The organism is Kitasatospora sp. NPDC029367 (assembly GCF_055569135.1).
Window position 1 is genome coordinate 91560 of the sequence record NZ_JBVHYH010000005.1, and the last position, 57366, is coordinate 148925.

Consider the following 57366-nt stretch of genomic DNA (forward strand, 5'->3'; position numbering starts at 1 on the left):
CAGTGCCCCCCCTCCCCCTCGTCCTACTGTGGCTCTTTGGGTTTTTTGCCGGTCTTCTTGGAGCACGGCACCCCTCCCCCTCCCCCCCCCCCCCCCCCCCCCCCCCCCCCCCCCCGTACGGCCGTGAACGGTCCGACCGGAAGGTCAAACCGCTCACGGCCGTACGCACGTCGTCAGGGCGCGAGGTCCCGGCGCAGCAGCAGCGGGACGGCGGCGCCGAGGCCCGCGATCCCGACGGCCGCGAGCACGACGAACGACCCCCAGGCGAAACCGCCTCGGGCGAGCGCGTCCCCCGGGGTGTAGTAGTGGAACGGGCTCAGGTAGCGCAGCGCGGCGGCCGGCTGCCAGGCCAGGGCGATGAAGTTGACGGCGAACCCCACGGCTCCCAGGGCGATGGTGGCTCCGACGACCTGGGCCCGGTGTCGTACCGCGGCCGAGACGGCCACGGCCGGACCGGCCAGGCTGAGCGAGAACGCGCACCCCAGGACGCCGGCGGCGAGCACACCCCGCAGCGGGACCGCGTGGTGGAGCGCGGGGGAAAGGGCCACCCCGGCGCCGATCGTGAGCGTGGCGACCCCATTGAGGGCCAACGAGACCACCAACACGGCCGCCACCCGCTCGCCCAGCAGCCGCAACCGCGAGATCGGACGGGCCATCAGCAGTTCCACGGTGCCGGACTCGATGTCGGCCGCGACGGCCGCGGCGGCCAGCGAGCCGATGGCCGTCAGCTGCATGGCGATCCAGAAGGGGTGCACCAGGCCGGCCCCCAGCATGCCGGGATAGCTCGCGATGGACACGCCCCCGGCCGAACCCGAGAACGCCTTCAACGCCTTCGGGACTCCTCCGCCCGCGCCACCGAAGAGCTGCACGGGCGGCACGGCGCGGACGACCACCACGATCAGGAGCTCGAACACGACCATGCCCAGGGCCAGGAACGCCAGCATCCGGCGCCGCCGGTGGAGGGCCAGCCAGAACAGGGGGAACCGGGCTCTCACGGCCGTACCTCCTGCGCGTCGACGTCCTGCCGGTAGAGGTCGAGGAACGCCTCGTCCAGTCCGGCCTCCTCCACCGACAGGTCCGTCACCGGCAACTCGGCCAGCAGCCTTCCGAGTTCACCGACCAACTCCGCCGGGGAGATCAGCAGCTGCACCTCGGCGCCGCGCCACTGCGGCGACCACCGTTCCATCCCGGGCAGCTCCCGGGGGACCGGCCCGTCGCCCAGCACCAGCCGGACCCGTCGCGCGCGCTCCTCGCGCAGCTCCGACACCCTCCGTACCGCGACCAGCCGCCCTTCCCGGACGAGTGCGACCCGGCCGCAGGCCCGCTGCACCTCCGGCAGCACATGGCTGGAGAGGAGCACCGTGCGACCGGCGGCCGCCGCCTCCGTGAGCAGTTCGAAGAAGACCTCCTGCACCAGCGGGTCCAGGCCCTCGGTCGGCTCGTCCAGCACCAGCACCTCCGGGTCGTGCTGGAAGGCCTGGACCAGGCCCAGCTTCTGCTTCATCCCGCGCGAGTACCCCCGCACCGGCCGTGCCAGGTCGCCCGCCGTCAGCCCGAGGCGCTCGCACAGGGTGCCCCGGCGGGACGTCGGAGCCCCCTGGAGGTCCCCGAGCATCCGGAGCGTCTGCGCTCCGGTCAGCTCGGGGTACAGCCGAAGCTCCCCCGGCAGGTAGCCCAGCCGTGGCGCCAGCTCGCGGTGGTCTCCGACCGGATCCAGCCCGAGCACGGACACCCGCCCGGAACTGGGCCGGAGCAGACCCACCAGACACCGGATGGTGGTGGTCTTCCCGGCCCCGTTCGGGCCGAGGAACCCGAACACCTCACCGCGCTCCACGACGAGGTCGAGTCCGTCGACACCCACCTCGCGTCCGTAGAACTTGCTCAGCGCGGCCAGCTCGATCGCCGGCCCGTTACGATCCATACCTGCCTCCCGCCCGTCCGACACCGTCGGCGGTCGTCGTGGTACCACCAGTGCACCGCATCTGCGGCGGCGGGAACAGGGTCCACCGGGTTCTCCGTCCTCGGCCACCGGCACCTCGGGGAGATGACCCGTCCCGGCGACGGGTGACAACCGCAGGCCCCACCTGCGCGTGCCGTCCGAAAACTGATGGTTGTCGGTAATGAACGGTTGTGTTCCCTATCGCCCGGCGCTACCGTCGGTAGTGGCGAACGAATCCGTCCCCCTGCCCCCGCGTTCGCCCCCGAGCCATTGGGGAACCTGCCATGGCGACCTCGCGTGCCCTGGCCACGGCTCCGCCCGCGACCGCACGTCGGGGCCAGCACCCAGGGATTGCCCTCACCGTCATCGCGGCCACCCAGCTGATGGTGGTCCTCGACATCACGATCGTGAACATCGCCCTGCCGCACATCCAGCAGGCCCTGAGCTTCTCCACGACCAACCTGTCCTGGGTGATCAACGCCTACACGCTGACCTTCGGCGGCCTGCTGCTGCTCGGCGGCCGCGCGGGCGACATCCTCGGCCGTCGGCGGGTGTTCATCGCCGGCGTGCTGCTGTTCAGCTTCGCCTCGCTGCTCGGCGGGGTCGCCCAGTCCTCGTCCTGGCTGCTGGCGGCCCGGGCGTTGCAGGGCGTGGGCGGGGCGATCGCCTCGCCGACGGCGCTGGCGCTGATCGCCACCAACTTCAAGGAGGGCCCGGAGCGCAACCGGGCCTTCGGCGTCTACTCCGCCGTGGCCGGTGCGGGCGGGGCCGTGGGCCTGCTGCTCGGCGGCATGCTGACCTCCTGGCTGTCCTGGCGGTGGGTGCTGTTCGTCAACGTGCCGATCGGCATCGCGATCGCCCTGCTGGCGCCGCTGTACATCAACGAGTCCGAACGCCACCCCGGGCGCTTCGACCTGACCGGCGCGTTCACCGCCACGGCGGGCATGGTGTCCCTGGTGTACGGCTTCATCCGGGCCTCCGACCACGGCTGGACGGACGCCGTCACGCTCACCTCCTTCGGCCTCGCGGTGGTGCTGCTGTCGGCGTTCGCCGTCAACGAGCGGCGGGTCCCGCAGCCGATCACCCCGCTGCACCTGCTCCGCGACCGCAACCGCTCCGGCGCGTACGGGCTGATGCTGTGCGTGGCCGCGACGATGTTCAGCATCTTCTTCTTCATCACCCTGTTCGTGCAGGAGATCCTCGGGTTCAGCCCGCTGCGGGCCGGGTTCGCGTTCCTGCCGATCAGCGTGGCCATCGTCGGCGCCGCCCAGTTCGCGGCGCGCAGCCAGATCCGGTGGGGCCCGAAGCCGTTCCTGGTCGCCGGGTCGGTCCTGGTCCTCAGCGGGGTGTTCTGGGCGACCCGGATCGACCTCCACAGCACCTACGTCGGCGGGATCCTCGGACCGACGCTGCTGTTCGGCTTCGGGATGGGCTCGATCTTCGTCCCGGTGATGCTCACCGTGGTCTCGCACGTGGCCCCGCACGAGACCGGGGCGGCCACCGGCAGCCTCAACGCCATGCAGCAGGTGGGCGGTTCGCTCGGCCTCTCGATCCTGGTGACGGTGTACGGCACCGCCAGCCGCAACGAGGCCCGGCAGCAGGTCGGGGCATTCCTGCGGCAGGCCAGCCCGCAGCAGGCCCTCCAGTTCAGGGCGACCGGCAGGCTCCCGGCGCCGTACTCCTCGGACGTCCTGGTGCACGGCATCACCAGCGCCTTCCAGCTGGGCCTGGTCTTCGCGGCGCTGGCCGTCCTCATCGCGGTGTTCGTCATCAAGGTGCGGCCGGCGCCGGGGGCGCCGGGCGTCAGCCCTTCGGGGGGCGGTACTTGACAGGGCGTCGGGGCGTCCAGGACAGTCCTTAGCGCACATGGTTTTCATCTTCGTTAACCATTTCCCCGTGCGCGTCCCGAGCGCGCCCCCGCGAAAGAGGACCCCCATGTCGCTCGACGTCTCCCCCGCCCTGCTCGACCAGGCCCGCGCCGGCCACGTCGACCAGGCCGACTTCCTCGACACCGTCCGCACCTCGCTCCCGTACGCCTACCAGGTCGTCGCCGGGCTCAGCACCGAACTCTCGGACGGCGAAGCCGAGTTCACCACCGACAACACCACCCCCAGCGACGAGCAGCGGGCCCAGCTGCTGCGTGCCCTGGCCAGCAACGCCATCCGCGGCAGCCTGGAGGAGCACTTCGGCGTGAAGCTCGCCTTCGTCAACTGCCACCGCGTCGGCGCCTTCCGGCCCGGCTCCGAGGACAGCGCGGCGTACCGCGAGTTCACCTCGCTGCACAACCAGATCCGCAACCAGAGCCCGGAGCTGCGCAGCTGCTGACCCGGCGCGCGGCCGGGACGGGCGCCCACCCGGGAACGGGGGCGCCCGTTGCGCCCTGTTGCGCCGCGTTACGGCCCCTTGTCCGGATCCCGCGCCGATCTTGTGGCACCGCGCGCGGTCTGCGTACGGTCGACGGGCACCTCCCGTCCGGCCCTCCGGGGCCGCCAGACCCCCCGCGGAGCCGCCACCATGCCGCCCTCCCCCCGCCCGCTGCGGAAACTCGGCTTCCTCACCATCGGCCTCTTCGACGAGGCGGACCCGCGCCGGGGCCACGAGTCCACCCTCGACCTGATCACCCTCGGCGAGCAGCTCGGCTTCGACAGCGCCTGGCTGCGCCACCGCCACCTCCAGTTCGGGATCTCCTCCCCGGTCGCCGTCCTCGCCGCCGCCACCCAGCGCACCAGCCGCATCCAGCTGGGCACCGCCGTCACCCCGCTCGGCTGGGAGAACCCGCTGCGGCTCGCCGAGGACCTCGCCACCGTCGACCTGCTCTCCGGCGGACGACTCAACCCCGGGTTCAGCGTCGGCCCGCCCGTCCACTACGAGCACGTGCGCGGCGCGCTCTACCCCGACACCGGGGACCACGAGGACTTCTCCCCGGCCCGCGCCGAACGCTTCCTCGCCCTGGTCCGCGGCGAGGACGCCTCCGACTTCGCCGGCACCGAGGGCATCGAGGTGTACTCGCGCAAGGTCCAGCCGCACTCCCCCGGGCTCGCCGACCGGCTCTGGTACGGCGCCGGCAGCCTGCGCTCGGCCCGCTGGGCGGGCGAACAGGGGCTCAACCTGCTGACCAGCAGCGTGGTCAAGCCCGAACCCGGCGACGACGCACCGGACTTCGCCGCCATCCAGGCCGAGCAGATCCGCGCCTTCCGGGCCCACCACCCCGACGGCGAGCACGCCCGGGTCTCCCAGGGCCTGGTGGTCATCCCCACCGACGGCGCCACCCCCGAGCAGCGCGCCAGGTACCGGGCCTACGCGCTCTCCCGCACCCCGCGCACCCTCGCCCCACAGGGCCCGAACCGACTGCTCTTCGCCCCCGACCTGGTCGGCAGCTCGGCCGAGCTCGCCGAACGCCTGCACGCCCACGCCGGGTTCCGGGAGGTGGACGAGGTCGCCTTCGCGCTCCCGTTCGACTTCGAGCCCGAGGACTACACCCAGATCCTCACCGACCTCGCCACCCACCTCGGCCCCGCCCTCGGCTGGACCCCGCCTGCGGGATGACACCGGACGACGCCGGATGACGACGGACGACGGACGGTGGCCCGGAGCGGGTGCTCCGGGCCACCGTGCGGCGTGCGGGTCAGTACTGGGTGGTGATGGTCACGCCGCTGAAGTCGGTCTGGGCGTAGAGGCTGATGTAGCGGTAGCCGGCCGTGGTGTTGGTGACGGTCAGGCTCTGGTTGGTGGTGCCGTTGGTGGTCGAGCCGGTGGTGTAGGCGTTCGGGGTGGCCCAGGTGTCGGGGTTGTAGAGCAGGTACGCGGTGCCGGTGCCGCCGGAGCTGGACACCTTCAGGGTGGTGGTGCCGGCCGGCAGGTAGATGTAGTAGTACGCCAGGTTGCCGGCGGTGGCGGACTGGTTGGTGCGGGAGCAGTTCTTGTCCAGCACCCGGGCGTCGGCGGCGGTGCAGCCGCTGAGGCTGCCGACCGTGACGGACTGGGTGACGGTGTTGGTCTTCCCCTTGCCGTCGGTCACCGTGAGGCTGACGTTGTAGCTGCCGGCCGCGGTGTAGCTGTGGGCGGGGTTCCGGCTGGTGGAGGTGGCGCCGTCACCGAAGTTCCAGGCCCAGGAGGCGATGGAGCCGCCGGGCTCGGTCGACTGGTCGGTGAACTGGACGGCCAGGCCGGTCGGGGCGGCGCTGAACGCGGCGGTCGGGGCGCCGCCGACCTCGCAGGCGCCGGCGGCGCAGGCGTCCAGCCAGGTGTTGAACTCGGCGTCGTAGGCGGTGCCGATCGAGTTGTAGGTCGCGTAGCCGCCGGTGTAGTCCCCGGTGCGGAAGTGGCCCAGCATGTTCTGGATGACGTCCGGGTGCTTCTCGGCCATGAAGCGGACGGCCAGGTAGCCCCACGGGTAGGTGCGGGTGGTGTCGCTGTTGTCGTAGGTGTTCTGGAACAGCGTGCTGAGCGCGTAGGTGTGCTTGGGCGCCTCGGCCATCGCCCCGGTGTCGGTGACGTTCCGGTAGGTGTAGGACACGTACTCGGCGACGCCCTCGATCCACCAGACGTCCGGCACGGATATCTGCTGGTTGAAGGCGCCCTTCAGGTCGAGGCGGCCGTCGAGGGCGTGGGTGTACTCGTGGTTGAGGTTCCAGACGCCCGCGGTGAAGCCGTCGTCGCCGTTCTGGTAGGTCAGCGAGAGCGGCTGGTTCCCGGGGGCGGTCGGGTCGCCGATCAGGGTGATGCCGCCGTTGTTGGTGCTGACGCCGTAGATGCCGCCCGCGTAGGTCTGGTAGTCCTGCGGGGAGGCGAAGACCACCAGCTGCAGCGAGTTCTCGTACTGGCCGGCGATCGGGCCGCTGTCCTTGACCAGCTTGTGGAAGAACGGGTCCTGGTTCTGCAGGCTGGCGCAGACGGCGGCCAGGTCGGCGGCGGTGAGGCTCTGCGCCAGGATGGTGTGGGTGGCGTCGCAGGTGTGGCTGACCGGCAGGGCGGCGGCCTTGAGCTGGTCCGGCAGGTTGCAGACGCCGTAGTACGAGCAGTTCGCCTTGTCGTAGAAGGCGGCCATCCCGGCGACGCCGACCCAGAGCGACGCGGTGGGGCCGGTGATCGAGGAGACGTCCATCAGGCCCTTGATCAGCGGGCGGACGGTGGAGACCAGGGCGGGGTGCTCGATGAACCGGGCCGCCTCCAGGCCGGCGTTGGAGACCAGGAAGGAGTTGGTACCGCCGAGCATGCTCCGGTGGTTGAGGGCGAAGCCGTCCAGGGTGCGGATGATGCTCGGGTCGGCGGTGGCGGCCGCGACGAAGTCGGCGTTCTGGTGGCCGCGGAAGAGCGGGGTGTACACGCTGTTCGCGAAGTTCACCATGTACCAGGACGCGTCCCATGAGCTGGTGTACGCGTTCAGCACCCGCTGGTAGGTGCCGAGGTAGTGGGCCTGGAGGTTGGCGCTGTCGCTGAGGATCATCGCCTGGCCCGCGACCTGGCCGTTGCCGTCGTTGACGTCCAGGAAGTGCGGGCTCGCCACCAGGGTGTCCAGCGCGGCCTGGACGGCGGCGGTGAGCGTCGCGTCGTAGCTGCCGACGTCGCCCGGGCGGTAGTACTGCACGTAGTAGCCGGCCTGGAGGAAGTAGACCAGCTGGTAGATCCCGGTGGAGTTGTCGCCGGTGTACGAGGCGGCGGCGCTCTTGAGCCCGTTGGCGGCCGCGAGCATCTGGCTCTGCTGGAACACCCCGTGGGCGTCACCGCCGGTGAGGCGGAAGAGCGAGCTGATGCAGTCGACGGACGAGCCCTGGATGAAGGCCGCCAGGGCGGAGCCGCTCCGGCCGCTGAAATCGGCGGGGGCGCAGGAGGTGGCGGCCGGGGCCTTGGCGAGCCTGGGGGCCGGGGCCTTGGGTGCGGCCGACTGCGGGGAGCGCGGCGGGAGTTGGGCGGGGGCGAGGCGGCCGGCCTGGGTCTGGGCGTGGGTGTCGAGGCCGAAGGCGGTGCCGGTGGGGGCCGTCCCGCCGGGGTGTGCGGACGGGGCGGCCTGGCCGGGGGCCTGACCGGCGGCCGGGCTCGCCTGGGCACCGGCCTGCACCGTGGGGGCGGCGAGGCTCGGGGCGGCGGCGAGGCCGGTGACGGCGGTGGTCGCGGCGGCGAGCACCGCGAGCGAACGGGGTAGCCGGAGTCGGTGACGCATCGTCACTCCTTGCTGGGGGGTGTGGGGGTGGGCCTCGGGCAGCTGCTGCGGAGGCCGTCGCCTGGCACCGTGCCACGGTTGCCGCACCACAATCAATAGGGTGTGACATGTCACTTTGATTCGTGCACCCGAGCTTCGGATGCGAAGCACAGGAGCCGGTGGAGCAGCCGACGGGGGCGGTCCGCGAGGCCCTGCACGGACCCTTGCGATGACATATAACCTGTGACATTGTTCTGACCCTGATTCCGGTGACAGGTCACACGTCAACTTCCCCTCCGCCTCGTGGCCGACGCCGCGTCACCTCCCCCACCTCAGGACAAGGACACCGCAGTGCGTCTGCGCCAATCCCTTCCGCTCCTGGTGGCCGCCGCCCTCGCCGGGCCCGCCACCCTGCTCCCGACCCCGGCCCTCGCCGCGTCCCCGGCGTCGGCCACCGCCACCGCCTCGGCCGCCGTTGCGGCCCCGGCGGCCGACGGCCGGGCCCCGGCCGCGCCGACACCGTTCGGCGCAGAGATCGCGGCCCCGTCCTCCTCCGAGGACCTGGGCCGCACCACCGCCCCGCTCCCGCCGGAGCTGCTCGGCCAGGCGCTCCAGCCGACCGGAACGGCCGTCCAGAACGCCCAGGCCGGCCGGACCGCCGAGGCTGCCCAGAATGCCCAGAACGCCCAGCACCCGAAGGCCGCCGCCACGGCCCAGCACGCGCTGACCGCCCCGGCGCCCGCCGCGGCCGGCTGCGCGGCCTCGGACTTCGGCGGCCGCAGCGGCGCCGACCTGGTCGCCTTCGTCCAGGCCTCGACCACGGACTGCGTCAAGACGTTGTTCAACGTCACCGGCACCGACGCGGCCAACGTCTTCAAGCAGTCCCAGATGCTCGCCGTCGCCAACGCCTTCCGGGCCCAGGCGGGGAAGTACACCGGCGACAACTCCGGCAACCTGCTGCAGCTGGTGCTCTTCCTACGCGCCGGCTACTACGTCCAGTCCAACAACGCGAGCACCGTCGGTCCGTACGACGCCACGCTCACCGCCGCCGTCCAGGCCGGCCTGGACGCCTTCTTCGCGACCGCGCACCGGACGGACGTCAGCGACGCCAACGGCACCGTGCTCAGCGAGGTGCTGGTCCTGACCGACAGCGCCAACATCCAGGCCCACTACCTGAACGTCTACCAGCAGGTCCTGAACGCCTACGGCAACGGCTACAACGCCTTCCCGAAGATGGTCAACGCCGTCAACTCGGTGCTGTGGGCGCCGCTGTGGCGGGCCAACTGGAACCCGGACTACGTCAGCGCCGTCACCGCCGACCCGGGCGTGGTCACCACGCTGGCGAACTTCGCCCAGAACCACAAGGACCTGCTCACCACCCCCAACGCCTTCCTCGCCGTCAACGCGGGCAACGACCTGGCCCGCGCCGCCGGTGACGGCCCGGCCGTCGAGGCCGTCGCCAAACCGCTGATAAAGCGGGTGCTCGACAGCACCCCCATATCCGGCGCGGTCGGCAAGCTGTACGTGTACACCGCGTACAACGCCAACCGGTTCGACAACGCGCAGTGCTCCTACTACGGCACCTGCGACCTGCCCGGCAAGCTCACCGCCGCCGTGCTGCCCAACACCCTCGTCTGCGACAACCGCACCATCCGCACCGAGGACCTCACCGCCGCCGAGCTGGCCACCGTCTGCGCGAGCCTGCGCGGCGAGGACACCTTCTTCCACAACCTGGTCAAGGACAACGGCCCGATACCCGGCCAGTACGGCAAGACCATCACCCTCGCCGTCTTCGCCAACCGGGACGACTACCAGACGTACTCCTGGGCGATCTACAACAACTCCACCGACAACGGCGGCCAGACCGTCATGGACGTCACCGACCCCAACAACAAGCCCGTGTCGGTGATGTACAAGAAGTCGTACCTCGACGGCTTCCCGGCCAACGTGTGGAACCTCAACCACGAGTACACCCACTACCTCGACAACATCTACGACATGAAGGGCAACTTCGGCACCGAGATCTCCGTCCCGGACATCTGGTGGATCGAGGGCGTCGCCGAGTACGAGTCCTACGCCTACCGCGGCACCACCGACACCCAGGCGATGGCCGAGGCCGCCACGCACCGGTACAAGCTGAGCACCGTCCTCCAGAACACCTACGACAACTCGGACACGGTGCGCACCTACCCGTGGGGCTACCTGGCCGTCCGGTACATGGTCGAGAAGCACCCCGCCGACGTCCAGAACATGCTCGGCCACTTCCGCACCGGCGACTACCAGGGCGGCTACGCCGTCTACAACGGCCTCGGCACCTCCTACGACGCCGACTTCGACACCTGGCTGAACGCCTGCGCCGCCGGCGCCTGCTACGCGGACGGCCCGACCGCCCTCTTCGGCCAGTCCGTCAACGGCGCCACCGTCACCCTCACCGACAAGTCCGTGGAGACCAACTCCCCTGCCTCACTGGCCTCCTGGCACTGGACCTTCGGTGACGGCAGCAGCTCCGAGGACCGCAACCCGGTCCACACCTACGCGGCCGCCGGCACCTACACCGTCAACCTGACCGTCACCGACAGCGCCGGCAAGTCCGCCAGCACCCCGACCTCGGTCACCGTCACCACCGGCGGCACCACCACCCTGCCGACCTGCACCGACCCGCGCACCGACGCCCTCGGCCAGAACTGCTCCCGGCCGGACCAGGCCCGCACCGCCGGGAACCTGGACTACTTCTACGTCTACCTGCCGGCCGGCACCAGCACCCTCAAGGTCTCCACCTCCGGCGGCACCGGCACGGCGGCCCTCTACTACAACGCCGACACCTGGGCCTCCCCCAGCGCCCACACCGCCGCCTCCACCAACCCGGGCACCACCCAGAGCCTCACCGTCACCAACCCGGCGGCCGGCTACCGGTACATCAGCCTGTACGCCACCACCGACTTCAGCGGCGTGACCGTCAGCACCCAGTTCTGAGACGCCACTTGAGCGAACGGCCGAGCGGCGCGTCCCCCACCGGGGGCGCGCCGCTCGGACCGTGCTGGGCGCCGCTCGGGCCGGGCCGTGCTGGACGGTGCTCAGACCGCGTAGCGCTTCGGGTCGAACAGGTGGAGGTGCTCGGCCACCCAGGCCGAGGTCTTGGCCAGCCCCTCCTCCAGCGGGACCTCCGGCCGCCAGCCCGACCAGCTACGGGCGCGGGAGTTGTCGGACAGCAGCCGGTGCACCTCGCTACCCGCCGGGCGCAGCCGGGCCGGGTCGACCGTGATCTCGACATCGGTACGGCCGGAGGCGGCGATCAGCGCACCCGCCAGGTCGCCGATCGAGACCTCGCGCCCGGTCCCGAGGTTCACCGCCTCGCCGACCGCGCGGTCGCAGTCGGCGAGGGCGAGGAAGCCCTCGGCGGTGTCGGTGACATAGGTGAAGTCCCGGGTCGGGGTCAACGAGCCCATCCGCAACTCCCGGACCCCGGAGTGGAGTTGGGCGAGGATCGCGGGGATCACGGCGCGGGCGGACTGGCGCGGGCCGTAGGTGTTGAACGGCCGCACCACGGTGACCGGCAGTTCGAAGGCGTGGTGGAAGCTCAGCGCCATCATGTCGGCCCCGATCTTCGAGGCGGAGTACGGGGACTGGGGCTGCAGGGGGTGGTCCTCACCGATCGGCGCGCGCAGCGCCGTTCCGTAGACCTCGCTGGTCGAGGTGTGCAGAACACGCCGCACGCCGTGCCGCCGCGCCGCCTCCAGCACGTTCTGGGTGCCGACGACGTTGGTGTGCACGTACGCGCCCGGGGAGTCGTAGCTGTACGGGATCCCGATCAGCGCCGCCAGGTGGAACACCGTGTCGCAGCCCGCCACGGCGTCCGAGACCCGGCCCGCGTCGCGGACGTCGCCGGCCAGCATCTCGACCCGGTCGCTGCCCAGGTGGGCGGCGAGGTAGCCGCGTTCGGCGTAGGGCTTGTAGTGGACCAGGGCGCGGACCCGGGCGCCGCGGGCGACCAGCAGGTCGACCAGGGTCGAGCCGATGAAGCCCTCGGCGCCGGTGACCAGGACGGTGCGGTCGGCCCAGGCGGCGGTGGCGCTGGTGGTGGTGGCGGCAGTCATTCGGCAAGCTCCGTTTCGATGGTGCGGATCGGGGTCGGAATCGGGTTCGGGGTCAGAAGCGGGGTCGGTATCGGGTTCGGCGTCGCGGCCGGGACCGGCGTCACGGCCGGGCCGTGGGAACGGCCGGCCAGGCGGCGGACCCAGTCGGCCAGCAGGTCGGCGGCCCGGGCGTGGGTCCCCCCGGGCACGGCGGCGCCCATGGCGGCCAGCCGGGACGGGTCGGCCAGCAGCGGGTCGAGCACGGCGGCCAGGGAGTCCGCGTCGGTGTCGTCGTCGCGCAGGATCCGCGCCGCTCCCGCGTCGGCGAGCACCTTGGCGTTGTGGAACTGGTGGTCGCCGGGCGCGTGCGGGTACGGCACCAGGACGGCGGGCATCCGGACGGTGGCGAGTTCGGCCACGGTCGCCGCCCCGGCCCGGCAGACCACGACGTCGCTGGCGGCGTAGGCGAGGTCCATCCGGTCCAGGTACGGCACCGCCTCGGCGACGGCGTCCCCGCCGACGGCGGCGAGCCGCTGCCGGGTGTCGTCCAGGGCCTGCGGGCCGGTCTTGATCAGCAGCCGGACGTCCGTCCGGCCGCGCCAGCGTTCGGCCAGGCCGAGCGCGGCCTCGGTCAGCCGGCGCGCTCCGAGGCTGCCGCCGTTGAACAGCACCAGCCGCGCGCCGGGCGGAACGCCCAGCCGGTGGCGGGCCCGCGCGCGCTCGGCCTGCCGGTCCAACCGGGCCACCGCTCCGGTGAGCGGCATGCCGACGGTGACCGCCCGCTGCCGGCGCGCCTTCGGCAGGTGCTCCCTGGTCTCGTCGAAGGCGAGCGCGATCTGCGGGGTGAGGCGAGCGGCGAAGGCGTTGGCCCGCCCCGGCACGGCGTTCGACTCGTGGATCAGGCTGGGCAGTCCGGCCATCCGGGCCGCCAGCACGGCCGGCGCGGAGGCGTACCCGCCCATCCCCACCACGACCTGCGCCCGCTGGTCCTCGACCGCGCGCTGCGCCTGCTTGGCGGCGCGGACCAGGTCCGCCGGCAGCAGGTAGCGCCGGGCACCGAGCGAGGGGTCGAAGGGGATCATGTCGACGGTGTGCAGCCGGTAGCCCGCCTCGGGGATCAGCCGGGTCTCCAGGCCCCGGGTGGTGCCCACGAAGGAGATCACGGCGTCGGGGTCGGCCCTCCGCAGAGCCTCCGCCAAGGCCAGGCCCGGGTAGATGTGGCCGCCGGTGCCGCCGGCACCGATCACGACCGAGAGTGGTGTGTCCATGGCTCACCACCGTGGCGGGCCGGCCTAAGAGGGCTTTAAGAGAATGCGGGCCTTCGCCCGCTATCTTTCGGTATGCCCGGAACGGCCCGTGCGCCCGGAACGGCCGCGAGCACGTCACGGCCCGCGCGCACGGAACGGGCCGTCGGAGCAGGTCAACGGGGTACGAGGAGCGGAGGGTCGGCGGTGCGGATTCTGGTGGCGGACGATGACCAAGAGGTGCGGGAGGCCGTGGCCGACGGACTGACCGTCGAGGGCTACGAGGTGGTCACCGCCGTCGACGGCCACGACGCCCTGGCGAAGATCGCCTCCCACGAGCCCGACGCGGTCGTGCTCGACGTGATGATGCCGGTCCTCGACGGCCTCGCCGTCTGCCGCCAGCTGCGGGCCCTGCACGACCGCACCCCGGTCCTGGTGCTGACCGCGCGCGACAACATCGACGACCGCGTCGACGGGCTGGACGCCGGCGCCGACGACTACCTCGTCAAGCCCTTCGCGCTGGCCGAACTCACCGCCCGGCTGCGCGCACTGCTGCGCCGCGCCGCCTTCGACGCGCCCGGTGCCGAGGCCGACGCCGAACTGCGCTACGCCGACCTGGTCCTGGACCCGCGGACCCGCACCGGGCACCGCGGCTCCCGCCGGCTGGAGTTCAGCCGCACCGAGGCGACCCTGCTGGAACTGCTGCTGCGCCACTCCGGGCAGGTGCTCACCCGGGAGACGCTGCTGGAGCGGGTCTGGGGGCAGGACTTCGGCCCCGAGTCCAACTCCCTAGCCGTGTACGTCGGTTACCTGCACCGCAAGCTGGAGGCGGGCGGCGAACCGCGCCTGGTGCACACCGTGCACGGCGTCGGCTACCGCCTGGCCGCAGACTCGTGACCCTCCGCGTCCGGCTCGCCGTGGCGACCGCCCTGGCCGTCGCCACCGTCGCCCTCGGCCTCAGCTGGGCCGCCTTCGCGGTGATCCGCTACGAACTGACCCACCAACTGGAGCTGGAACTCACCCAGGCCGCCACCGTCGCCCTCCAGCAGCAGGGCACCGAACCGCCGGGCGTGCTCTCCGGGCAGTGCCGCTACCTGGCCGCCCCGGCCTGCACCCAGATCGTCCCGGCCGACCCGGCCCGCGACCCCCGGACGGCCGTCGCCCCGTACCTGTTCCCGGTCACCCCGGCCGTACGCGAGGTCGCCGCCGGGCAGCGCGCCGCCTATTTCAGCACCGCCACCGTCGCCGGGTTCCCGGCCCGGATGCTGGTCACGCCCTTCCGGGGCGGCACCGCCCTCCAGGTCGTGCTGCGCTCGGACGGGGTGGACCGCGCCGTACGACAGTCCGCGGCCGCGTTCGCCGGGCTCGGCGCCGCCGGGGTACTGGCGGCCGGGTTCCTCGGCTGGTGGGTCTCCCGGACGGGCCTGCGCCCGGTGACCCGGCTCACCGCCACGGTCGAACGGATCACCGCCACCGGCGACCCCCACCACCGGATCACCTCCCACGCGGCCACCGGCCGCCGCCGGGACGAGGTCAGCCGGCTCGGCGAGAGCTTCGACACCATGCTCGACGCGCTGGAACGCTCGGTCACCGCCCAGCGCCGCCTGGTCTCCGACGCCTCGCACGAACTGCGCACCCCGCTGACGGCGCTGCGCACCAACGCCGAACTGCTGGCCCGCGGCGACCGGCTCACCGACGCCCAGCGCGAACGGGCCGCCACCGCCCTGGGGCGGCAGCTGCGCGAGGTCACCGGCATGGTCAACGACCTGGTCGAACTCGCCCGGGACGAGGAGCCCCAGGCCCTGGTCGAGCGGTTCCGCCTGCTGCCCCTGGTCGAGCACGCCGTCACCTCGGCGCGCGGGCACTGGCCGGGCCAGGAGTTCACCCTCGCCGTCGGACCGGGCGCCGCCGAGGCGGTCGTGCCGGGCGTCCCCGCCCGGCTGGTGCGGCTGTTGGGGAACCTGCTCGACAACGCCGCCAAGTTCGGCGCCGGACGCGGACCGGTGGAGGTCCGGGTGGCGCTGGCCGGCGACGGCGGCGACACCCTGGAGGTGTCCGTCCGCGACCACGGCCCGGGCATCGCCACCGAGGACCTCCCGTACGTCTTCGACCGCTTCTACCGCTCCGACACCGCCCGCAGCCTCCCCGGCTCCGGCCTCGGCCTCGCCATGGCCCGCCAGATCGCCCGCGCCCACGGCGCCGACCTCGTCGCCCGCGAGACCGACCCCCACCACGGCGGCGGCGCCTGCTTCGCCCTCACCGGCCTGCCGGTCGAGCACTGAGCTCGGACGGCGGTTCAGAACCTGGTGGTGTCGAGGTCCACCTCGAAGGGCTCGGGGAGCCGTACCGGCACGCCGAACGGGTGCGGGCCCTCCACCCGGGTGTAGCCGAGCTCGCCCGGCTGGGAGAACAACGTGCAGGCCCCCTCCTGGCGGTCCACCAGCAGGTAGAGCGGAGCGCCGAACTGCGCGTAGCGACGGCGCTTCACGGTCCGGTCGGTGTCGGCGTTCGACGGCGAGGTCACCTCGACCACCAGGAGCGTCTGGTCCGGCAGCAGGGCTCCCGCCGACTCGAAGAGCTCCTCCGGCAGGACGGCCATGTCCGGCAGGTAGAAGTCCTGCGTGCCCGGCAGATCGAGATCGCCCGAGCCCGCCAACAGGCCCAGCTCGTCCATGCGGCGGCCGAGCTGCTTGCCGATCAGAGCGGTGGCGCGCTCATGCGCCCAGGACGGTGACACGGGGGTGATGACACCGTCGATGAGCTCGACGCGTTCACCCGCAATGTGCTGAATCGCGTACTTCAGAGCCTGCTCCGGATTCGGTACCTGGCTGTAGTCGCCGGGACCGATCTGCGCTGTGCTCACTGGCCGTTCTCCTCTCCGGCGCCGGTCTCCGCGCTCGGGGGCTGCCCGGCGGAAAGACTATCGGTGCCTCGACCCCCTCCTCCGCGCTTCACCACGCCCGACCCACTGAATCCGGACACTCACTAGTCATATGATTAAGCGCTTGCTTAGACTCGGCACCTGTCCTTCCAGCATGCGAGTACGCCACCAGGAGTCGTCATGACCGACGTCAACCGTCAGATCCGCCTTGCCCGTCGACCGGTCGGGGAGGTCCGGCCGGAGGACTGGGCGTACGGGGAGGAGCCCGTGGGGGTGCCCGGGGACGGGGAGTTCCTGGGGCGGACGCGGTACGTGTCGCTGGACCCGGCGATGCGCGGGTGGCTGGACGACCGGCCGTCCTACCTGCCGCCGGTGGGGCTGGGCGAGGTGATGCGGGCCGGGGCGGTGGCCGAGGTGGTCGCGTCCAACCACCCGAAGTTCCGGGTCGGCGACCACGTGGTGGGCTCCTTCGGGGTCCAGGACTACGCGGTGTCGGACGGCAAGGGCGTGGTCAAGGTCGACCCCGCGCTGGCCCCGCTTCCCACCTACCTCGGGGCGCTCGGGATGCCCGGGATGACGGCCTACTTCGGGCTGCTGGAGGTCGGCGCGCTCAAGGAGGGCGAGACCGTGGTGGTCTCCGGCGCGGCCGGGGCGGTCGGCACCATGGTCGGGCAGATCGCCAAGGTGAAGGGCTGCCGGGTGGTCGGGATCGCCGGCGGGCCGGAGAAGTGCGCGCTGCTGACCGAGGAGCTCGGCTTCGACGCGGCGATCGACTACCGCGCCGAGGACGTCCGCAAGGCGCTGCGCACCCACGCTCCGGACGGCATCGACGTCTACTTCGACAACGTCGGCGGCCCGGTCCTGGACGCCGCGCTGACCAGGCTGGCGATGCACGCCCGGGTGGTGGTCTGCGGCGCGATCAGCCAGTACAACAACGAGGACTCGGTGCAGGGCCCGTCCAACTACCTGTCGCTGCTGGTGCGGCGGGCCCGGATGGAGGGCTTCGTGGTCTTCGACTACGCCCGCCGGTACGCGGAGGCGGCGGCCGAGATCGCGGGCTGGATCGGCGAGGGCCGGATCAAGGTGAAGGAGCACCTGGTCGAGGGCACGGTCGCGGACTTCCCGGAGACCCTCGGGATGCTCTTCCGCGGGGAGAACACCGGCAAGCTGGTGCTGGGCCTGGTCTGAGCCCCGAGCCCTGGACGCACCCCGGCTGGCTGGACGCACCCCGGCCGAACCGGCCGCACCGGCCGACTCAGCCGGCTCAGCCCTCGAGCAGGGTCGCGCGCTCGGCGCGGAGCCAGCGGCGCTCGGCCGTCATCTCGGCGGCGTCGCCGCGGGCGAGGAAGGCGGCCCACGGCTGCTCGCCGCGCCCGCCGAGCCGCTCGATCCGGGCCGCCTCCCGGGTCTGGAGCGCGTCCAGGGCGTCGAGCACCGCCTCCGGCCGCTCACCGTAGGCGGTGCACAGCGCGTCCAGGCGCTCCCGCAGCACCCCGGGCCCGCTGACGGCGGCCCGGCGCTGCTGCTCGACGGAGCGCAACGGCACGGCGTACCAGGCGAGTTGGGCGAGGTCCTCGACGGCGTGGCCGGGCGCGGCGAAGTCCCAGTCGATGAAGCCGGCCAGGTGGTCGCCGTCCCATACGGCGTTCCACGGGCCCAGGTCGCCGTGCCGGATGACCAGGCCGGGCCGCCACTCCTGCTCCGCGCCCTGCCAGCTCGCCCCGGCGGGCGGGCGGAAGTCCCGGACGGCGTCGTGGTACTCGCGCAGCCAGCGCCCGAGGGCGCGGACGCCCGTGGTGGAGCGCAGGACGGCCGGCCAGGGCGCGAAGGCGGGTTCGCCGTGCAGCAGCGAGAGCACCTCCTCGCCGCCCTCGAGGGCGATCGGCCGTGGGGACCGGGTGAAGCCCGCCGCCTCCAGGTGGGCCAGCAGCGCGTGGACGGCGGGCGTCCACGGCCCGACCGGCCGGCGGATGGTGTCCCCGATCCGCCGCACCGTGGTCACGCTGCCCCGGTCCGTTGCTCTGTCCTCGATCACCGGGGCAGCGTAGCCGTCTCCGCAGGTCGGCGTCGCGCGGTTTCCCGCCCGGGCGCCCCGGCCGATAGGCGCGCCGTGCGGTCAGGCGGGTGGCGCGGTCAGGCGGGCCGCAGCGTGGCGGTGGCGATCTCCAGGAAGTCGCGCAGCGGCTTGCCCCGCCGGTCGGCCAGGTCCGCCAGGTCGGCCGGGACGGCCAGGCAGGTCTCGACCCCGGGGACGTCGGTGACGGTCCGGTGGACGAGGTCGGGCCGGGCGTAGGAGCGCGCCACGCTCAGCGGCAGCAGGGCGATGCCGTGCCCGGAGGCGATCAGCTCGAACTTCTCCTCCAGGGAGGCCGTCCGCCGGACCGGTGCGTCGAGCATCCGCTCGCCGACGAGGTCGGCGGTGGTGAGCTCGGCGCGGGCGGCCAGCGGGTGCGTCGCGGGCAGGCAGGCGACCCGGGGCTCGTGGCCGATCGGGATGGTGCACAGCCCCGTGTCGTCGAACGGCCGTCGCAGGTAGGCCACTTGGCAGCGGCCGTCGCGCAGCGGCGCGTCCTGCTCCCACCAGCGCGCCGGGACGAGGTCGGTCTCGACGTCCGGGTGTCGCAGCGCGAACGCGCGGATCGCCTCCGACACGTGCAGGCCGGGTGAGAAGGCGACGACCAGCCGCCGGGTGCCCTTGTCGGCGTCGTGCACGCGCTGCACCGCCGCGGCGACGGCCGCGAGGATCCCCCGCGCCTCCTCCTGGAGCTGTCGGCCGGCCGGGGTCAGTTCCACGCTGCGCGTGGTCCGGACCAGCAGGGTGCACTCCAACTCCTGCTCGATGGCCCGGATCTGACGACTGAGGACGGGTTGGGTGATGAAGAGCTGCTCCGCCGCCCGGCCGAAGTGCCGGTGTTCGGCGACCGCCGCGAAGTAGCGGAGCTTGCGCAGGTCGAGATCCATGCCTGGAAGGTATCAATGCCCAGGAAGGGTATTGGACGCCGCAGTTGGCCGGCCCGAGACTCGACACATGATCGTCATCACCACTCCCACCGGCCAGATCGGCGGCCGACTCCTCGACCTCCTGCTCACCGGACCGCGCGCCGCCGCCGAGGAACTGCGCGTGGTCGTACGCGACCCGGCGAGGCTCCCGGAGGCCGTCCGGGCCCGCGTCGACGTCGTCGCCGGCTCCCACGACGACCCCGAGGTCGTCGACCGGGCCTTCACCGGCGCGCACGCCGTCTTCTGGGTCGTCCCGCCCACGCGGCAGGCGCCGAGCCTGGACACCGTCTACTCCGGGTTCACCCGGGCCGCCGCCGAGGCCCTCACCGCCCACGGCGTCCGGCACGTCGTCGGCGTCTCCGCACTCGGCCGCGGCACCCCGGTCGCCGACCGCGCTGGGCACGTGACAGCCTCCCTGGCCATGGACGACCTCCTCGCGGGCACCGGCGCGGCCTACCGGGCGCTCGCCAACCCCTCCTTCATGGACAACCTGCTGTGGCAGAGCGCCTCGATCCGGGACCGCGGCGTGTACACCTCCACCGTCGCCGCCGACCGCCCGGCGCCGCTGGCGGCGACCCGGGACATCGCCGCGGCCGCCGCAGACCTGCTGCTCGACCGCTCCTGGACGGGGACCGGCGAAGTCCCGGTGCTGGGCCCCGAGGACCTCTCCGCGAACGACATGGCGCGCGTCATGTCCGAGGTCCTCGGCCGCCCGGTCCGCTACGAGCGCCAGTCGCTGGACGACTTCCGCGCCTCGCTCGCCGGCCAGGGCTACAGCGAGGCGCTGGCGAACGGCTACCTCGACATGATGCGCGCCAAGGACGACGGCCTCGACGCCGGGGTCGAGCGCACCCCGCGGACCGCGAGCCCGACGAGCTTCCGCCAGTGGTGCGAGGAGGTGCTCAAGCCGGCCGTCCTGGCCTGACCGCCAGGCGCCGCACCCGTCCCGCCGGGGGGGGGGGGGGGGGGGGCCGGTGGGGCCCCCCCCCGCGTGTGGGCGCCCCCTACGGGGGGGAGGGGGTGTACCAAACCCGCCCGCCTTGCCCTACCCCCAGGGCCCCCCCCCCCCCCCGCGGGGCGGCCCCCGCCCGTTGCCGTTCCCCCCCCAACCCGGTTGACGTCCCCTCCGGACGGATGATCGGCTCCTCCCCATGGACGACCGCAAGCCCGACGACCGCAAGCCCGACGACCGCCTCCCCGCCGACCACCTCCCCGCCGAGGCGGTCGCCCTCCTGGAGTCACTCCTCGCCGCGGACACCCCCGCCTTCCGCGCCCTGCGCGCCCAGATCCCCCACCTGCGGGTCACCGGCGGCTGCGAGTGCCCCTGCCCCAGCCTGGACCTGGCCCTGGCCGACCCGACCGCCGCACCCGCCGCACCCGTCACCGACACTCCCGCCGCCGAGGCCACCGTGGTCGACGCCGACGGCACCCCGATCGGCGGCGTCATGGTCTTCGTCACCGAGGGCCGGCTGTCCTACCTGGAGGTCTACTCCTGGGCCGACGAGCCGATCACTCATCTCCCCTCCCCCAACCGCCTCCTGCCGTAGCGGCGCCGCGGGGCCCCGGCAGGGACGGTTTCCGGCATGGGTGGAATCGCGGTGCCGTGCGTTCCCCGGGCCGGGCGGCGGTCGGGCAGGGTGGGGGTTCGACCGTCTCCCCGACCCGAGAGAGCGCCATGATCTTCATCACCGTGAAGTTCCCCGTCCGCCCCGAGCACAGCGCGCAGTGGCTCGACATCGTCGCCGAGTTCACCGAGGCCACCCGTGCCGAGCCGGGGAACCTGTTCTTCGACTGGTCCCGCAGTGTGGACGACCCGAACGAGTACGTGCTCGTGGAGGGGTTCCGGGACGGCGAGGCCGGGCGGGCGCACGTCGAGTCGGCGCACTTCCGGCAGGCCATTGAGACGCTGTCCGGCGCGGTCGCCGCCAAGCCCCGGATCATCAGCGTCGACCTCCCCGACCGCGAGGGCTGGGACCTCATGGGCGAGATCACCCCGCGCGAGGGCTGAGCCCAGCCGGGCACGTCCCAGCCAGGCCCGGCCCGGACGCCGAGCGGGCCGGACCGGGGGCCGGTGGCCTCCCCCGGTCCGGCCCCCGGCAGACTGGACGGGTCACGCAGCACCAGCAGGAGGAGCACCCCGCCATGGCCGGGCAGACCGGGCCGCGCGCCGCCGACCGCACCCTGGAGGTGCTGGAACTCGTCGCCGGGTCACCCTCGCCCGTCCCGGCCAAGGCGCTCGCCCGGAGCCTCGGCTGCGCCCTGTCGACGGCCTACACCCTCCTCGCCCCGCTCACCGAGCGCGGCTACCTGGTGCGCACCGACGGCGGCTACACCCTCGGCTACCAGGTCTCCGCCCTCCACCGCGCGTTCCAGCGGCAGATGGGCCTCACCGACGGCATCGACGGCGTGCTGGCCCGGATGCGGCACACCACCCGCGCCTCGGCGAACTACGTCGCCTACCAGGGCGACGGCCTGGTGATCGCCGACGTGCGTACCGTCGCCGCCGACGGCGACCAGCGGCCCGACCTCACCGTCGGCGTCGACCCGCGCTCCCACGCCTACGCCCACGGCAAGATCGCCCTGGCCGCTGCCGGCCCGGCCGCCCGCCGCCGCTACCTGGAGCAGCCCGGCCTGCGCCGCTTCACCCCGCACACGATCGCCTCCGTCGAACGGCTCGACGAGGAGCTGCGGCGGATCCGCCGCACCGGCGTCGCCCTGGACGTCGAGGAGGCCCGGCCCGGCCTGGCCTGCCTGGCGGCCCCCGTGCTCGGTACGGACGGCTCCGTGATCGGCAGCGTCTCCCTCGCCGTCCGCCCCGAGGAGCTGCGCGCCCGCCGCCACCAGCTGATCGCCGCCGTCAAGCAGGCCGCGCAGGAGGCCGCCCCGGTCCACCGGCCCTGACGCCCGGCCGCCCGGCCGCCCGCCGTCAGTGCGGGCCGGGCACGAGCGGGGCGATGACGTGCTGGGTCGGGTTGACGCCGTTGTCCTCGTCGTTGTCGTCGGTGTTCACCGAGGTGGTGACCGAGCTGGTCGCCCAGGAGACCAGGCCGAGGATCAGGAAGAGGACCACCAGCCCGCGCCCGCCGCCGCTCAGCACCAGCGGACGGGTGGCCGACACCCGCTCGGGCTCGCTGTTCGGCTCCTCGCCGAACAGCCGCTTGGGGTAGGCGGAGGTGAGCATCACCAGGTAGGCGGTGTACCGCAGCTGGTAGCGCAGGATCGCGGTCGTGGCCTCGTACAGCGGCTGCGGCATCCGGCCGAGGATCAGCACCACCAGCCAGCTGATGAACGAGACCATCCACCAGCCCGCGTGCAACAGGCCCTGCACGATCGAGGCGGGGATGACCAGGATGATGCGGAAGAGTACGGCCAGCCGGTTCAGTTCACCGGGCCGCAGCTCGACCTGCACCGGGTACTCGGGGGCGCTGAACCGGAACGGCGGGTAACGGTCCACGGTGAGCATCAGATACGCGGTGACCCTCGCCTCGTACGGGACGAACGCGGTGAGGTAGTCCGCGACGAAGCCGGGCAGCCGCCCGAGCACCAGCGCACCGAACCAGCCGATCACGGTGACCACGAACGCCACCAGGGACAGCACCCACAGCACCACGAACTGAGGGATCAGCAGCAGCAGGCGCAGCAGCACCGTCCAGCGGTTCTGCGCGGCGGGCGCCGGCATGTCCAGGACGGGAAGCCACTCACGGCTGACGGGGGCGGGGGGAGCCTGCCACATCCGGGCCTCCACGGTCTCGGAACAACGGGACCCGGCAGTCGGGCACCGCCGGGTCCCTCCGAAGATCGCAGCCTCCCGCCCTCCCCGCGCGCCACGCTGCGCCGGACGGGTCACACCGCGCCCCGGCACCGGCCGGGGGCGGTCCCCACCGTCCGTGCGCCGATTGCCCGGATGGTCCAGGTTGCGCGTTCGCCGGGGAGCGGAGGTGCCGGTGTCAGAAGGCGTTCAGGGCGGCTTCGATCAGCGTCGCCACCGGTACGAGTGCCTGGCGCTGTGTCAGGCCGTCCTGGATCACGTTCTGGTACACGACGGCGAAGCTCCTGCCCCGCACGGTGTCACTGACGAGGATCCCCTCGGAGAGCACGGTCTGGCCGGTCTTCAACGAGCCGATGCCGACCTTGCCGTGGGTGGCGACGAACTGTCCGCCGGGGGGCCAGATCGGCGGGCTGGTGGACGCGAAGAACGTGCCCGCCCGGGCCATGAGTGCCTTCATGTCCTGGCTGCTCGTCGGCCCGACGAGTTTGTCGTCCGCCAGGAGCGTCAGCAGTCTGACGAGCTGCCGCGCGGTGGTGCCCTGGGCCGTGTCCACGTCGTTGACACACGGGATGCGCGCGGCCGGCCAGATCCCGGCGTAGTCGCCCGCCAGCCACAGCCCCGTTGCGGAGGCGCTGTCGAAGAGGGCGGAGTCGGCGAGCTTGCCGTCGAGGTACGGGTATCCCAGACCGTGGATCGTCGTGGTGGCCCCCGGGTCGTTCTGCTGCACCATCATGTCCTCGAACGCGGCCACCTGCGCCGGAGTGAAGTCGACGGTGAAGACCCCACCGGAGGGTCCGAGTCGGAGAACGGCCGAATAGTTCGGCCGCCTGGCCTTGTCCTCGGCGCGCAACGCCGTCGACACCTTGATCTGCGACGGCGTGTGCGTGCCGATGTCCGGGTCGAAGGTGGCTTTCAGTGCGGCTTCGATGGCCGGCCAGGTGGTCAGCCCCAGGTCGCCGGCCAGCTGGTCGGCGCTCGACCGCAGGTCGAAGGCCGTGTACATCGCCGCGATCTTGATCAGGCTGGCCGAGTAGCACTCGTCCTGGTCCCGGATCGCCGCCCAGGGGTGGTTCAGCCCGCCCTCGAACCCGGTCAGCGCGACGACGATGACGGCCAGGTCGTCGACCGTCGGGGTGCCGGCGTCCGACAGCTGCTGCCGCGTGGTGTCCAGGGCGTCCTGCATGGACGGGTTGTTGTTGAACGCGAGCGGGTCGTCAACGGGACCGGTGAACAGCGGCATGACGGTTCCTCAGCACTGTGGGTTCCGTGCGGTGCGACGCGGGGGATCCATGTGGTGCGACGCGGTCCGCGACTCGACGCGTCCTTCTGACGCCCGGCGCACCTGCCCGCGCCCCGTACGGGCTGCCAACTCCAGGCTCACCCGGTCGGCGGACACGTGCAAGCCGAGCCTTCGGGAGGGCCCCGGGGCCCCACGGGTGGGTGGGCTCCGGGAACTCCGGGAAGGGACGGATCAACGAGGACCTGTCCGGTCGAGGAGGCGGCCGACCGCCTGCGCCACCGCCCCCGGCTGTTCGGCCTGGATGAGGTGGCCCGAGTCGACCACGTCGAACAGTCCGTCCGGCAGGGTCGCGACCCACTGCCGCTGGTGGGCGGTCATGGCGGTGCGCTGCGCAGCGCGGCCCCGGTCGGGGCGGGACGGCGAGAGCAGTACGGTCGGGCAGCTCGGGAGGCCGGGCGGCTCGGCGCGGAACCGGGGGATGGCCTCGACCACGGCCCTGAGCTCCTTCCTGGTCTGCGCGATCCCGGCGGGGACGAGGTCCTCGGCGAGCATGGTCGCGTAGGTGTCGGCCGGAAACGCGCGCCGGAGGTTCCCGCTGCCCAGGCGGGCGAGTGGGCGCAGCCGCACCAGCGCCTGCGTCACGGCGAGCACCCGGTCGACCTTCCCGGCGGTCCGGTCGAACCGGTCGTAGACGGGTGCGCTCTCCGGTGTCGGGTCGAGCAGCAGCAGGCCGCGCAGCCGCAGGCCCAGGCTGTCCGCCGCGCGGCGCGCGACCAGCCCGCCCATGCTGTGCGCGACGAGCACCGGAGAGGACGATCGCGGGACCACCTCCCCGATCAACGCGGCCAGGTCGGCGGCCAGGTCGTCGATGCCCAGCCGACCCGCGATTCGGCCGCTGCGGCCGAACCCGGCACGGTCGTAGGCCACCAGCCGGGCACGGTCGGCCAGCAGCGGCAGGACCGCGTCCCAGCTGGTCCGGCCGAGGCCCGCTCCGGCCTCGAAGACCACCCAGTCGGCGCCCCGACCTGACTCCTCGACATGGACGGAGCGCCCGTTCACGGCCACTGCACGTCCGGTTTCCCGTCTCATCCGCTGCGCTCCCCCAACCACGGTTTCAATTTCGATAACGGTATCACTCATGAAATAGTGGCGCCATGGACACCGCCGAACTGCTTCTCCACCCAGTACGCCTCCGCGTGGTGCACGCCCTGTCCGGCGGACGCGAGCTCACCACCGGCGAACTGTCCGCCCGGCTGCCCGATGTGCCCAAGGTGAGCGTCTACCGGCACGTGGCCCTGCTCGCGGAGGCCGGCTTCCTCGACGTGGCCGAGGAGCGCCGCGTCCGCAATGTCGTCGAGCGCCGCTACCGGCTGCGCCGCGACCGCCCCTCGATCGACGGCGAAGCGGCCGCGACCATGTCCCTGGAGGACCACCGCCGCGGCTTCGCCGCCGCGATGGCCGTCCTCATCGCCGAGTTCAACGCCTACCTCGACCGCGAGGGCGCGAACCCGACCGCCGACTCGGTCTCCTACCGCCAGGGCACGCTCTGGCTCAGCCCGGACGAACTCACCGAGCTCGTCGGCGAACTGGTCGCCGCCCTGCGGCCCCGGCTGGGCAACCAGCCCGGCCCGGGCCGGGTGCCGTACCTGCTCAGCCCCGTCCTCTTCCCCACCGATCCCTCATCCCCCTGAGCCGGGGCGCGACTCGGCGCCGCGCGTCGCACGCCGCGCGGCGCCCAGGGCCGGTCAGGGGCGGTCTGGGGGGTTAGGGACGGTCTGGGGGGGTTAGGGGCGGTCAGTCCGTCAGCTCCCGGGCCAGGCCCGCCACCATCCGCTCCAGCCAGGACCGCACCGTCTGAGGGTCGAACAGGTCGGCGTCGTACTCGGCCAGGCCCGCGTAGCCGTCCGCGTCCGGGGTGAGGAGCACGGAGAGGTCGGCGCGGGTGGACGGGCCCGGCACGTCCTCGACCTCGACGGCCAGGCCGGGGAGGTCGAGGGCGATCGCCGGGGTGCTCTGCACCGCGAGCAGGACCTGCGGGTAGCCGGCCGGCAGCCCGACGCCGCGCTCGCGCAGCGGTTCGATCAGGTGGCCGAAGGGCACCGTGGCGTGGTCCAGGGCGGTGGCCACCGCCCTCGCCGCCGTGTCCACCGCGGCCCCGAACCCGCCCGGCGGGCGGGTGGGCAGCCGGATCGGCAGGCCGGTGGTGAGCAGGCCGACGACCCGCTCGTCCACCGGCCGGGTGCGGTTGGCGTACGAGAGCACCACCAGGGTCTCCGCCGCCCCGGTCAGCTCGCCGAGCAGCCGGGCATAGCCGGCCAGCAGCACCGCCGAGGCGGTGGTGGAGCGCGAGGCGGCGCAGCGGCCCACCGCCTCGGCCAGCGCCGCCGGGACGCGGAAGGCGAGGGTGCCGCCGCGCCCGGAGCGCTGGTCGGGGCGCGGCCGGTCGGTGGGCAGGTCCACCGCCGGCGGGGTGTCCCCCAGGACGTGGGCCCAGTGGTCGAGGGCTTCGGTGACGGCGGCCGGGGTGACCACCGTCCGCTCCCAGCAGGCGTGGTCGGTCATCCGGCCGGGGTCCGGCAGCGGAGCGCCGTCCCGGCGGTACAGCGCGCCCAGGTCGGCCAGCAGGGTGGCCAGGGACCAGCCGTCGACCACGATGTGGTGGAGCGACAGCAGCAGCACCCAGACGTCGTCAGCCGTGCGGAGCAGCCGGGCGCGCAGCAGCCGGTCGCCGTCCAGGTCGAACGGCAGGGCGCCCTCGGCCCAGGTGGCCCCGGCAAGCGCCGCGTCCCGCGCGGCGGGGGCGAGCGTGCGCAGGTCCTCGATCGGCAGCTCCACCGGGGTGTTCGGCCGCACCTGCTGGAGCAGGCCCAGCTCGGTGTCCTGGTAGCGGGTCCGCAGGCTCTCGTGGCGCTCGCTCAGCGCCGTGAGGGCGGCGGCCAGCCGCTCGGGGTCGAGCGGCCCGCGCAGGGTGATGCGCTGGGTGATGTTCCACACCGCCGGGTCGGCGGAGCGGCCGTGCATCCGGTACAGCCGGTGCTGGGCCAGCCCGGCCGGCGCGGCGGCGAGCGCCGCGCCGGAGCCGGTGAGGACGGCCAGCAGCCGTTCCCGGTGCGCCCGGACGAGCCCGGCGGCCTCCTCGTCCAGCGCGCCGGCCGGGGCGAGGTAGCCGAGCCGCTCGCCGGTGGTGCGCAGCACGATCCCGCGCTCGTCGAGCAACCGGAGGAGGCGGTCCCAGCCGTGATCGGTGCCGGTGGACGCGGGGGCGGGCCCGGACGCGGGGCCGGGTGCGGCGGCGGGGCCGGGGGCGGGGGCGGTCACAGCGTGCCCTCCTCGTAGGCCGGGGCCGGACGCTCCTGGGCGGCCGGCAGGTGGGCGGCCATCGCGCGGACGGTGGGCCGGCGGAAGAAGTCCAGCACGCCGATCCGCAGCCCGGTGGCCTCGCGGACCCGGTTCAGCAGCCGGGTGGCGGCCAGCGAGTGGCCGCCGAGGTCGAAGAAGGAGGTCTCCACGCCCGCGGGGCGGCCGAGCTCCTCCTCCCACAGCCGTTGCACGGTGCGCTCCAGCTCGGTGGCCGGGGCGACGGCGGCCAGTCCGGCGCCCAGCGGCAGCGGTTCCGGCAGCGCGGCGATGTCGAGCTTGCCGTTGAGGTTGAACGGCAGCTCATCGACGGCGGCCCAGAGCCCCGGCACCATGTGCTCGGGCAGCAGGTCGGCCAGCTGGTCGCGGACCCGGGGCAGGTCGGCGGCCGCGCACCGCACGTACCCGGCCAGTGTGGTGCCCGCCGGGGTGCGGCGTCCGGTCACGGCCGCGCCGCGCACGCCCGGTACGGTCCGCAGCACGGTCTCGACCTCGCCGGGCTCGACCCGGTAGCCGCGCACCTTGACCTGGCGGTCGGCCCGGCCGAGGTACTCCAGGGTGCCGTCCGGCCGCCACCGGCCGAGGTCGCCGGTGCGGTAGCGGCGGCCCTCCGGGGTGTCGGTGAAGACGGCGGCGGTCTCCTGCGGCCGGCCGTGGTAGCCGAGCCCGACCTGGACGCCGATCGCGTGGATCTCGCCGACCGCTCCCGCCGGGACGGGCCGCCCGGCGGAGTCCAGCAGCACGATCCGGTTGCCCGGCACCGGGCGGCCGATCGAGGCGTGGTCCGGCCCGTCCGGGTCGATCCGGCCGGAGGTGACCCCGTGGGTCTCGGTGGGGCCGTAGTGGTTGACCAGCGCGCAGCCGGGGTTGCGGGCCAGGAAGGCGCGCAGGGCGGGGGTGAGCAGCAACTGCTCGCCGCCCTGGATCAGTTCGCGCAGGTGCGGCACGGGTTCGTCGCCGAGGGCCTCGACCAGCGCGGCCAGCGGGGTGTACGGCAGGTGCAGCCGCTCGGCCCGGGTGGCGCGGACCACGGCGGCCAGCGCGGTGATGTCGTAGCGGGTCTCCTCATCGATCAGCAGCAGGGTGCCGCCGCCGGCCAGTGTGGTCAGCACCTCCTGGACGCTGACGTCGAAGCCGCAGGAGGCGTACTGGAGGGTGCGGGCGGCCGGGTGGTCGGCGACGTTCCAGACCAGGAACGAGGCCAGGGCGAGGGTGTGCATCAGCACGCCCTTGGGCCGGCCGGTGGAGCCGGAGGTGTACAGCAGGTACGCGGCGGCCTGCGCGGAGGGGACGGGCAGCGGCGGCAGTTCCACCGCCGAGGACGTGGCGTCGGCCTCGGCGTCCGTGTGGACCGTCGGCAGCGAGATGCCCATCAGGTCGGTGCCCCGGGCGGTGAGCAGCACGGTCGGGGCGCTGTCCGCGGCGATCAGCCGGCAGCGCTCCGCGCCCTGCACCGGGTCGATCGGCACCAGCACGGCGCCCAGCCGCAGCACGGCCAGCAGCGCGGCCACCTGGTCCGCCGAGCGCGGCAGCAGCACGGCCACCCGGTCGCCCTCGCGCACCCCGGCGGCCAGCAGCCGGCGGGCCAGCTCCTCGGCCCTGGCGTACAGCGTCCGGTAGTCGGTCGCGGTGCCGTCGGCCGCGACCACCGCGACGGCCTCCGGCCGGTCGGCCACGGTGGCCGCCACCCGGGCCAGCGGGTGCGCGGGCGTCGGCTCCGCCTCCGGTCCGCACTCCAGGGCCGGGTCGGCGGGGGCGGCCGTCAGCTCGGCTAGCGGTCGGGCCGGGTCGGCGACGGCGGCGGCCAGCAGCCGCTCGAAGGCGTCGAACAGCCGGTCCACCGTGGCCCGGTCGAACAGGGTCTCGGCGTACTCCACGTGGCAGCGGATGCCCTCGGGGAGGTTGGTGAGGAAGAGCGCCAGGTCGAAGGCGGAGCGGTCGACGACATGGTCCAGCGGGCGGGCCGTCACCCCGGGCAGGTCCAGCTCGAAGACCGCGTGGTTCTCGAACTCGACCATGACCTGGAAGAGCGGGTTGCGGCTGGTGTCCCGTTGCGGGTTCAGTTCCTGGACCAGGACCTCGAAGGGCAGTTGCTGGTGCTCGTAGCCGTCCAGCGCGGTGGAGCGGACCCGGTCCAGCGCCTCGGCGAAGTCCGGCTCGCCGGAGAGGTCCAGCCGCAGCGCCAGCGTGTTGACGAAGAAGCCGACCAGGTCCTCGGTGCCGTCCGCCCGGTTGGCCAGCGGGGTGCCCAGCACCACCTCGTCCTGGCCGCTGTAGCGCTGGACCACCCCGGCGAAGGCGGTGAGCAGCACCATGAACAGGGTCGAACGCCGGTCGCGGGCCAACTCCCGTACGCCTGCCGAGAGTTCGGTGGGCAGATGGCGGACGTGGGCGCGGCCGCGGCCGTCCGGTACGGCGGGGCGGGGGCGGTCGGTGGGCAGGGTCAGCACCGGCAGCTCGCCGCCCAGCACCTTGCGCCAGTGGTCGAGGCTCTCCTGGTACGCCCCGGCGGCCACCGCGGCCCGCTCCCGGGCGGCTTCGGCGGCCGGGGTGGTGGTGAGCGCGGGCAGCCGGTGCGGCCGCCGTTCCCGGGCCGCCCGGTACAGCTCCCCCAGCTCCCGGGTGATCACCACGGTGGACAGGGTGTCGATCACGATGTGGTGCATCGACAGCACCAGGACGTGCCGGTCCGGCCCGGTCGCCAGCAGCCCGGCGCGGAACAGCGGGCCCTCGGCCAGGTCGAAGCGGCGGGCGCCCTCGGCGGCCACCAGCCCGGCCACCGCCTCCTCGGCCGGCCCGTGCACCGGGACCCGCTCCAGCACCGGGCCGTCCGGTGCCGGGAGCACCTGCTGGAACGGTTCGCCGTCCTGCTCCCGGAAGACGGTGCGCAGCCCGACGTGCCGTTCCACCAGCGCGCGCAGCGCGGTGTCGAGCGCCTCCGGATCCAGCGGGCCGTCCAGTTCGACGGCCTTGACCTCGTTGTACTGGGCGGCGTCGGGCAGCATCCGGTGCAGGAACCACATCCGCTGCTGCGCGTAGGACAGTGCGGCACCGCGCTCGGTGGAGCGGCGCAGCGCGTCGATCTGCGGCAGGCCGGCGGCCACCAGGTCGGGGGCGAGCCCGAAGTCGACGAAGCAGGCGATCTCGTCCGCGCCGGCCGCCCGCAGCTCGGCGAGTACGGACCCGACGCTCTCCGGGGTGCCGATCAGGGCGCGCGAGGCGCAGTAGCGCTCGTAGGCGCGCTCCAGCACGAACTCCAGGTCCTCCTCGCGGGTGTGCTCGAAGTCCAGGGTCAGGCCGAGGCTGTTGGCCATCTGCCCGAACAGCGAGAGCGAGGAGCGCAGGTAGTGGCAGAACGGGCGGTAGGCCTGCTCGCGGGCGGTGGCGAGGTCGGTGCCCAGGTAGGTGTGGACCAGCACGACAACCCGGCCGGCCTCCGGGTCCAGGCCGTGCTCGGCCCGGGTGCGCCGGTAGAGGGCGACGTTCTCGGCGAGTTGGGCGATGTCCTGGGTCATCAGGTTGGTGATCACGCCGAGGTCGTGCCGGGCGGCCTCGCGGAAGCTGTCCGGGTTGCCGACGATCGCGGTGAACATCGGCGGCTGTTCCTGCAACGGGCGCGGGTGCAGGGTCACCTCGATCGGCTCCCCGTTGCCGTTGCGGCCGCGGTAGGGCTCGCCGCGCCACAGCGCCCGGACGGTGTCGATCTGGCGGTGCATCAGCTCCTTGTGGCCGCCGTAGTTCTCCGGGAAGAACAGGAAGTCGTTGGGGTGCCAGCCGCTGGCGCAGCCCAGGCCGACCCGGCCGCCGGACAGGTTGTCCACCACCGACCACTCCTCGGCCACCCGGACGGGGTGGTGCAGCGGCAGCACCGCGCAGCCCGCGTTGAGCCGGATCCGGCTGGTCTCCCGGGCCAGCGCGGCGGCCAGCACCGAGGGGTTGGGGAAGATCCCGCCGAAGGAGTGGAAGTGGCGCTCCGGCAGCCAGACGGCGTGGAAGTCGTGCCGGTCGGCGAAGCGGGCGCTCTCCAGGACGATGCGGTACTTCTCGTCCTCCGGCGAGTCCAGGGGGTAGTCGCCGAAGAAGTAGAGGCTGAAGTCGACCGGGCGCTGCGGGTCGCTCACCGGGTGGTACGGCACTGGGGCGGTGCCGGTCTCCGGCTCGGACGGGGCCAGTTCGGCGGCCGCCGGGCGCGGGGCCGGGACCCGCACGCCGGGCGAGGCCGGAAAGAAGCCGCCGCGCCGCAGGCCGCGCAGCGACTCCCGGACGGCGTCGACCACGAACTCCAGGTCGCCGTCGGTGTGGGCGGTGGAGAGGAAGAAGTTGCGCCACTCCCAGACGTAGACCCCCCGGGTCAGCAGCTCCGGGAAGAACAGCTCCACGTCGGCCCGCGGCTCGAACCGGAACAGCGAGCCGAAGTGGGCCAGCCGGAGCGGGAACTCCTCCTCCTCGAAGAACCCGTTGAGGGTCGCGGCCAGTTCGTCGGTGCGGGCGTTCAGCCGCTCCTGGAGGCCGGGGCCGGCCTCCTTGAGGTGGCGCAGCACGGCGCCGGCCGCGGTCATCGCCAGCGGGTGCTGGATGTAGGTGCCGCCGAAGAAGGTGGTGTCCTTGGGCGGGTAGCTGTCGTCCCCGTAGTCCCAGTGGCCGCCGTCGATCCCGTCCAGGATGTCGGCCCGCCCGGCGATCGCGCCGATCGGGTAGCCGCCGCCGAGCACCTTGCCGTAGGTGGAGAGGTCCGGGGTCACGCCCCAGAAGCCCTCGGCGCCGCGCAGGTGGGGCCGAAAACCGGTGAGCATCTGGTCGAAGAGCAGCACGATGCCGCGGCGGGCGGTCAGTTCGCGCAGCGAGCGGACGAACTCGACCGGCTGGCGCCCCGGGTGACGGCTCTGCACCGGCTCGACCAGCACGGCGGCGATCCGGTCGCCGAGCTCCTCGATGACCTGGAGACTCTGCGGATCGCCGTACCGCAGCACGATCAGGTCGGCGACGGCGCTGGCGGGGATGCCGCTCGACACCGGGACGGTCTCCCGGTCGGCGCCGTGGCCCACCGTCCGGCCCAGGGTGTGGTCGAAGTGGCCGTGGTAGGAGCCCTCGAACATGACGATCTTGTCCCGGCCGGTGAAGGCGCGGGCGAGCCGAATCGCCCCGGCGTTCGCCTCCGTGCCGGAGTTGGCGAAGGCGACCCGCTCGGTGCCGGTCAGCTCGGCCAGCAGCTCGGCGGCCTCCCCGGTCTCCGGACCGCGCGGGCCCAGCCGCAGCCCGCTGGCCAGGTGCTCGCGGACGGCCTCGGCGACGAACTCCGGGTCGTGGCCGAAGAGCAGGACGCCGAAGCCCATGGTGATGTCGACGTAGGTGTTGCCGTCGAGGTCCTCCAGCCGGGAGCCCCGGGCCCGGCGGGCGGCGAGCGGGTAGAGCATCTCCTTGGTGGCGGAGCGGAAGCCGACCACGGCGCGGCTGTCCGCGAGGGTGCGGCGGTGGCGGCGAGTGACCGCCTTGGAGGCGGCGGTGCGGGCGGTGAAGCGGGCGACCAGGCCGTCCACATGGGCGCGCTGCTGCTCGGTCAGGCCGCCGGCGGCCATGCCGGACTCGCGGGAGACGGTCACCCGGGGGCCGTGCACCTGCGGGGCTGGGGTTGCGGGGGCGCGGGTGGCCTGGACGGCGGGCGCGGGGGTGGCCTCGGCGGCCGGGGCGACGGCCGGTGGCAGGGCGACGGGGGCCGCGGTTTGGAGGGGCGCGGGTGGCACCACCCCGGTTGCGGTCGCGGTCGCCGTCCCCGTTCCGGCCAGCAGGCCGAGCTGGTCGCGCATCAGGTCGGAGAACTGGCCGAGGAGCGCGAGCTGGCGCTCGATCAGGCCGGTGCCGTCGGTCACCGGGGCGGACGGGACGGCCGGTACGGGCGCGGGTGCGGGCGCGGCGGGCACCGCCGGGAGGACGGGCGCGGCGGGTGCGGGCGCGGCGGGTGCGGGGGCGGCGGGCACTGCGGGGATGACGGGCGCGGCCGCCTGGGGAGCCGGGGCCGCGACCGACTCGGACACTGCGACCGGCTCCGGAGCGGCCGCCGGCAGCAGCGCGTCCCGGACGTCCGGCTCCAGCCGGTCGGCGATCAGCCCGGCCAGCCGGGCCGGGGTGTCCGCCGCCTCGAACAGTTCGCGCATCGAGATCCGTACCCGGAAGGCGCGCTCCAGGTCCCGGATCATGTTGATCATCCCGAGCGAGTCGGCGCCCAGGTCGAAGAAGGGGTCGTCGGCGCCGACCGCCCCCTCGTCGTGGCCCAGCTGGCGGGCCGTCTGCTCCAGCACCCGGCGCAGCACCGCCTCCTCGGCGAGCTGCTCGGGGCTCGCGGCGGCGGCCGGAACGGCGGGCGCGGGGACGGCCGGCGCGGGGACGACGGGCGCCGGGGCGGTCTGCTGGGGCGGCGGTGCCTGGTGCATGGCGGGGTCCTCGGTGGTCGGCCGGTCGGGGGCGGTGAACCAGTGGCGGCGGCGCTGGTAGACGGTGGTCGGCAGGGGCACCCGGCGGGCCGGGCCGTCCGGCCAGTCGCGGGCGGCGGCGAACCGCGCCCAGTCGATCGGGACGCCGTGGGACCACAGCGCCCCGGCCGCGGCGTCGAACTGCGGCTCCTGCGGGGCGCCGCGCCGGGCACCGGCCACGAAGTGGCGGTGCGGCAGCTCCCGGCGGCCCATGCCGGTGAGCGTCGGGTGCGGGCCGAGCTCCAGGAACAGCTCGTGGCCCTGCCCGTCCAGGGCAGTGAGCACCTGGTCGAAGCGGGCGCTCTCCCGGGTCTGCCGGACGAAGTACTCGGGCGCGGGCACGGTGCCGGGGGCCAGCACCTCGCCGCCCAGGTTGCTCACCAGCGGTACGGTCAGCGGCCGCAGCCGCAGCCGGGCGAGCTGCTCGCGGAACGGTTCGAGCACCGGGTCGAGCAGCCGGGAGTGGAAGGCCCGGTCGGTGGCGAGTCGTTCGGTGGTCACGCCCTCGGCGGCCAGGACGGCCTCGGCGGCCGCGATGTCGCGCGGCGGGCCGGACAGCACGCACTGGCCGGCGCCGTTGACCACGGCGAGCTCCACCCCGGGCAGCCGGTCGGCGAGTTCGGCGAGCCGCTGCGGGCCGGCCATCACCGCCGTCATGGCGCCGGGAGCGGTCGCCCGGTGCATCAGCCGGCCGCGCAGCGCGGTGAGGAACATCCCGTCGGCGAGGTCCAGGGCACCGGCCGCGTGGAAGGCCGCGTACTCGCCGGCGCTGTGCCCGGCGACCGCGGCCGGGCGCAGTCCCAGCTCCTGCCAGAGCCGCAGCTGGGCCGCTTGCAGGGCGAACAGCGCGGGCTGCGCGGCCTCGGTGGTCCAGTCGTCGGCGGCGCCCTCCGGCACGGGGTCGAGCAGCAGTGGCAGCAGCGGTTCGTCCCAGGCCTCGCGGTGCAGCCGGTCGCACTCCTCCAGCACGGCCCGGAAGACCGGGAAGGCGCGGTGGAGTCCGGCCGCCATGCCCCGGTACTGGGCGCCCTGGCCGGTGAAGAGCAGCACCGGCCGGACGTCACCGCGCGGGGCCTCGCGGCGCACCGGCGCGGTCCCCGAGGTGCGGCCCGCCAGATGGGCCTCCAGGCCGCGGAGCAGCTCCGCCGGACCGGCGCCGGTGACGGCCAGCCGGTGGCGCAGGGCGCGGCGCCCGCCGCCCAGGGTGAGCAGCAGGTCGCCGGGGGCGGGCGCCGGCCCGGCCGCGAGGCGGTCGCGCAGCAGCCCGGCCAGGGCGGTCAGGCCCTGTTCCGTACGGGCGGACAGCGGCAGGACGGTCGGCGCCGCCTGCCGGGGGCCGTCGGCGGCGCCGGGCGCGGCCGCCGCCGGGGCCTCCTCCAGCACCAGGTGGGCGTTGGTGCCGCCGACGCCCAGCGCGCTGACCCCGGCCCGGCGCGGGGTGGCGCCGGCCGGCCAGTCGCGGCGCTCGGCGGAGAGCCGGAACGGGCTCCCGGCGAGCTCCAGCGCCGGGTTGGGGCGGTCGAAGTTGACCAGCGGCGGGACGGTGCCGTGCCGCAGCACCAGCAGGGCCTTGATCAGCCCGGCCATTCCGGCGCAGGTGTCCAGGTGGCCGATGTTGGGCTTGACCGAGCCGAGCGAGCAGAAGTCGGCGGCCTGCGTCCGGGCCCGGAACGCCTGGGCCAGGGCCCGGAACTCGATCGGGTCGCCCAGCGGGGTGCCGGTGCCGTGCGCCTCGACGTAGCCGACGCTCTCGGCCGGCACCCCGGCCAGGTCGAGGGCCCGGCCGATCACGGCCGCCTGTCCGTCCACGCTGGGCGCGGTGTAGCCGACCTTGAGCCCGCCGTCGTTGTTGACGGCGGAGGCGAGGATCACGCCGTGCACGGTGTCGCCGTCCGCCAGGGCCCGGTCCAGGCGCTTGAGCAGCACGGCCGCGACGCCGTTGCCGCCGACGGTGCCGGCGGCCTCCGCGTCGAAGGCCCGGCACTCGCCGTCGGGCGAGAGGATCGACCCCTCCTCGTAGCGGTATCCGGCGGCCTGCGGGATGTGCAGGGCGGCGGCCCCGGCCAGGGCCAGGTCGCAGTCCCCGGCGAGCAGCGACTGCGCCGCCAGGTGCACCGCGACCAGCGAGGTGGAGCAGGCGGTCTGCACGCCGACCGCCGGGCCGGTCAGGCCCAGCCGGTAGGCGACCCGAGTGGCGGCGAAGTCGGCCTGGTTTCCGATCGCGGTCTGCAGCGCGGACACCGGCTGGGCCGGGTCGGCCGTGCCGGCCAGGGTGTGCTGGTAGTAGGTGCGCAGCGCGTAGAGGGTCATCCCGGTGCCGGCGAAGACGCCGACCCGGCGGTGCGGGTCGGGGGCGTCGTAGCCGCCGTCCTCCAGGGCCTGCCGGCAGATCTCCAGCAGCAGGCGCTGCTGGGGGTCCATCAGCGCGGCCTCGGTGCCGCTGATGCCGAAGGCCTCGGCGTCGAAGTGGTCGGTGTCGGGCAGCGCCCCGGTCACCGGGACGAAGTCGGGGTGCCGGTACTCCTCGGGGCGCAGTCCGGCCGCCGCCAGCTCCTCCTCGGTGAACCGGGTGGTGCTGCAGACGCCGTCGACGATGTTGCGCCAGTACTGCTCGGGGGTGTCGGCGCCGGGGAAGCGCAGGGCCAGGCCGACGACGGCGATCCGGCGGTCGTCGCCGACCGGGGCACCGGCCGCCGCCCCGGTGGCGGTGGCCTGGGCCGGCGCGGGGGCCTCGGTCAGGTGGGCGATCAGGGCGTCCACGGTGGGGTGCCGGAACAGTTCGGTGGGTGCCGGGGGCGTCGGCAGGGCGGCACTGAGGGCACCGTGCACCCGCATCAACTGGAGGGAGCCGATGCCGAGTTCGGTCAGCGGGCGGGCCGGGTCGAGCGGGGCGTCGAGGACCGTCTCGAAGGCGTCCAGGACGGTGCGGCGCAGCTCGGCCGGGGCGTTCCGGGCAGCGGGGTCCGTGACGGCGGCCAGGTGGGCGGTCGGCTGCGGGGGCCGGTGCTCGTCCGTACGGCCGGTCGGCGCCTCCGCGATCGGCCGGGGTGCGGTGGCCAGCAGGTGGCGGCGCGCGGCGGGGGCGCTCGGGTCGGGCCCGGCGTACCAGCGGCCCGGGGTGCCGGCCAGCAGCAGCGCGGCCAGTCGGCGGCCGTGCGCGGCGCTCAGCACGGCGATGCCCCGGGCGGCGGAGGCCTGCTCGTGGTCGGTGGCGCGGTTCATGCCGACCCGGCTCCACAGGCCCCAGGAGATCGTCCAGGCCGGGGTGCCGGTCTCCCGGTGCAGCCGTTCGACCGCGCTCTCCAGGTAGCGGTTGGCGGCGGCGTACGCGGTGGAGCCGACGGCCTCCTGGAGGCCGACCATGGAGGAGAAGCCGACGAACTGGGCGCCGGGGCGCTGCCGGACGAGTTCGACGAGGTGGTCCGTGCCGGTGGTCTTGGCGCGCACCGCCTCCCGCCAGTCCTCCGGGCCGGTGCCGGAGAGCAGGGCGATCCGATAGGCGCCGGCCAGGTGGAGCACACCGTCCAGCGGTGCTCCCCAGTCCCGTTCGGCCTCGGCGACCACGGCGGCCAGCTGCTCGCGGTCCGTCACGTCGGCGCGGCGGTAGTCGACCCGGCCGCCGTAACCGGACAGCCGGTGCAGCGCGGCGCGGCGTTCGGCCGCCTCGGCGGTGGGCGCGTCCAGGTCGGTGCGGCCGATCAGCAGCAGCCGGGACCCGTGGTCGCGCAGCAGGCCGGGCAGCAGCTCGGCGGCGATCCCGCCGAGGCCGCCGGTGACCAGATAGCGGGCGCCGGGCGAGAGCAGCGAACAGGCGTCGGCGGCAGCGGCCTCGACCTTGCCGTCGGCGTCGACATCGGCATCGGCGGCCTCGGTGTCGGGCTCGACCGGTCCGAGCCGGGGCACCCAGGGGCGGCCCCGGCGCCAGGCGCTCTCCGGCTCCGCCCGGGGCTCGGCCAGCAGGGCGAGCAGGGCGGCGGCCTCCTCGGCGGTCGGCGGGCCGGCCGGCAGGTCGATGTGCCGGGCGGCGGGCACCAGCTGCTCGGCCCGCGCCCCGGCGGTCAGCGCGGCCGTCAACGCCGCTGCCGGGTCGGGGAGTTCGCCGGGCAGTACGGCGTGCAGCCCGGCGCTGACGGTGACCAGCTCACCGGTCGGCGGCCGGTCGGCGAGGGCGCGCAGCAGGGCGAGCAGGGCTTCGTCCGACGGCACGCCGTCCGACGGTGAGGCGGGCCCGCCGTCCGCGCCCCAGAGGTGCACCACCCGCCCGGGGCGTTCGGCGCCGAGCGCCCGTCGCCACTGCGCGGGGTCGGCGGTCGGCGGCTGCTCCACCAGGACGGCCCCCGGCAGGGCGGCGGCCAGTGCCTCGGCGAGGGTGCCGGGGCCGGCCGGGCCGAGCAGCAGGGTCGGCCCCCCGGACCCGGAACCCTCGGAATCTTCGGGACTCTCGGAACTCTCGGAATCCTCGATACTCTCCGGAGCTTCGGGGGCGTCCGGCGCCGGTCGGGGTTCCCAGACGATCCGGCGCACGCAGTCCGGCACGGTCCGGGCGTTGGCCTCCGCCAGGTCGAGCGCCACGATGTGCTCGTCGAGCTCGCCGTCGAGCAGGCGTGCGCGCAGGGCGGTGCGCTGGATCTTGCCGCTGGTGGTGCGCGGGAACTCGGCCGCCGGCACCGGCAGCACCAGGGCGGGGGCCGGCTGCCGTCGGGCGGCCAGCACCTGGCGGACTTCGGCGGCCACCGGGGCGGCGGGGGCGTCCGGGTCGCTCGGCACGTAGGCGATCACCAGCTGTTCGGTGCCGGTGCGTTCGTCCGGGACCCCGAAGGCGGCGACGTGCCCGGAGCGCACCCCCGCCAGCGAGGCGACCACGTCCTCCAGTTCGTGGCAGAAGTGGTGCACCCCGTTGACGATGATGATCTCCTTGCGACGGCCGGTGAGCACCACCTCGCCGTCGGCCAGGAAGGCGAGGTCCCCGGTGTCGAACCAGCCCTCGCCGACGAAGGCGTCGCCGTCGGCGGCCGGGTTGTTCAGGTAACCCGGTGTCACCCGGCCGGAGTTGACCTGGAGCCGGCCGACCCGGTGCTCGGGCAGGGCCCGGCCGTCCTCGCCCGCCACCCGCATCCGGGCGCCGGGGGCGGGGCGCCCCATGCTGAGGAACGCGGTGCCGCGCTCCGGGGAGTCCGGGTCCGCGGGCTCCAGCCGGCCGGTCAGCGAGTCGGTGCGCACCAGGCGGCGGGCGCCGTCCTCGTGGTAGCGCTTGTAGGTGATGACGGTGCAGGTCTCGGCCATGCCCCAGCCGAGCAGCACGTGCTCCGCCCGGACACCGAACGGGCCGGTGGCGGCCAGGAACTCGTCCAGCACCGCCTCGGTGCACTGCTCCCCCGCGTTGATCAGGGACTTGACCGAGGAGAGGTCCCAGCGCCGGCCGGGGCCGGCCGCCCGCACCGCCTCGGCCACCAGCCGGTAGCCGAAGTTGGGCGACCAGGAGTGCGCGCCCCGGTAGCGCTCCAGGGTGTCCAGCCAGACCAGCGGGTCGGCGAGCACCAGCTCGGTGGGCACCTGCACCTGGTCGGCGGCCAGCACCACGTCGCGCAGGTGGAACATCAGCAGCCCGGCGACGTGGTCCAGCGGCAGCCAGTTGACGGTGACGTCCTCGGGCAGGGTGCCCTGGGCGACCGCGCCGGCCACGTACTCCAGGATGCCGCGATGGGTGATCTGCACCGCCTTGGAGCGGCCGGTGCTGCCGGAGGAGAGCTGGAGGATCGCCACCTCGCCGGGGTCCGGGGCGTGCTCGACGCCGGCGCCGGTGCCGACGGCCACGGCGCCGCCGTCGACGGGCCGGTCGACCGCGATGACCCGCAGGCCGGGCGCCGGGTACAGCTCCCCGAGCCGGGCCAGGCCCGCCACGGCCGGGCCGCCCGCGAGCACCGGCGGCTCCGCCAGGGTCTGCCAGGCGTGCCAGAGCTTCTCCAGGACGGGGTTGGGCTGGTCGTACGCCGGTGGACGGGCCACCGTGACCGGCTGTACCCCGCCCAGCAGACAGGCCCACAGGGTGGTGAAGTAGCCCTCCTGGTCCGGCACCTGGAGGATCACCCGGTCGCCCGCCCGCAGCCCGGCGGCGCTCAGCAGGGCGAGAGTCTCCCGGGCCCGCTCCAGCAGCCGGCGGTAGGTCAGCCTGGTCGCCCCGCCGTCGGGCCGGACCAGGTGCAGGCCGCGGTCCGGGTGCCGCTCGGCGGCGCGCAGCAGGGCCTCGGGCAGGGTACGCGGCGCGTCCGGCTCCGGCTCGGGCAGCGGGGCGCCGACCGCCTCGGTCCCGGGCTCCTCGGTCCCGGGCTCCTCGGCACCGGGCTCCTCGGCACCGGGCTCCTCGGCACCGGGCTCAACGGCCCCGGGCTCCGAGGGGGCAGCCGTCGGGCCGCCCGGGCTGGCACCGGCGGCCGGGCCGGGGGCGCCGAACGGCCGCCAGCTCGGGGTGAGTTCGCGCAGGTGGCGGAGCGCGGGCCCGGGACCGGCCGGCGGCCGGGCCGCCGCGGCGGCGAGGGCGGCGCGGTCGGGTTCGCCCAGCGCGGTCCGGACGATGCCGTCCAGGAGGTGCACCTCGGTGCCCGGGTCGGCGTCCAGCAGGGCGGCGGTGGCCCGGCGGCGCAGCGCGACGGGGTCGGTGTCGGTGGCGGGCACCAGGTAGGCCAGCAGACCGCGGCGGCCGTCGGCGCGCTCGACCGGCAGCACTGCGCAGTCGGCGACCTCGGGACGCAGCAGCAGCCGGGCCTCCAGGGCGCGCAGCCGGGCGCGCTCGGAACCGGTGGGGCTCATCGGCGACGGCACCTTTCGGATCGGTGCGGGGCGTGCGCGGGTAGGGCTGCCCCGGGTTGCGGAGGGTGGGCGGATCGGGGTCGCCGGTGGCCCGGTGGGGCGTCGGCGGATCCGGTGGCGCGGTACTTGCGGGTGCGGTGGCACGGTGGTCGCGGGTGCGGTCGGGCGATGGGTGGTCTTGGGGTGAACGGCCGTGCGGTGTGCGGTGGTTCGGCGGAACGGGCTCCGGGCCGCGCGGGTCAGCGCTTCCGGGCCCGGCCGACCAGGACCAGGAAGCCGAGCGCCAGCACGATCGGGACAGCGTGCGAGACGCCGACCACGGTCAGCGGACTGAGCAGTGCCAGCAGCGATCCGCTCAGCAGCATCCCGGTGCCCATGCCGACGTTCTCGGCGGAGGCGAGCAACCCGAAGGCCTGGCCGCGCCGTTCGTCGGTGAGCGCCTGGATCCGGGTGGTGTACGAGATCTCGGTGAAGCCGTCGCCGAGCCCCGCCCCGATCGCCACCAGGAGGAACAGCGGAGTCGGCAGCCCGGTGAAGACCAGGATGAAGCAGCCGGACATCAGACAGGTGCCCAGGGCGAAGGCGCGCTCGCCCGGTTCGATGCCCCGGCGCAGCAGGAGGCGGGAGACCAGTTGTTGGGCGCCGAGGTTCCCCACCGCCCAGGTCGCCCAGAACATGCCCAGCAGCGCGGCCGGGTTGCCGGGGTCGTGCTGGTTGGCGAAGACCGGCAGGCTGATGTTGTGCGCGGCGGAGCCGAAGGCGTCCAGCAGTCGGATCGCCGCCATCGCACCGACCACGGGGGCCGCGCGCAGCACGACCAGGGCCTGCCACCGGCTGCCGAATCGTTCCGTCTTGCCGCCGCCGGCAGCGTCGTCGGACCCGACGCCGGTCGCGGCCGGGTCGGCGTCCCGCTCGGCCGCCTGCTCGGCGGGTTCGGCCCGGGTGCGCAGCGGCAGCCGGAGCACCACGGCGGCGAAGACCACGAAGCTCGACGCGTCGATCAGCAGCGCCGCGCGGAACCCGGCCCAGGCCACCACCACCCCGGCGGAGGCGAAGCCGAGCACCATGGCGGCCGAACGGCAGCTGGCCATCAGGCTGTTGGCACGGGCCCGGCGCTCCGCTCCGACCATCTCCGGGATGCTGGTGCGCAACGCGACGGCGCACACCGCCGCCGCGCCGCCGAAGACCAGCGCGAGCGGGTAGAGCACCGGGATGCGCGCGGACGCCGGGGCAAGGGCCACCACGACCAGCGCCACCGCCTGGGCGAGGGCGCAGCCCGTCATCAGCCGCCGCCGGTCGACCCGGGCGACGAGTCGCCCGCTGACCAGCCCACCGGCGAAACCGCCGGTCAGGCGCAGGATGAGGTACCCGGCCGTGCCGAGTGCGTTCCCGGCCGCCTCGTAGGCGAACAGGCTCAGCGCCACCAGGTCGAGCTGGCTCCCGTAGGTGGAGAGCGCGTCGCCCAGTGCCAGCCGGTAGAACACCCGGGGCAGCTTCTCGGTGGTCTGGAGCGGTACTTGCTGTGCGGTGTCCGGCACCGGTCCCCCAGGAAGGCCGCGTCGGTCGGCTCAGTGTGACATTGCACCGCAATGTAGAAGCCACCCGGCCGTAGATCAAGAGCTTGATCGTCCGCTGTCCGAAAGATCGTGAGTTCGGCCGACTCGGGGTCATCATTCCGGCCAGGGTGGCGATTTGCCGTCGGTGCCACATCGCCACCGCCCGCCGCGCCCCGCACACGCCGCGACCCCCGGCCCCGCAAAGGTCGGGGGTCGGGGGTCGCGGCGTGCCGGAGCCGGCGCCGGAGCCTGGGTCAGTTCGGCGAGCCGGTCCAGGTCACGGACTTCATGCCCTGCCCGCTGCCGTAGTAGGTGAACTGGACGGAGAACGGGTCGGCCGCGGCGTTCGGCAGCGCGTACGCGGAGACTCCGGTGGCCTCCGCGCCCGGGGCCAGCGAGTTGCCGATGAACTTCATCCGGCCGCTGCCGTCGATCAGCGCGGTGACCAGGCCCCCGTTGGCGTCCTTGACGGTGGGCAGCCCCGATCCGACGAGCGAGACGTCCTTGGAGCCGGTGTTGGTGACGGTGATCCGCACCTGGATGATCGTGCTGTTCTTCGGCGCGGGGAACACGGTCTCGTCCGGGACGTACGGTGCCGGCGCGGCCATCGTGACCTTCAACCCGTCGGCGAAGGTGTAGGACTGGCCGAAGCCCAAGTGCCGGGCCTTCTCGTCGGCGGCCCTCGCCTGCTGCTCCTCCTCGAACTTCTTCTTCGCGGCGTCGAGCCGCTCCTTGGCCTTCGCCGCCCGGTCGGCGGCGGCGCGGTCGTCGGCCTCGGAGCGGAGCCGGGCGGCGCGCGCGTCGGCCTTCTCGTCCTCCTGCACGGAGTGCAGCGCCACCGCGAAGACCACCCCGCCGCCGACCGAGAACAGCAGCCCGGTGACGCCCAGGATGACGCCCGCCAGGGCCACCCCCCGGTTGGTCGCCTCGCCCTTGCGCACGTACCCCAGACCGATGATGCCGAAGATCAGCGCGAGCAGGGCCGGCAGCCAGGACAGCCAGAACAGCACGACGGCCAGGCCGAGCACGGTGCCGACGATCCCGAGCACCATGCCCGCGATGCCCAGGCCGTTGCGGGGCTGGGGCGGGACCACCGGGTACCCCTGCCAGTAGGGCGCGGCCGGGTACGCACCGGAGGCACCCGGGGCACCGACCGGAGCCGGGGCCGGGTACGCAGCGAAGGCGGGGGCCGGGGTCGGGGCCGCGGCCGGAGGCGCGAACGGCGACTCGGCTCCGATGGCAGCGGGGGCACCGACCGGCGCGGGCGCGGCGGGCGCGGCGTCGGCAGGCGCGGCGTCAGCGGGCACGGCGTCAGCGGGCGCGGGCTCTTCGGCGGGGCCATGGGCCTCGGCCTGCTCCGTAACCCCGGCCTCGGCCTCGGAGTCGGACTCGGCGTCAGCGGGCACGGGCGCCGCGGCCTTGGTGAGCGAGACCACGTCGGCGTCAGCATCGGCGTCGGCATCGCCTTCGACCTCGGCGGGCGCGGGCTCCGCGGCGGGGCCCTGCGCCTCGACCTGCGCCTCGCCCTGCGCCTCGGCCGGTGCCGGAGCCTCGCCCTGCCCCGGGGTCAGCGGCGTCCCCGGGTCGGCGTCGGCGGGCGCCGCCCCCGGCTGCGGGCTGTCGGGCGGGACAGGAACGGTCATACGGGATCCTTCGGGAACGTCGGGACGGTGAGCGGCTGTCCGCCCCGGGCCGAGGTCCCTCCGCAGTTCCCCCCGCACCGACGGCCCGACCTCCGCCATGCGCGCACCGGTCCGGGCCGGACCCGGGCGTCGGCATCCCGGTGGGAGCGCGGCAGGGTCGGCGACTGATCAACATACAGGTGCCCGGTGACATCCCCGACACCGCGGGTGCCGTCATCGCGCAGGACCGACCGCCGTGCTTCGCCCGCGACTGACCACGGCCGGTTTCGCCGGGGCCGGCGCAGCGCGCTCCGGCGAAAACCGCTTGCCCACCGGGCCCGGGGCCGGATTCAATGTCCGGCATGATCACGCAGGTGCGCCTCCCGGCCCCGCCGGTCGGCGGTCCGGGCCGTCTCCTGTCACCGGACCGTCAGGCGGGAGACGCCGGCCCATGAGTACGCCACCTTCGTCAGCCGGTGCGGAGCGGGTCGACGGTCCGTCGGTGCCGATCGGCGCCCTCGTCCCGCTGAGCCGCCCGGGGTGGGTCGAGGCCGGCCGACAGCTGCTCACCGGGCTGGAGACGGCCGTCCGGGACGTCAACGACGCGGGCGGGATCGCCGGCCGTCCGCTGGAGCTGCTGGTCCGGGACACGGCGGCCGATCCGCAGCGGGCCGCGGCGGCGGTGGAGGAACTGGCGGACCTGGGCGTGGTGGCCGTGGCCGGGGAGTACCACAGTGTGGTCGCCCGGGCGGTGGCCGCGCGGGCGGACACACTCGGCGTGCCGTACCTCTGCTCCTCGGCCGTCCTGGACGCGCTCACCGACGGGCCGACGGACCAGGTCGCCCGGCTCTGCCCGGCCCAGTCGCACGGCTGGCGGATCTACGCGGACTTCCTCCTCGACGCGGGCCACCGCCGGATCGCCGTGGCGGCCCAGCAGAGCGTCTACTGGGCCGCCGGAACCCGGATCCTGCGCGAGCGGCTGGCTCCGCACGGCAGCACCGTGGTCGAGCTGGACGCCGGCGCGCTCTCCCCCGCCGAGCTGTCCGGGGAGCTCGCCCGGCACGGCGCGACGGCCCTGCTGCTGCTGGTCGGCCACCCCGAGCCGGCCGTGCCGATCGTCCGGGCCGTCCGCCGTGACCGGCGCCTCGCCGGGGTCCTGATCGGTGCCCCGGCGGGGCAGCCGGAGTTCACGCAGTGGCAGGAGCTGCTGGGCGACGAGGGCGCGGCCGTCCCGTTCCTGCGCTGCCTGCCCGAGCGGCTGGGCGCCACGGGCGAGCGCGTCGCGGCGGCCGTGCGGGAGCGGCTGGGCGAGGCGCCGTCCTTCGTCGCCTTCGAGGGCTACGACACCGTCACCGTCCTCGCCGAGGTGCTGCGTTCCGCCGGGGCGGACCGGGAGCGCGTCGCCGCGGCCTGGCCGCGGGTCGACGTCGAGGGCACCCGGGGGCGAATCCGCTTCACCCGGGTGCCCGGCACCGGCGTGTGGCAGTGGGCGTGGCCGCCGGTCCAGGTGGTCGACCGGGATCCGGCGGCGCCCGACCGCTTCCGGGTGCTGCGCTCCGGCTGAGCGGGCGGGGGCCGTGTCACGGCCGGCGGTTGTACCTCAATCGTTCGCGCCACGGCGGGCGGCGCTCAGCCGAGGGCGCTGAACCAGCGCACGATGTCGGCCGTGGCGGCCACGTTGGAGCCCAGGTGGCGGGAGCCCGCGAAGTCCGGGGCGCCGAGGTCGACGACCTCCGGGTCCGCGCCGTGCGCGCGCAGCGCGGCCTCGCAGTGGTCGGTGTTGGCGTCGGCGGCCTGCTCGTCGGCCTCGGCCGCGTAGAGCCGGACGGGGGCTCGCGGCGCCCAGTCGCAGGTGGCGTCGGCCACCCGGAGCGCCGCGGCGAAGCGGCCGGTCGGGTGGCGCAGCATCGCGAGGGCGCGCGGGGTGAGCAGTTCGCCGACGGTGCCGGGCGTGCCGGCGAACAGCTCCGGGCCGGTGTGCGAGCCGTCGAACAGCGCCTCGACGGTGCGGTCGTACGGCGCCTGGAACACCTCGCCCGGGGAGTCGTACAGGTGGTGCAGCCGGTTCCAGGCGACGAGCAGGTAAGCGGCGTACAGCGCGCTCGATTTGGGTTCCAGGGAGCCGTCGAGCAGGGCCGGCAGTTCGGCCTCCCGGAAGGCGTAGCCGCCGCTGACCGGGGCGAGGGCGCGGAGGCGGAACCAGGGGTCCTCGCCGGCCTGGAGGGCGTGGGCGAGGCCCAGCGCCGCCGAGGCGCCCTGGGAGAAGCCGGTGACCAGGACGTCGTGGCCCAGGGTCCGGCCGGTGCGCGGGACGAAGGCGCGGGCCGCCCGGAGCATGTCCAGGGAGGCGGTGGCCTCGGACGGCACGTCCATCCAGGGGTGGGTGCCCGGCCCGGTGCCCAGGCCCAGGTAGTCCGGGGCGACGGCGGCGAACCCGGCGGAGGCGTAGGTGAGGGCGGGCGAGGTCACGAACCCGGGCCTGGCCGTGGTGGAGGGGGCGTCGCCGCGGTAGGAGGCGGTGCCGTGGGTGAACGAGACCGTCCGCAGCTCGTGTTCACCGCCGCGCGGGAGCACCAGCAGGCCGCTGGCGGTGGTCGGCCGGCCCTGCGGGTCGACGGTCCGGTACTCCAGGCGGTACGTGTCGACGCCGTAGCGGACGGCGGCCGCGTCGTACTTGGCGGCGGTCAGGGCGGTGGCGACGGCCTCCTTGCTGTCGAGGGTGCCGGTCAGCTGTGCGGAGACCAGCCGGCCGCGGTCGCCGTGGTCCGACCGGTCCGTCGGGGCCGCCGACGCGACCCCTGCCGTCACGGTCGTGGCGGCCAGGGCAGAAAGGGCCATCAGGGCCACCGCAGCGCCGGTCCGGCGCCTGACGGGGCGTGATCTTCCGTTCGATTGTGGGGAGTTCATGCCGTCGACGCTACGGTCGGTCGCCCTCGAACCACCGTCCGGCCAGCGGGTGGATCCGCCCTGGGGTTGTCCCCACCACGGTGTGCGAGCGACGGCCCGGGAGCCGTTGCGGACCGCCTACGGGATCTTGAGACCACGAGCAACCCATGGCAGGCTCATGCCGCATGATCGATGATTTCGCGAAGGACAACCTGCACACGAGACTGCGTCGGGACCGCGAGGCGCTGCTCTGGAAACTCGACGGCTTGTCCGAGTACGACGCCCGCCGACCTCTGACGGCGACCGGGACCAACCTCCTCGGCCTGGTCAAACACGTGGCCACCGTCGAGGCCAGGTACTTCGGCGAGGTCTTCGACCGCCCTTCCCCGGAACCGCTGCCCCGGTGGCAGGACTCCGACGGCAGCGACCTGTGGGCGACCGAGGACGAGACCCGCGCTCAGATCACCGGGTTCTACCGGCGCACGTGGGAACACTCGGACGCGACGATCAACGAACTTCCCCTCGACGCCCCCGGCCACGTGCCGTGGTGGCCGGAGCCTGCTCCCAACACCAACCTGTTCGCCGTCCTGGTCCATGTCCTCGGCGAGTCCAACCGGCATGCCGGGCACGCCGACATCCTGCGCGAGGGCCTCGACGGCCGGACCGGGATGCGTCCCGAACACGAGAAGCACATCAACGAGGAGGCCCGTGCGGCCTACCGCGCGAAGATCGAGCAGGTCGCCAGGTCGGCCGCACCGAACAAGGGCTGAGGCCCGTCCTCGAACCTGTGAGTTCGGTGGACGGGTGGCGAGCCCGGCTTCATCGTGAACGCGGTGGCGGTTTCATGCTCACGGTGTCGGGTGGGTCTCGGCGGCAGCCGGACAGTCGTGTCGGTGGGGCTGGGGTCCCGCGATGTTGAGGACGGGGTCCTCTCCTTCGGGGATCTCGAAAACGAAGACGACGCCGGAGGAGATGGCCTGGATGGCGCACTGGTCCTCGAAGGTCAGGGGCGGGTAGGGCTGCCAGGCGCAACCGGCGTGGTCGAGAGCCGCGATCACGTCCGCGTACGTGGGGTGGCCGGGGAACCTCTGCGCGGTGACCAGGCCCGCAGGGAGCTCGACGACGTCCCGCCAGGTCTGGAGGCAGATCAGGATGATCTTCCGGCAGCGGCAGACGCTGAGCTCGAGGTCGCCGAGAGCGAGCAGACGCGGCCAGGACCGCCGCTTCCCGACGACCACCTCGAAGGGCTCGCCGAGCGCCTCGGTCACCGCGTTCCAGTCTGCGCCGTTCGCGACAGGACCCAGCTGTCCCGAGCGGGCGAGTTCCGTCAGGACGTCGAGTAGCTCCATGAGGCGGGAGCCTGTCAGCTGCGGACTTGGACTGTCCAACGGCTTTTGCGTAGTGGTGAGCGGCCGCGCGGTGACCCAGCACGCTCGGCCCGGGATCCATCGATCGCAGTCACAAGGGCCCAGCGGAGGGCGGCGGTCTGCCGGATCGTTTTCGGTCAGTTGTGAAGATCCTGCGATCCTGACCTATCAGGGAACTGATCACCGCCGCTAGGGTGCGACGCAGCCTCGCACTTCCGCCTCCCCGGGCCGCCCTGACAGCGGCGCGGGGACGACCGATCGGACCGGTGACGCCGTGACCAGCACCCTCCGCCAGCTGACCACCCGCCTGGGACGGGCGGCCGCCGCCGTCGCCGTGCTCGCCGCCGCCTTCACCGGCACCGCGGCGACCGGCACCGCCTCCGCCACCGGCGGCTGGAGCTGCTCCGGCGCGCCCGTGCCCAGCGGCTACGTCATCACCATGTACAACCCCAGCGGCTGCAACAACCACGGCGCGTGGTTCCAGCAGCCCGCCCAGAACCGCCTGTGGACCTGCTCGGGCTCGCCGATCGTCTCCGGGTACGTGCTGACCAACTACAACCCGCAGGGCTGCAACGGCGTCGGCGCCTGGTTCCACGAGCAGGTCCGCAACGGCATCTGGACCTGCCCGTACTCGCCGATCCCGGCCGGCTACCGCAGCACCACCTACGACGCCCGCGGCTGCAACGGCCTCGGCGCCTGGCTCACCATCAAGGCCTGACCGACCGCCGCCCCCTGCGGGCCGGGCCGACCACCGGCCCGGCCCGCCGCACTCCCCCGTCGGGCCGGCAGTCCGGCGGCGGCACGCCCCGGCTCAGCCCGTGGCCGGGCCGACCGCCACGCAGAACTCGTTGCCCTCCGGGTCGGCCATCACCACGTGGTGCCCGTCGGCCTCCGCCAGCACCCGGCCGCCCGCCGCCACCAGCCGTGCGGCCTCCGCGGTGATCCGGGCCCAGCGCTCGGCCGGACTGCCGTGGCCCGGCACCCGGATGTCGATGTGCAGCCGGTTCTTCGCCCGCTTCGGCTCGGGCACCCGGAGGATGGACAGCCGGGGGCCCACTCCCTGCGGGTCGCAGAGCCAGGCGCCGTCGTCCGCCGAGTCGTCCTCCGGCAGGTCGAACTGTGCGAGCCACTCCGCGCGCGTCCGGAACGGGGGCGGCGGCGGCTCGTCCACGTACCCCAGGGCCGTCCGCCAGAACGCGGCGAGGAGCTGCGCGTCCGCGCAGTCGAGGGTCAGATCGATCCGGGCTGCCATGACCAGGACCGTACCGCGCCGCTCCGACATCCGCGTCCGGACCCACCTGCCAGGCCTGGCCATCGTCCACGAGCCGGTCGCCGCCGACCACGGTTCGGTGTTCGCCACCGCGGCCCCCTCCGCCGCCGCCGAGGTCGGCTTCCGGCTGCTGCCGCCGCCCGCGCCGGAGCCTGCCGGGTGAACGGCTACAGCCAGCCGCGTTCGTCGGCGGTGCGCAGGGCCTCGGTGCGGTTGCGGGTGCCGGTCTTGGCGATGGCCGAGGAGAAGTAGTTCCGGACGGTGCCCTCGGAGAGGTAGAGCTTCCCGGCGATCTCGGCGACTCCGGCGCCGGAGCGGGTGGCGTTCAGGACGTCGCGTTCGCGGGCGGTGAGCGGGGAGGTGCCGGCCGCGAGGGTGGCGGCGGCGAGTTCCGGGTCGACCACCCGCTCGCCCACCGCGACCCGGCGGACGGCGTCGGCCAGCACCTCCGCCGGGGCGTCCTTGACCACGAAGCCGAGCGCGCCCGCCTCCATCGCCCGGCGCAGGTAGCCGGCCCGGCCGAAGGTGGTGAGGATGACCACCCGGCAGTCGGGCACCTCCTGGGCGAGCACGGCGGCCGCCGCCAGGCCGTCCAGTCCGGGCATCTCGATGTCCAGCAGGGCGACGTCCGGCCGGTGCTCGCGGGCGGCCTCGACGACCTGGTCGCCGCGTCCGACGGCGGCGACCACCTCGAAGTCGTCCTCCAGGTCCAGCAGGGCGCGCAGCGCGGTGCGGACCAGCTCCTGGTCCTCGGCGAGCAGCAGGCGGATCGTCATGTCGTCCCTTCGGAGCGGGAGTCGGGCGGCCGGACGGTGACCAGCAGGCGCCACCCGCGCGGGTCGAGCGGGCCGGCCTCGACCGTACCGCCCGCCGCCGCGACGCGTTCGCGCAGCCCGGTCAGTCCCTTGCCGCTGCCGACCAGCCCGGCGCCGGGGCCGCCCGCCCCGCCCCGGCCGTCGTCGCGGATCTCCACCGAGGTGGCGGTCAGCAGCACCGAGCAGCGGGCGGCCCGGGCATGCCGGACGACGTTGGTGAGGCCCTCCCTCAGCACCCAGCCGAAGAGTTCGCGCTGGTCCGGTCCGACCGCGTCGGCCGCCGAGGGCAGGTCGGCCACCACCCCGGCGGCGCGCAGCAGTTCGCGGCCGCGGGCGAGTTCGCCCGCCACGGTGACCTCGCGGTAGCCGGAGACGGCGGCCCGGACGGCGGCCAGGGCCTGACGGGAGAGCGTCTCGACGGCGGTCATCTCCGCCACCGCCTGGTCCACGTCCTTGACCGCCAGCCGTTGGGCCAGGCGGGACTTGACGGTGATCGCGGTGAGCGAGTGGCCGAGCAGGTCGTGCAGGTCGCGGGCGATCCGGTTGCGTTCCGCCTCGGAGGCGAGCCGGGCGACCTCGGCCCGGGCGGCCACCAGCGCCTGGTTGGTGGCGGCGATCTCGGTGAAGGCCGCGCAGGTCATCGAGGTGAACAGCAGGGCGAGCGCCTGGAATCCGCCGGGCCCGGTGTGCCAGGCGGGCACCGCCCAGGGCAGCAGCAGGGCGGCGAGGGTGCCGGCGGCCACCGCGGGGACGGTGTGCTTGTGCCACAGCACGGCGACCGCGGAGACGAGCACGGTGGCCAGGAAGAAGGCGTCCGCGTGGGCGGACGGCAGCGCGGCCAGGAACAGCGCGGTCATCGCGGCCATCAGCACCCTGATCCGCCGCGTCCGCCGCGCCCCGGGGGCGCGCCCGGTGGTGAGCGCGAGGAGGACGTAGCAGAGGCTGAACGCGACCACGACGGCATACCCGGTGACCGCCGCCGGCCCGCTGACGTTGCGGCTGACGGCCATGGCGGTCAGCGCCGGGAAGACCAGCATCCCGGTGGCCAGCAGTATCCGCCGCAGGCCGCCCGCCCAGCGGTGGGCGGGGGCCGGCGTGCCCTCCCGGTCGAGGTCGGTCGCCCCGCCCGTCGCCCCGTCGGTCCTTGCGTCGGCCACTGCGTCGGTCACCCGGTCGGTCACCCTTGCGCCCCTTCCTCAGGGCCGGGCGAACAGCGTGCGCAGCTGCCGTCCGTTGAGCGTCACGGCCACCCCGGCGAGGGCGAGGCCGCACAGGCCCTGTTCGATCTTCATCCAGACCGGGAAGACGCCCGGCACCGCGATGATCGCAGCAATCGCGACCAGCATGACGCCGGAGATGATCCGCAGCCGCCGGAAGGCGCCGCGGGAGCCGCGGGCCGCCCGGACGGTGAGCAGCAGGGTGACGGCGGCGCCGATCAGGACGATGGTGCCGCGCACCCACACGGCCGGGGTGATCAGGTCGGTGTGGGAGCGCAGCGCGAAGGCGGCCAGCATGGTGAGCGCGCTGAGGCCGAGGTAGACGAGCACGAAGTGCCGTACGGTGCGGAAGGCCCGACGGGTGTCGGGGTGGTGCGGGTCGGTGGAGGTCATGGCTTCATCGTGGCCGCCGGCCCGGGGTGGTCGGCAGTGTGCTGCCACACCCGCGGACCGTGACATTTGTCAGCCCCGTGCCTGTCAGCCCCGTGCCTGTCAGCCGCTCGCCGCCGGGCGCGGTCGGCTGCCGTCCGGCGCCTCTCCGAGCGGCCGGTCACCGTCCGGCGCCGCCCCGAGCGGCCTGATCATGTGCAGCTTGGCGACCGGCCGTCCGTCCACCAGTACGGCGGCGGGCTCCCGGCCCCACACCCGGAAGCCGCAGGCGGTGTAGAGCCGCAGCGCCGGTTCGTTGCCCTCCGAGACGGTGAGCAGCACCTGCCGCAGCAGCCCGTCCTCGGCGGCCACCGCGAGCACCCCGTCGACCAGGGCCCGGCCGATGCCGCGCCCGCCGGCCGGCCGGGCCACCGCCATGCCGTACAGGGTGGCCTTGTGGCGCTCCTGGCCGCGCCGTCCGACCCGCAGTCCGGCGGTGCCGAGCAGGGTGCCGTCCGGGTCGAAGGCGCCGAGCAGGGCGCCCGGGCCCCGCTCGGCGTCGGCGAGGCGGGCGAGGGTGGCGGCGATCGGCCGGTCCCGCTCCTCGGCGTGGGAGGAGGTGAAGGCGGTGGGCGTCTCGCGCAGGGCGGTGAGCCGGAAGGTCCGGTACGGTTCGGCGTCCGCGACGCCGAGGCGGCGGACGGTGACGGGCGGGTGCGCGGCCACGGTTCCGGCCAGAGTTCCGGCCACGGGTTCGGCCGTGCTCCCGGCTCCGGGCTCAGCCGAGGCGGACACGGGTGCACCTGGTCAGGTACGGCACGGCGAGCTCTTCCCGCCCGGCCAGTTCGGGGTGGGTGGCGAGCAGCTGCTCGACCTCGGCCAGCAGCCGGGCGCGGTCGGCCTCGGGCAGGGCGATGACGTAGCTGCGGGAGGCGACCATGTCGAGCACTCCGGCCGGGGTGGTGGGGTGCTCCCAGCGGATCTCCAGCCGCTCGGGGGTGCCGAAGGGGGCCGGCAGGTCCGGTGCGGTGTCGAGTCGCTGACGGTCCGCGCCGTGCATCAGGGCGCCGAGTTCGGCGGCCCACGGCTCGGTCTCGTCCCGGACGTTCCAGATCAGGGCGAGGGTCCCGCCGGGGACGAGCACCCGGGCGATCTCCGGGAGGGCCGCGGCCCGGTCGAACCAGTGCCAGGCCTGGGCGACCACGACCGCGTCCACGCTGGCGTCGGGCAGCGGGATGCGTTCGGCCGAGCCGGCCCGTACGGCGGCCTTCGGCACGGCGGCGGCGAGCCGGTCGCGCATCTGCGGGTCGGGTTCGACCGCGACCACGTCCAGCCCGGCCTCGACCAGCATCCGGGTCAACTTGCCGGTGCCGGCGCCCAGGTCGAGCACCCGCCGGGCCTCGCGGGGCACCGCGGAGCCGATCAGGGCCTGCGGGTAGCCGGGCCGGCCGTGCTGGTAGGCGGTGGCCGCGAGGCCGAAGGAGCGGGCGCGCAGCCGGCCGGCCCAGCGGCGGGTGGCGCCCTGGCGGGTCATCCCGCAGGCCCGGCCGATCTCCTCCCAGGTCGCCTGTCGGCCGCGCCGGAGCTCCTCGACCAGGTCCGTGCGCCGTTCCTCCAGTGCCTCGATCGTCTCCGAGAGCCGGTGCAGGCCGTCCAGCCCGCCACCTGCGGCCACCTGGGCCGCCACCCGCTGTCCGGGGTCGTCGTCGTCCATGGCCCCGCACTGTAGGGGCGGGTTGCCGAGGGCGTCAACAGTCATTGCTGCCTCAAGCAACAGTTGTTGCGCCACGCCGGTCCATCCCCCGGAGGAGTGATCGCCGGGCACCGCGAGCCCGACTTAGCACGAACTCACTGCTGATCGTGGCGACTTGGGCCGGAAACCCTTCACATGGGCGAATCCCGGCCGGGTTGCCGGTGCGCGGGCGGCCGGGCGAGAAGCCTGGTGACCGGCGGCGGTCGACCGGGCTGCGACAGGTGTACGAGTTGTCGGTCATGTCCGGGCAAGTTGCCACAAGTCGGTTGACGGACAGTATTTTTGAGTTTCGGTCAGGATTGTCCTGAACTTGGCTATGCTGCAGCACCACGCCTCCGGAGCCGGTCGTCGCCCGACCCCGTTCGTACCCCACTGTGTTCCGACTTCTGTTCCGATCGTTTGAGGATGCCGAATGCTTCGAGCTGGTACGTCACCCACCAGACGGCGCCCCGCGCCCCTGCTCGGCTGGATACTGCCCACCGCCGTGATGGCTGCGGCGGTCGCGGTCGCCGCGGTGGTGGTGTCGGCCGGAGCCCGGGCCCAGGTGCTGTGGTGCGGGGCGACGGCCACCGTGCTGGTGGCCGTGGTGGCCGCCGAGTCCGCCCGCCGCGGGCGGGCCCTCGCCGAACTGCGGGACGAACACACCCGGCGCGTCGAGGAGTTGCACCGCAAGCTGGCCGGGCAGGAGGACGAGATCGAGCGGATGGCCGCCGGCGAACTGCGCCGTCTCGTCGGCGGCGCCCGGTACGGCTCCTCCATCGACGTGCTGCTCCAGCCCTTCCAGCAGCCGAACCCGCTGCTGTCGCGGAAGTTCCGCGCCTCGCTGGAGCGGGTGGTGCGCGGCATCGCCCAGGCCGTCGACGACGAGGTCAGCCGGCGCGACTCCGCCGAGCGCGCCTTCGTCAACCTGGCCCGCCGGGTCCAGGCGATCATCCACCGCCAGGCCAAGGACCTGCGGGAGATGGAGGACCGGCACGGCAACGACCCGGCGGTCTTCGACGACCTGCTGCGCCTCGACCACGGCAACGCCCTGGTCGGCCGCCTCGCCGACTCCATCGCCGTGCTCTCCGGCGCCCGGCCCGGCCGCCAGTGGACCCGCCCGATCGCCCTCTACAGCGTGCTGCGCGGCGGGATGTCCCGGATCCTCGAGTACCAGCGGGTCGACCTCCACCCGGTCACTCAGATCTCGGTCACCGGACCGGCCGTCGAACCCCTGATCCACGCCGTGGCCGAGCTGCTCGACAACGCCACCCGCTACTCCCCGCCGCACACCCACGTCCACCTGAGCGCCTCCGAGGTGCAGAGCGGGATAGCGATCGAGGTCGAGGACGGCGGCCTCGGACTCACCGACGAGGCCCGCGCGCGGGCCGAGCGCTCGATGCGCGAGGCCATGGTGTCCAAGGACTTCGACGACCTCACCGAGTCCCCCCGGCTGGGCTTCGCCATCCTCGGCCGGCTCTGCCAGGCGTACGGCTTCCAGGTGTCGCTGCGCCGCTCCGCGTACGGCGGCGTGCGCGCGGTGCTGGTGGTGCCGCAGGAACTGCTCACCACCGCTCCCCCGACCGGGCGGGCGCACGGCATCGGCGCCTTCTCCGGGCCGCGGCCGCTCCCGGCCAACCCGCCCCGGCATGCGGCCGCCGCCCGGCCCTGGGGCGCCCGGACGGCATCGGCCGGTGCCGGATCGCCGGGTGCCGGATCGCCCGGTGCCCGTTCCGCCGGTGCCCGATCCGCCGGCGGGCCGGGGCACCAGGCCCTGGGCACCGCCACCGAACCGGCGCGGTCGGCCGGCATCGGGCCGTCCTTCGGCGCCACCACCCCCTGGGGGCCGCCCCCCACCGCACCCGGCGACGACGAGGTGGTCGTCACCGAGCGCACCGCCAACGGCCTGCCCCAGCGCCGCCGCAGCCGCCCCACCGGCCGGGCCGCCTTCACCACGCCCCAGCGCGGCACCGCCCAGCCCAACGGCCCCACCGCCGGGCCCGCCGCCGGACCGGCCGCCCCGGCGCCCCGCCCCAAGAAGCAGCCCGGCCTGTGGCTGGAGGCCTTCATGGAGGGCTACAAGGGCACCGGCGGCAGCAAGGACGCCACCCCGGGCGACCCCCCGGGCACCACCCCGCAGCACAGCGCCGGACAGACCGGTACCGAAGAGACGGCAGCGAAAGGCGAGCAGTGATTCCGCACCGCAGCAACATGGACTGGATCCTCAACGACCTCGCACACAGCGTCCCGTACGTGCGCCACGTCATCGTGCTCTCCGCCGACGGCCTGCGGATCGCCCAGTACGGCGCCGACCCGGACACCGCCGACCGGCTGGCCGCCGCCTGCGCCGGACTGCAGAGCCTGGCCGCCGCCGTCGGGCACGAGTTCCCGCACGGCAACGGCGCGATGAAGCTGGTCGTCATCGAGGTGGACGGCGGCTACTTCTACCTGATGTCGGCCGGCGACCGCGCCTACCTCGCGGTGCTCGCCGACGAGGGCGTGGACGCCGGGCTGGTCAGCCACCAGATGCGCGACCTGGTCGACCGGATCGGCGAGCACCTCTCCACCCCGCCGCGCAACCCGGAGGTGGTCGCGTGACCCGCCGCACCGCGGCCTCGGCCCCGGCCCCGGCCCGCACCGCGGCCCCCGCCCCGGCCCGCGCCGCGACCCCGGCGGCGGCCCCGACCAGCACCCCCGGCGCCCGGGCGGGCACATGAACGAGCACAGTGAGGCAGTGACATGACCGCCGACCAGGGCGGCTGGGACGGACCCGAGCCCGATCGCCTGTACGTGATCACCCGCGGCCGCAGCGGCCCCTCCGGGCCGGGCGTCTTCGACCTGGTCACCCTGATCGTCTCCCTCGCGGAGCCCACCCCCGCCATGCAGCCCGAGCACGCGGCGATCCTGCGGCTGTGCCGCTCGCCGCTCTCGGTGGCGGAGGTCTCCGCCTACCTCGAACTGCCCACGAGCGTGGTCACCGTCCTGCTGGCGGACCTCCTCGACGACGGGCGGATCGAGGCCCGTTCCGCCGTGCCCGCGGCGGAACTCCCCGACCGTGCCCTGTTGGAGGCGGTGATCCATGGACTTCAGCGGCTCTGACACGGTCGTCGGCCCGGCGAGCTCGGACCTGCTCCCCGACACCGTCACCACGGCGGTCAAGGTGGTAATCGTCGGCGGTTTCGGCGTCGGCAAGACCACCCTGGTCGGCGCGGTCAGCGAGATCCGCCCGCTGACCACCGAGGAGACCATGACCCAGGCCGGGGTCGGCGTGGACGACCCGACCGGGGTCGAACGCAAGACCTCCACCACGGTGGCCATGGACTTCGGCCGGATCAGCATCAGCGACAAGCTGGTGCTGTACGTCTTCGGCACCCCCGGTCAGGAGCGGTTCTGGTTCCTCTGGAACGGCCTGTTCGAGGGCGCGCTGGGCGCCGTCGTCCTGGTGGACACCCGCCGGCTGGAGGTCAGCTTCGAGGTGATCGGCCGGCTGGAGGACCGCGGCGTGCCCTTCGTGGTGGCCGTCAACGGCTTCCCGGAGGCGCCCAGTTACCCCCTCGACGAGCTGCGCCAGGCGCTCGACCTCCCGGCCGATGTGCCGATCGTCGCCTGCGACGCG

General features: G+C 74.3%; 44 protein-coding genes (1 of these 44 cut by a window edge). 21 read left to right on the top strand and 23 right to left on the bottom strand.

The window, feature by feature from the left end; genetic code table 11:
• Positions 1-173 precede the first annotated feature (173 nt).
• On the bottom strand, positions 174-995 hold the full coding sequence (locus tag ACZ4W5_RS05205) for an ABC transporter permease subunit (protein ID WP_465652954.1): 822 nt from the start codon (positions 993-995) through the stop codon (positions 174-176).
• Complete coding sequence (locus ACZ4W5_RS05210; protein WP_360231626.1) at positions 992-1921, bottom strand: ABC transporter ATP-binding protein; 930 nt, start codon at positions 1919-1921, stop codon at positions 992-994. Before ACZ4W5_RS05210 ends, ACZ4W5_RS05205 begins: the two co-directional genes overlap by 4 nt.
• Before the next feature lie 302 nt (positions 1922-2223).
• On the opposite strand from ACZ4W5_RS05210, the gene ACZ4W5_RS05215 reads away from it, so the two are divergent.
• The 3 genes from ACZ4W5_RS05215 (at position 2224) to ACZ4W5_RS05225 (ending at position 5485) form a co-directional block, all read left to right on the top strand.
• Positions 2224-3768, top strand: coding sequence for an MFS transporter (locus ACZ4W5_RS05215; RefSeq protein WP_465652956.1), 1545 nt, complete (start codon positions 2224-2226; stop codon positions 3766-3768).
• Between the two features lie 106 nt (positions 3769-3874).
• Positions 3875-4264: an SCO5389 family protein gene (locus tag ACZ4W5_RS05220; protein WP_402489443.1), complete on the top strand. Its 390-nt coding sequence runs from the start codon at positions 3875-3877 to the stop codon at positions 4262-4264.
• A gap of 189 nt (positions 4265-4453) precedes the next feature.
• Complete coding sequence (locus ACZ4W5_RS05225; RefSeq protein WP_465652958.1) at positions 4454-5485, top strand: LLM class flavin-dependent oxidoreductase; 1032 nt, start codon at positions 4454-4456, stop codon at positions 5483-5485.
• Positions 5486-5564: 79 nt separating this feature from the next.
• Here the strand turns inward: ACZ4W5_RS05225 and ACZ4W5_RS05230 are convergent, their stop codons facing one another.
• A complete protein-coding gene (locus ACZ4W5_RS05230; RefSeq protein ID WP_465652960.1) occupies positions 5565-8099 on the bottom strand; it encodes a collagenase in 2535 nt (844 codons plus the stop codon).
• A 330-nt stretch (positions 8100-8429) separates the two neighbouring features.
• On the opposite strand from ACZ4W5_RS05230, the gene ACZ4W5_RS05235 reads away from it, so the two are divergent.
• Positions 8430-11051 carry a collagenase gene (locus tag ACZ4W5_RS05235; RefSeq protein ID WP_465652962.1) on the top strand — a complete coding sequence of 874 codons (2622 nt, stop codon included), beginning with the start codon at positions 8430-8432 and terminating at the stop codon, positions 11049-11051.
• 101 nt (positions 11052-11152) lie between these two features.
• Here the strand turns inward: ACZ4W5_RS05235 and ACZ4W5_RS05240 are convergent, their stop codons facing one another.
• Complete coding sequence (locus tag ACZ4W5_RS05240; RefSeq protein WP_465652964.1) at positions 11153-12172, bottom strand: GDP-mannose 4,6-dehydratase; 1020 nt, start codon at positions 12170-12172, stop codon at positions 11153-11155.
• Entirely contained in the window at positions 12169-13419 is a 1251-nt protein-coding gene (gene murG / locus ACZ4W5_RS05245) for an undecaprenyldiphospho-muramoylpentapeptide beta-N-acetylglucosaminyltransferase (protein WP_465652966.1), read from the bottom strand. Before murG ends, ACZ4W5_RS05240 begins: the two co-directional genes overlap by 4 nt.
• A 183-nt stretch (positions 13420-13602) precedes the next feature.
• Between murG and ACZ4W5_RS05250 the strand changes: the two genes are divergently transcribed.
• Complete coding sequence (locus tag ACZ4W5_RS05250) at positions 13603-14292, top strand: response regulator transcription factor (RefSeq protein WP_465652968.1); 690 nt, start codon at positions 13603-13605, stop codon at positions 14290-14292.
• Positions 14289-15677 (top strand): sensor histidine kinase, encoded by a 1389-nt coding sequence (locus ACZ4W5_RS05255; RefSeq protein WP_465652970.1) that lies wholly within the window; start codon positions 14289-14291, stop codon positions 15675-15677. The genes ACZ4W5_RS05250 and ACZ4W5_RS05255 overlap by 4 nt, the downstream gene beginning before the upstream one ends.
• A 14-nt stretch (positions 15678-15691) precedes the next feature.
• Here the strand turns inward: ACZ4W5_RS05255 and ACZ4W5_RS05260 are convergent, their stop codons facing one another.
• Positions 15692-16258 carry a Uma2 family endonuclease gene (locus ACZ4W5_RS05260; RefSeq protein WP_465652972.1) on the bottom strand — a complete coding sequence of 189 codons (567 nt, stop codon included), beginning with the start codon at positions 16256-16258 and terminating at the stop codon, positions 15692-15694.
• A 198-nt stretch (positions 16259-16456) separates the two neighbouring features.
• Between ACZ4W5_RS05260 and ACZ4W5_RS05265 the strand changes: the two genes are divergently transcribed.
• Entirely contained in the window at positions 16457-17464 is a 1008-nt protein-coding gene (locus tag ACZ4W5_RS05265; protein ID WP_465652974.1) for an NADP-dependent oxidoreductase, read from the top strand.
• 76 nt (positions 17465-17540) lie between these two features.
• On the opposite strand, the gene ACZ4W5_RS05270 is transcribed toward ACZ4W5_RS05265, so the two are convergent.
• Both ACZ4W5_RS05270 and ACZ4W5_RS05275 read right to left on the bottom strand, forming a co-directional pair.
• Complete coding sequence (locus tag ACZ4W5_RS05270) at positions 17541-18311, bottom strand: phosphotransferase (RefSeq protein WP_465652976.1); 771 nt, start codon at positions 18309-18311, stop codon at positions 17541-17543.
• A gap of 98 nt (positions 18312-18409) precedes the next feature.
• Positions 18410-19237 carry a LysR family transcriptional regulator gene (locus ACZ4W5_RS05275; RefSeq protein WP_465652978.1) on the bottom strand — a complete coding sequence of 276 codons (828 nt, stop codon included), beginning with the start codon at positions 19235-19237 and terminating at the stop codon, positions 18410-18412.
• A 67-nt stretch (positions 19238-19304) separates the two neighbouring features.
• On the opposite strand from ACZ4W5_RS05275, the gene ACZ4W5_RS05280 reads away from it, so the two are divergent.
• The 4 genes from ACZ4W5_RS05280 (at position 19305) to ACZ4W5_RS05295 (ending at position 22177) form a co-directional block, all read left to right on the top strand.
• Positions 19305-20201, top strand: a complete 897-nt coding sequence (locus ACZ4W5_RS05280; protein WP_465652980.1) for an NAD(P)H-binding protein — start codon at positions 19305-19307, stop codon at positions 20199-20201.
• Positions 20202-20427: 226 nt separating this feature from the next.
• A complete protein-coding gene (locus ACZ4W5_RS05285) occupies positions 20428-20823 on the top strand; it encodes a hypothetical protein (protein WP_465652982.1) in 396 nt (131 codons plus the stop codon).
• Between the two features lie 128 nt (positions 20824-20951).
• A complete protein-coding gene (locus ACZ4W5_RS05290; RefSeq protein WP_360231674.1) occupies positions 20952-21284 on the top strand; it encodes a putative quinol monooxygenase in 333 nt (110 codons plus the stop codon).
• A 134-nt stretch (positions 21285-21418) separates the two neighbouring features.
• The gene (locus ACZ4W5_RS05295; protein ID WP_465652985.1) at positions 21419-22177 is read left to right on the top strand and encodes an IclR family transcriptional regulator; all 759 of its coding nucleotides are present in this window, start codon (positions 21419-21421) and stop codon (positions 22175-22177) included.
• A gap of 25 nt (positions 22178-22202) precedes the next feature.
• On the opposite strand, the gene ACZ4W5_RS05300 is transcribed toward ACZ4W5_RS05295, so the two are convergent.
• From ACZ4W5_RS05300 to ACZ4W5_RS05310, 3 genes are all read right to left on the bottom strand, one after another.
• On the bottom strand, positions 22203-22955 hold the full coding sequence (locus tag ACZ4W5_RS05300; protein WP_465652987.1) for a DUF4389 domain-containing protein: 753 nt from the start codon (positions 22953-22955) through the stop codon (positions 22203-22205).
• A gap of 268 nt (positions 22956-23223) precedes the next feature.
• Entirely contained in the window at positions 23224-24285 is a 1062-nt protein-coding gene (locus ACZ4W5_RS05305; protein ID WP_360231683.1) for a hypothetical protein, read from the bottom strand.
• A gap of 231 nt (positions 24286-24516) precedes the next feature.
• Positions 24517-25374, bottom strand: a complete 858-nt coding sequence (locus ACZ4W5_RS05310; protein ID WP_465652989.1) for an alpha/beta fold hydrolase — start codon at positions 25372-25374, stop codon at positions 24517-24519.
• A 65-nt stretch (positions 25375-25439) separates the two neighbouring features.
• On the opposite strand from ACZ4W5_RS05310, the gene ACZ4W5_RS05315 reads away from it, so the two are divergent.
• Entirely contained in the window at positions 25440-25976 is a 537-nt protein-coding gene (locus ACZ4W5_RS05315; RefSeq protein ID WP_402489515.1) for a helix-turn-helix domain-containing protein, read from the top strand.
• Positions 25977-26079: 103 nt separating this feature from the next.
• Here ACZ4W5_RS05315 and ACZ4W5_RS05320 read toward each other — a convergent pair whose 3' ends face one another.
• The 4 genes from ACZ4W5_RS05320 to ACZ4W5_RS05335 form a co-directional block, all read right to left on the bottom strand.
• Positions 26080-27603 (bottom strand): condensation domain-containing protein, encoded by a 1524-nt coding sequence (locus ACZ4W5_RS05320; protein WP_465652991.1) that lies wholly within the window; start codon positions 27601-27603, stop codon positions 26080-26082.
• Entirely contained in the window at positions 27600-40916 is a 13317-nt protein-coding gene (locus ACZ4W5_RS05325) for a MupA/Atu3671 family FMN-dependent luciferase-like monooxygenase (RefSeq protein WP_465652993.1), read from the bottom strand. Before ACZ4W5_RS05325 ends, ACZ4W5_RS05320 begins: the two co-directional genes overlap by 4 nt.
• A 239-nt stretch (positions 40917-41155) precedes the next feature.
• Positions 41156-42454: an MFS transporter gene (locus tag ACZ4W5_RS05330; RefSeq protein ID WP_465652995.1), complete on the bottom strand. Its 1299-nt coding sequence runs from the start codon at positions 42452-42454 to the stop codon at positions 41156-41158.
• A 272-nt stretch (positions 42455-42726) separates the two neighbouring features.
• Complete coding sequence (locus tag ACZ4W5_RS05335) at positions 42727-44115, bottom strand: DUF4190 domain-containing protein (RefSeq protein WP_465652997.1); 1389 nt, start codon at positions 44113-44115, stop codon at positions 42727-42729.
• Positions 44116-44545: 430 nt separating this feature from the next.
• On the opposite strand from ACZ4W5_RS05335, the gene ACZ4W5_RS05340 reads away from it, so the two are divergent.
• Positions 44546-45658 (top strand): ABC transporter substrate-binding protein, encoded by a 1113-nt coding sequence (locus tag ACZ4W5_RS05340; RefSeq protein WP_465652999.1) that lies wholly within the window; start codon positions 44546-44548, stop codon positions 45656-45658.
• A gap of 65 nt (positions 45659-45723) precedes the next feature.
• Here ACZ4W5_RS05340 and ACZ4W5_RS05345 read toward each other — a convergent pair whose 3' ends face one another.
• Positions 45724-46932, bottom strand: coding sequence for an alpha/beta hydrolase family protein (locus tag ACZ4W5_RS05345; protein ID WP_465653001.1), 1209 nt, complete (start codon positions 46930-46932; stop codon positions 45724-45726).
• Positions 46933-47165: 233 nt separating this feature from the next.
• Between ACZ4W5_RS05345 and ACZ4W5_RS05350 the strand changes: the two genes are divergently transcribed.
• The gene (locus tag ACZ4W5_RS05350) at positions 47166-47750 is read left to right on the top strand and encodes a DinB family protein (protein WP_465653003.1); all 585 of its coding nucleotides are present in this window, start codon (positions 47166-47168) and stop codon (positions 47748-47750) included.
• 78 nt (positions 47751-47828) lie between these two features.
• Here ACZ4W5_RS05350 and ACZ4W5_RS05355 read toward each other — a convergent pair whose 3' ends face one another.
• Entirely contained in the window at positions 47829-48329 is a 501-nt protein-coding gene (locus ACZ4W5_RS05355) for a hypothetical protein (protein ID WP_465653005.1), read from the bottom strand.
• Between the two features lie 292 nt (positions 48330-48621).
• Here ACZ4W5_RS05355 and ACZ4W5_RS05360 point away from each other — a divergent pair, with 292 nt between their 5' ends.
• Entirely contained in the window at positions 48622-49065 is a 444-nt protein-coding gene (locus ACZ4W5_RS05360) for a hypothetical protein (RefSeq protein WP_402489548.1), read from the top strand.
• A 93-nt stretch (positions 49066-49158) separates the two neighbouring features.
• Here the strand turns inward: ACZ4W5_RS05360 and ACZ4W5_RS05365 are convergent, their stop codons facing one another.
• Positions 49159-49599, bottom strand: coding sequence for a VOC family protein (locus ACZ4W5_RS05365; RefSeq protein WP_465653007.1), 441 nt, complete (start codon positions 49597-49599; stop codon positions 49159-49161).
• Here ACZ4W5_RS05365 and ACZ4W5_RS05370 point away from each other — a divergent pair.
• Positions 49598-49780: a hypothetical protein gene (locus tag ACZ4W5_RS05370; protein ID WP_360231722.1), complete on the top strand. Its 183-nt coding sequence runs from the start codon at positions 49598-49600 to the stop codon at positions 49778-49780. The two genes, ACZ4W5_RS05365 and ACZ4W5_RS05370, sit on opposite strands and share 2 nt — an antisense overlap.
• A gap of 4 nt (positions 49781-49784) precedes the next feature.
• Here ACZ4W5_RS05370 and ACZ4W5_RS05375 read toward each other — a convergent pair whose 3' ends face one another.
• The 5 genes from ACZ4W5_RS05375 to ACZ4W5_RS05395 all read right to left on the bottom strand — a co-directional run bounded on the left by ACZ4W5_RS05375 (position 49785) and on the right by ACZ4W5_RS05395 (position 53732).
• Positions 49785-50393, bottom strand: coding sequence for a response regulator transcription factor (locus ACZ4W5_RS05375; protein WP_360231724.1), 609 nt, complete (start codon positions 50391-50393; stop codon positions 49785-49787).
• Positions 50390-51601, bottom strand: a complete 1212-nt coding sequence (locus tag ACZ4W5_RS05380; protein WP_465653010.1) for a sensor histidine kinase — start codon at positions 51599-51601, stop codon at positions 50390-50392. The genes ACZ4W5_RS05375 and ACZ4W5_RS05380 overlap by 4 nt, the downstream gene beginning before the upstream one ends.
• Positions 51602-51628: 27 nt before the next feature.
• Positions 51629-52042 (bottom strand): hypothetical protein, encoded by a 414-nt coding sequence (locus ACZ4W5_RS05385; RefSeq protein WP_360231730.1) that lies wholly within the window; start codon positions 52040-52042, stop codon positions 51629-51631.
• 99 nt (positions 52043-52141) lie between these two features.
• Complete coding sequence (locus tag ACZ4W5_RS05390) at positions 52142-52768, bottom strand: GNAT family N-acetyltransferase (RefSeq protein WP_465653013.1); 627 nt, start codon at positions 52766-52768, stop codon at positions 52142-52144.
• Between the two features lie 28 nt (positions 52769-52796).
• Entirely contained in the window at positions 52797-53732 is a 936-nt protein-coding gene (locus ACZ4W5_RS05395; RefSeq protein WP_465653015.1) for a class I SAM-dependent methyltransferase, read from the bottom strand.
• A gap of 526 nt (positions 53733-54258) precedes the next feature.
• Between ACZ4W5_RS05395 and ACZ4W5_RS05400 the strand changes: the two genes are divergently transcribed.
• The 5 genes in view from ACZ4W5_RS05400 to ACZ4W5_RS05420 are tightly spaced (at most 22 nt apart) and all read left to right on the top strand, a layout consistent with a single transcriptional unit that may run on beyond the window.
• Positions 54259-55944 carry a sensor histidine kinase gene (locus ACZ4W5_RS05400; RefSeq protein ID WP_465653016.1) on the top strand — a complete coding sequence of 562 codons (1686 nt, stop codon included), beginning with the start codon at positions 54259-54261 and terminating at the stop codon, positions 55942-55944.
• Between the two features lie 17 nt (positions 55945-55961).
• Positions 55962-56348: a roadblock/LC7 domain-containing protein gene (locus ACZ4W5_RS05405; protein WP_360231742.1), complete on the top strand. Its 387-nt coding sequence runs from the start codon at positions 55962-55964 to the stop codon at positions 56346-56348.
• Entirely contained in the window at positions 56345-56467 is a 123-nt protein-coding gene (locus ACZ4W5_RS05410) for a hypothetical protein (protein WP_465653018.1), read from the top strand. Before ACZ4W5_RS05405 ends, ACZ4W5_RS05410 begins: the two co-directional genes overlap by 4 nt.
• 22 nt (positions 56468-56489) lie before the next feature.
• Positions 56490-56849 carry a DUF742 domain-containing protein gene (locus ACZ4W5_RS05415; protein ID WP_350510307.1) on the top strand — a complete coding sequence of 120 codons (360 nt, stop codon included), beginning with the start codon at positions 56490-56492 and terminating at the stop codon, positions 56847-56849.
• Positions 56830-57366: the 5' portion of a GTP-binding protein gene (locus tag ACZ4W5_RS05420; protein ID WP_360231745.1), read on the top strand. 81 nt of this gene lie beyond the right edge of the window; the window shows 537 of its 618 coding nt (coding positions 1-537); the start codon lies at positions 56830-56832; the stop codon falls past the right edge of the window. Before ACZ4W5_RS05415 ends, ACZ4W5_RS05420 begins: the two co-directional genes overlap by 20 nt.

Coding starts and splice junctions, on each gene's coding strand:
- ACZ4W5_RS05275 (WP_465652978.1), bottom strand. CDS start 19,237: ATGGATCTCGACCTGCGCAAGCTCCGCTACTTCGCGGCGGTCGCCGAA.
- ACZ4W5_RS05400 (WP_465653016.1), top strand. CDS start 54,259: ATGGCTGCGGCGGTCGCGGTCGCCGCGGTGGTGGTGTCGGCCGGAGCC.
- ACZ4W5_RS05340 (WP_465652999.1), top strand. CDS start 44,546: ATGAGTACGCCACCTTCGTCAGCCGGTGCGGAGCGGGTCGACGGTCCG.
- ACZ4W5_RS05215 (WP_465652956.1), top strand. CDS start 2,224: ATGGCGACCTCGCGTGCCCTGGCCACGGCTCCGCCCGCGACCGCACGT.
- ACZ4W5_RS05300 (WP_465652987.1), bottom strand. CDS start 22,955: ATGCCGGCGCCCGCCGCGCAGAACCGCTGGACGGTGCTGCTGCGCCTG.
- ACZ4W5_RS05355 (WP_465653005.1), bottom strand. CDS start 48,329: ATGGAGCTACTCGACGTCCTGACGGAACTCGCCCGCTCGGGACAGCTG.
- ACZ4W5_RS05220 (WP_402489443.1), top strand. CDS start 3,875: ATGTCGCTCGACGTCTCCCCCGCCCTGCTCGACCAGGCCCGCGCCGGC.
- ACZ4W5_RS05290 (WP_360231674.1), top strand. CDS start 20,952: ATGATCTTCATCACCGTGAAGTTCCCCGTCCGCCCCGAGCACAGCGCG.
- ACZ4W5_RS05265 (WP_465652974.1), top strand. CDS start 16,457: ATGACCGACGTCAACCGTCAGATCCGCCTTGCCCGTCGACCGGTCGGG.
- ACZ4W5_RS05210 (WP_360231626.1), bottom strand. CDS start 1,921: ATGGATCGTAACGGGCCGGCGATCGAGCTGGCCGCGCTGAGCAAGTTC.
- ACZ4W5_RS05350 (WP_465653003.1), top strand. CDS start 47,166: ATGATCGATGATTTCGCGAAGGACAACCTGCACACGAGACTGCGTCGG.
- ACZ4W5_RS05225 (WP_465652958.1), top strand. CDS start 4,454: ATGCCGCCCTCCCCCCGCCCGCTGCGGAAACTCGGCTTCCTCACCATC.
- ACZ4W5_RS05405 (WP_360231742.1), top strand. CDS start 55,962: ATGGACTGGATCCTCAACGACCTCGCACACAGCGTCCCGTACGTGCGC.
- ACZ4W5_RS05365 (WP_465653007.1), bottom strand. CDS start 49,599: ATGGCAGCCCGGATCGATCTGACCCTCGACTGCGCGGACGCGCAGCTC.
- ACZ4W5_RS05395 (WP_465653015.1), bottom strand. CDS start 53,732: ATGGACGACGACGACCCCGGACAGCGGGTGGCGGCCCAGGTGGCCGCA.
- ACZ4W5_RS05375 (WP_360231724.1), bottom strand. CDS start 50,393: ATGACGATCCGCCTGCTGCTCGCCGAGGACCAGGAGCTGGTCCGCACC.
- ACZ4W5_RS05285 (WP_465652982.1), top strand. CDS start 20,428: ATGGACGACCGCAAGCCCGACGACCGCAAGCCCGACGACCGCCTCCCC.
- ACZ4W5_RS05295 (WP_465652985.1), top strand. CDS start 21,419: ATGGCCGGGCAGACCGGGCCGCGCGCCGCCGACCGCACCCTGGAGGTG.
- murG (WP_465652966.1), bottom strand. CDS start 13,419: ATGGACACACCACTCTCGGTCGTGATCGGTGCCGGCGGCACCGGCGGC.
- ACZ4W5_RS05325 (WP_465652993.1), bottom strand. CDS start 40,916: ATGAGCCCCACCGGTTCCGAGCGCGCCCGGCTGCGCGCCCTGGAGGCC.
- ACZ4W5_RS05230 (WP_465652960.1), bottom strand. CDS start 8,099: ATGCGTCACCGACTCCGGCTACCCCGTTCGCTCGCGGTGCTCGCCGCC.
- ACZ4W5_RS05240 (WP_465652964.1), bottom strand. CDS start 12,172: ATGACTGCCGCCACCACCACCAGCGCCACCGCCGCCTGGGCCGACCGC.
- ACZ4W5_RS05310 (WP_465652989.1), bottom strand. CDS start 25,374: ATGAGACGGGAAACCGGACGTGCAGTGGCCGTGAACGGGCGCTCCGTC.
- ACZ4W5_RS05370 (WP_360231722.1), top strand. CDS start 49,598: ATGACCAGGACCGTACCGCGCCGCTCCGACATCCGCGTCCGGACCCAC.
- ACZ4W5_RS05280 (WP_465652980.1), top strand. CDS start 19,305: ATGATCGTCATCACCACTCCCACCGGCCAGATCGGCGGCCGACTCCTC.
- ACZ4W5_RS05315 (WP_402489515.1), top strand. CDS start 25,440: ATGGACACCGCCGAACTGCTTCTCCACCCAGTACGCCTCCGCGTGGTG.
- ACZ4W5_RS05415 (WP_350510307.1), top strand. CDS start 56,490: ATGACCGCCGACCAGGGCGGCTGGGACGGACCCGAGCCCGATCGCCTG.
- ACZ4W5_RS05385 (WP_360231730.1), bottom strand. CDS start 52,042: ATGACCTCCACCGACCCGCACCACCCCGACACCCGTCGGGCCTTCCGC.
- ACZ4W5_RS05345 (WP_465653001.1), bottom strand. CDS start 46,932: ATGGCCCTTTCTGCCCTGGCCGCCACGACCGTGACGGCAGGGGTCGCG.
- ACZ4W5_RS05305 (WP_360231683.1), bottom strand. CDS start 24,285: ATGCCGCTGTTCACCGGTCCCGTTGACGACCCGCTCGCGTTCAACAAC.
- ACZ4W5_RS05335 (WP_465652997.1), bottom strand. CDS start 44,115: ATGACCGTTCCTGTCCCGCCCGACAGCCCGCAGCCGGGGGCGGCGCCC.